Origin of the sequence: Sulfitobacter sp. UBA1132 (assembly GCF_002311545.1) — a bacterium.
Classification (GTDB): domain Bacteria; phylum Pseudomonadota; class Alphaproteobacteria; order Rhodobacterales; family Rhodobacteraceae; genus Sulfitobacter; species Sulfitobacter pontiacus.
Genome location: NZ_DCAN01000006.1, coordinates 60829 through 116767, shown reverse-complemented (window position 1 = coordinate 116767; position 55939 = coordinate 60829). Strand labels below are relative to the sequence as shown.

General features: G+C 61.1%; 58 protein-coding genes (2 of these 58 running past the window's edge). 21 read left to right on the top strand and 37 right to left on the bottom strand.

Annotated elements, in window-relative coordinates:
* Positions 1–271 carry the beginning of an XdhC family protein gene (locus B4F27_RS04390; protein ID WP_286758966.1) on the bottom strand. The gene continues 698 nt to the left of window position 1, outside the view, so the window shows 271 of its 969 coding nt (coding positions 1–271); it begins with the start codon at positions 269–271; the stop codon falls past the left edge of the window.
* Positions 272–425: 154 nt separating this feature from the next.
* Between B4F27_RS04390 and B4F27_RS04385 the strand changes: the two genes are divergently transcribed.
* Genes B4F27_RS04385 through grxD form a run of 3 tightly spaced genes read left to right on the top strand, consistent with a single transcriptional unit; the run spans position 426 to position 1271 of the window.
* Positions 426–662 carry a BolA/IbaG family iron-sulfur metabolism protein gene (locus B4F27_RS04385; protein ID WP_005853000.1) on the top strand — a complete coding sequence of 79 codons (237 nt, stop codon included), beginning with the start codon at positions 426–428 and terminating at the stop codon, positions 660–662.
* A gap of 4 nt (positions 663–666) precedes the next feature.
* Positions 667–912 carry a hypothetical protein gene (locus B4F27_RS04380; protein WP_009826787.1) on the top strand — a complete coding sequence of 82 codons (246 nt, stop codon included), beginning with the start codon at positions 667–669 and terminating at the stop codon, positions 910–912.
* Positions 909–1271: a Grx4 family monothiol glutaredoxin gene (grxD, locus tag B4F27_RS04375; protein ID WP_009826786.1), complete on the top strand. Its 363-nt coding sequence runs from the start codon at positions 909–911 to the stop codon at positions 1269–1271. Before B4F27_RS04380 ends, grxD begins: the two co-directional genes overlap by 4 nt.
* Positions 1272–1361: 90 nt before the next feature.
* Here the strand turns inward: grxD and B4F27_RS04370 are convergent, their stop codons facing one another.
* The 3 genes from B4F27_RS04370 to B4F27_RS04360 are packed head-to-tail and all read right to left on the bottom strand — an operon-like array spanning position 1362 to position 2616.
* On the bottom strand, positions 1362–1718 hold the full coding sequence (locus B4F27_RS04370) for an MliC family protein (protein ID WP_286758965.1): 357 nt from the start codon (positions 1716–1718) through the stop codon (positions 1362–1364).
* Positions 1715–2116 carry a cell division protein ZapA gene (locus B4F27_RS04365; RefSeq protein ID WP_286758964.1) on the bottom strand — a complete coding sequence of 134 codons (402 nt, stop codon included), beginning with the start codon at positions 2114–2116 and terminating at the stop codon, positions 1715–1717. Before B4F27_RS04365 ends, B4F27_RS04370 begins: the two co-directional genes overlap by 4 nt.
* The gene (locus tag B4F27_RS04360; protein ID WP_286758963.1) at positions 2116–2616 is read right to left on the bottom strand and encodes a hypothetical protein; all 501 of its coding nucleotides are present in this window, start codon (positions 2614–2616) and stop codon (positions 2116–2118) included. Before B4F27_RS04360 ends, B4F27_RS04365 begins: the two co-directional genes overlap by 1 nt.
* A 248-nt stretch (positions 2617–2864) precedes the next feature.
* On the opposite strand from B4F27_RS04360, the gene tkt reads away from it, so the two are divergent.
* On the top strand, positions 2865–4880 hold the full coding sequence (gene tkt / locus B4F27_RS04355; RefSeq protein ID WP_286758962.1) for a transketolase: 2016 nt from the start codon (positions 2865–2867) through the stop codon (positions 4878–4880).
* Between the two features lie 145 nt (positions 4881–5025).
* On the opposite strand, the gene B4F27_RS04350 is transcribed toward tkt, so the two are convergent.
* Both B4F27_RS04350 and B4F27_RS04345 read right to left on the bottom strand, forming a co-directional pair.
* Positions 5026–6072, bottom strand: a complete 1047-nt coding sequence (locus tag B4F27_RS04350; protein WP_286758961.1) for a transketolase — start codon at positions 6070–6072, stop codon at positions 5026–5028.
* 290 nt (positions 6073–6362) lie between these two features.
* Positions 6363–7358 carry a DUF808 domain-containing protein gene (locus B4F27_RS04345; RefSeq protein WP_260002037.1) on the bottom strand — a complete coding sequence of 332 codons (996 nt, stop codon included), beginning with the start codon at positions 7356–7358 and terminating at the stop codon, positions 6363–6365.
* Positions 7359–7550: 192 nt separating this feature from the next.
* On the opposite strand from B4F27_RS04345, the gene gap (B4F27_RS04340) reads away from it, so the two are divergent.
* From gap (B4F27_RS04340) to gap (B4F27_RS04330), 3 genes are all read left to right on the top strand, one after another.
* Positions 7551–8552: a type I glyceraldehyde-3-phosphate dehydrogenase gene (gene gap / locus B4F27_RS04340; RefSeq protein ID WP_009826779.1), complete on the top strand. Its 1002-nt coding sequence runs from the start codon at positions 7551–7553 to the stop codon at positions 8550–8552.
* A 64-nt stretch (positions 8553–8616) separates the two neighbouring features.
* On the top strand, positions 8617–8760 hold the full coding sequence (locus tag B4F27_RS04335) for a hypothetical protein (protein WP_005852981.1): 144 nt from the start codon (positions 8617–8619) through the stop codon (positions 8758–8760).
* 113 nt (positions 8761–8873) lie between these two features.
* Positions 8874–9875: a type I glyceraldehyde-3-phosphate dehydrogenase gene (gene gap, locus B4F27_RS04330; RefSeq protein WP_074635074.1), complete on the top strand. Its 1002-nt coding sequence runs from the start codon at positions 8874–8876 to the stop codon at positions 9873–9875.
* A gap of 3 nt (positions 9876–9878) precedes the next feature.
* Here gap (B4F27_RS04330) and coaD read toward each other — a convergent pair whose 3' ends face one another.
* The 3 genes from coaD to B4F27_RS04315 form a co-directional block, all read right to left on the bottom strand.
* On the bottom strand, positions 9879–10373 hold the full coding sequence (coaD, locus tag B4F27_RS04325; protein WP_005852979.1) for a pantetheine-phosphate adenylyltransferase: 495 nt from the start codon (positions 10371–10373) through the stop codon (positions 9879–9881).
* Positions 10374–10456: 83 nt separating this feature from the next.
* Positions 10457–10891: a CBS domain-containing protein gene (locus B4F27_RS04320; RefSeq protein ID WP_005852978.1), complete on the bottom strand. Its 435-nt coding sequence runs from the start codon at positions 10889–10891 to the stop codon at positions 10457–10459.
* Positions 10892–10951: 60 nt separating this feature from the next.
* On the bottom strand, positions 10952–11848 hold the full coding sequence (locus tag B4F27_RS04315; protein ID WP_286758960.1) for a LysR family transcriptional regulator: 897 nt from the start codon (positions 11846–11848) through the stop codon (positions 10952–10954).
* A 212-nt stretch (positions 11849–12060) separates the two neighbouring features.
* Here B4F27_RS04315 and B4F27_RS04310 point away from each other — a divergent pair, with 212 nt between their 5' ends.
* The 5 genes from B4F27_RS04310 (at position 12061) to B4F27_RS04290 (ending at position 17276) form a co-directional block, all read left to right on the top strand.
* Positions 12061–13560 carry a CoA-acylating methylmalonate-semialdehyde dehydrogenase gene (locus tag B4F27_RS04310; RefSeq protein ID WP_286758959.1) on the top strand — a complete coding sequence of 500 codons (1500 nt, stop codon included), beginning with the start codon at positions 12061–12063 and terminating at the stop codon, positions 13558–13560.
* 117 nt (positions 13561–13677) lie between these two features.
* Positions 13678–14820, top strand: coding sequence for an acyl-CoA dehydrogenase family protein (locus B4F27_RS04305; protein WP_009826773.1), 1143 nt, complete (start codon positions 13678–13680; stop codon positions 14818–14820).
* Entirely contained in the window at positions 14817–15860 is a 1044-nt protein-coding gene (locus B4F27_RS04300) for an enoyl-CoA hydratase/isomerase family protein (protein ID WP_286758958.1), read from the top strand. Before B4F27_RS04305 ends, B4F27_RS04300 begins: the two co-directional genes overlap by 4 nt.
* Before the next feature lie 2 nt (positions 15861–15862).
* Positions 15863–16738, top strand: coding sequence for a 3-hydroxyisobutyrate dehydrogenase (mmsB, locus tag B4F27_RS04295; RefSeq protein ID WP_286759140.1), 876 nt, complete (start codon positions 15863–15865; stop codon positions 16736–16738).
* Between the two features lie 97 nt (positions 16739–16835).
* A complete protein-coding gene (locus B4F27_RS04290) occupies positions 16836–17276 on the top strand; it encodes a hypothetical protein (protein ID WP_286758957.1) in 441 nt (146 codons plus the stop codon).
* An 88-nt stretch (positions 17277–17364) separates the two neighbouring features.
* On the opposite strand, the gene uvrA is transcribed toward B4F27_RS04290, so the two are convergent.
* The 6 genes from uvrA to B4F27_RS04260 all read right to left on the bottom strand — a co-directional run bounded on the left by uvrA (position 17365) and on the right by B4F27_RS04260 (position 28342).
* Positions 17365–20247 (bottom strand): excinuclease ABC subunit UvrA, encoded by a 2883-nt coding sequence (gene uvrA, locus B4F27_RS04285; RefSeq protein ID WP_037944026.1) that lies wholly within the window; start codon positions 20245–20247, stop codon positions 17365–17367.
* Positions 20248–20436: 189 nt separating this feature from the next.
* Positions 20437–21831 carry a dihydrolipoyl dehydrogenase gene (lpdA, locus tag B4F27_RS04280; RefSeq protein ID WP_009826768.1) on the bottom strand — a complete coding sequence of 465 codons (1395 nt, stop codon included), beginning with the start codon at positions 21829–21831 and terminating at the stop codon, positions 20437–20439.
* A gap of 107 nt (positions 21832–21938) precedes the next feature.
* Positions 21939–22505, bottom strand: a complete 567-nt coding sequence (locus B4F27_RS04275) for a DUF924 family protein (RefSeq protein WP_286758956.1) — start codon at positions 22503–22505, stop codon at positions 21939–21941.
* Positions 22506–22586: 81 nt separating this feature from the next.
* Entirely contained in the window at positions 22587–23849 is a 1263-nt protein-coding gene (locus tag B4F27_RS04270; RefSeq protein ID WP_286758955.1) for an MFS transporter, read from the bottom strand.
* 74 nt (positions 23850–23923) lie between these two features.
* Positions 23924–24988, bottom strand: coding sequence for a tRNA preQ1(34) S-adenosylmethionine ribosyltransferase-isomerase QueA (gene queA, locus B4F27_RS04265; RefSeq protein WP_286758954.1), 1065 nt, complete (start codon positions 24986–24988; stop codon positions 23924–23926).
* 9 nt (positions 24989–24997) lie between these two features.
* On the bottom strand, positions 24998–28342 hold the full coding sequence (locus B4F27_RS04260) for a DUF3971 domain-containing protein (protein ID WP_286758953.1): 3345 nt from the start codon (positions 28340–28342) through the stop codon (positions 24998–25000).
* Positions 28343–28441: 99 nt separating this feature from the next.
* Here B4F27_RS04260 and B4F27_RS04255 point away from each other — a divergent pair, with 99 nt between their 5' ends.
* The 4 genes from B4F27_RS04255 to B4F27_RS04240 all read left to right on the top strand — a co-directional run bounded on the left by B4F27_RS04255 (position 28442) and on the right by B4F27_RS04240 (position 31717).
* Complete coding sequence (locus B4F27_RS04255; RefSeq protein ID WP_286758952.1) at positions 28442–28903, top strand: peroxiredoxin; 462 nt, start codon at positions 28442–28444, stop codon at positions 28901–28903.
* On the top strand, positions 28900–29709 hold the full coding sequence (locus B4F27_RS04250; RefSeq protein ID WP_286758951.1) for a ferritin-like domain-containing protein: 810 nt from the start codon (positions 28900–28902) through the stop codon (positions 29707–29709). Before B4F27_RS04255 ends, B4F27_RS04250 begins: the two co-directional genes overlap by 4 nt.
* Before the next feature lie 189 nt (positions 29710–29898).
* On the top strand, positions 29899–31227 hold the full coding sequence (locus tag B4F27_RS04245) for a M23 family metallopeptidase (RefSeq protein WP_074635085.1): 1329 nt from the start codon (positions 29899–29901) through the stop codon (positions 31225–31227).
* Positions 31217–31717, top strand: a complete 501-nt coding sequence (locus B4F27_RS04240) for a bactofilin family protein (protein WP_005852949.1) — start codon at positions 31217–31219, stop codon at positions 31715–31717. Before B4F27_RS04245 ends, B4F27_RS04240 begins: the two co-directional genes overlap by 11 nt.
* Positions 31718–31856: 139 nt before the next feature.
* Here B4F27_RS04240 and B4F27_RS04235 read toward each other — a convergent pair whose 3' ends face one another.
* Both B4F27_RS04235 and B4F27_RS04230 read right to left on the bottom strand, forming a co-directional pair.
* Entirely contained in the window at positions 31857–32411 is a 555-nt protein-coding gene (locus B4F27_RS04235) for a peptidylprolyl isomerase (RefSeq protein ID WP_064216830.1), read from the bottom strand.
* Entirely contained in the window at positions 32404–32910 is a 507-nt protein-coding gene (locus B4F27_RS04230; protein ID WP_009826761.1) for a peptidylprolyl isomerase, read from the bottom strand. Before B4F27_RS04230 ends, B4F27_RS04235 begins: the two co-directional genes overlap by 8 nt.
* 131 nt (positions 32911–33041) lie before the next feature.
* Between B4F27_RS04230 and B4F27_RS04225 the strand changes: the two genes are divergently transcribed.
* The 5 genes from B4F27_RS04225 (at position 33042) to B4F27_RS04205 (ending at position 38660) form a co-directional block, all read left to right on the top strand.
* A complete protein-coding gene (locus tag B4F27_RS04225) occupies positions 33042–34235 on the top strand; it encodes a phosphoglycerate kinase (RefSeq protein WP_286758950.1) in 1194 nt (397 codons plus the stop codon).
* Between the two features lie 180 nt (positions 34236–34415).
* Entirely contained in the window at positions 34416–34715 is a 300-nt protein-coding gene (locus tag B4F27_RS04220) for an FtsB family cell division protein (protein WP_005852941.1), read from the top strand.
* A 177-nt stretch (positions 34716–34892) separates the two neighbouring features.
* The gene (gene pdhA, locus B4F27_RS04215) at positions 34893–35903 is read left to right on the top strand and encodes a pyruvate dehydrogenase (acetyl-transferring) E1 component subunit alpha (RefSeq protein WP_005852939.1); all 1011 of its coding nucleotides are present in this window, start codon (positions 34893–34895) and stop codon (positions 35901–35903) included.
* A 3-nt stretch (positions 35904–35906) separates the two neighbouring features.
* Positions 35907–37304: a pyruvate dehydrogenase complex E1 component subunit beta gene (locus B4F27_RS04210; protein WP_286758949.1), complete on the top strand. Its 1398-nt coding sequence runs from the start codon at positions 35907–35909 to the stop codon at positions 37302–37304.
* Positions 37305–37316: 12 nt separating this feature from the next.
* Positions 37317–38660, top strand: a complete 1344-nt coding sequence (locus tag B4F27_RS04205; RefSeq protein ID WP_286758948.1) for a pyruvate dehydrogenase complex dihydrolipoamide acetyltransferase — start codon at positions 37317–37319, stop codon at positions 38658–38660.
* 137 nt (positions 38661–38797) lie between these two features.
* Here the strand turns inward: B4F27_RS04205 and cysE are convergent, their stop codons facing one another.
* From cysE to fabF, 20 genes are all read right to left on the bottom strand, one after another.
* The gene (cysE, locus tag B4F27_RS04200) at positions 38798–39619 is read right to left on the bottom strand and encodes a serine O-acetyltransferase (RefSeq protein WP_074635090.1); all 822 of its coding nucleotides are present in this window, start codon (positions 39617–39619) and stop codon (positions 38798–38800) included.
* Between the two features lie 84 nt (positions 39620–39703).
* A complete protein-coding gene (locus B4F27_RS04195) occupies positions 39704–43636 on the bottom strand; it encodes a baseplate multidomain protein megatron (protein WP_286758947.1) in 3933 nt (1310 codons plus the stop codon).
* Positions 43636–44082: a peptidase gene (locus B4F27_RS04190; RefSeq protein ID WP_286758946.1), complete on the bottom strand. Its 447-nt coding sequence runs from the start codon at positions 44080–44082 to the stop codon at positions 43636–43638. Before B4F27_RS04190 ends, B4F27_RS04195 begins: the two co-directional genes overlap by 1 nt.
* Positions 44079–44969: a DUF2163 domain-containing protein gene (locus tag B4F27_RS04185; RefSeq protein ID WP_286758945.1), complete on the bottom strand. Its 891-nt coding sequence runs from the start codon at positions 44967–44969 to the stop codon at positions 44079–44081. Before B4F27_RS04185 ends, B4F27_RS04190 begins: the two co-directional genes overlap by 4 nt.
* Positions 44966–45598 carry a DUF2460 domain-containing protein gene (locus B4F27_RS04180; protein ID WP_286758944.1) on the bottom strand — a complete coding sequence of 211 codons (633 nt, stop codon included), beginning with the start codon at positions 45596–45598 and terminating at the stop codon, positions 44966–44968. The genes B4F27_RS04185 and B4F27_RS04180 overlap by 4 nt, the downstream gene beginning before the upstream one ends.
* Before the next feature lie 12 nt (positions 45599–45610).
* Positions 45611–46270: a phage tail tape measure protein gene (locus B4F27_RS04175; RefSeq protein WP_286758943.1), complete on the bottom strand. Its 660-nt coding sequence runs from the start codon at positions 46268–46270 to the stop codon at positions 45611–45613.
* Entirely contained in the window at positions 46270–46503 is a 234-nt protein-coding gene (locus B4F27_RS04170) for a rcc01693 family protein (RefSeq protein ID WP_180827551.1), read from the bottom strand. The genes B4F27_RS04175 and B4F27_RS04170 overlap by 1 nt, the downstream gene beginning before the upstream one ends.
* Positions 46500–46814 (bottom strand): GTA-gp10 family protein, encoded by a 315-nt coding sequence (locus B4F27_RS04165; RefSeq protein WP_074635097.1) that lies wholly within the window; start codon positions 46812–46814, stop codon positions 46500–46502. The genes B4F27_RS04170 and B4F27_RS04165 overlap by 4 nt, the downstream gene beginning before the upstream one ends.
* A 2-nt stretch (positions 46815–46816) precedes the next feature.
* Positions 46817–47257 carry a phage major tail protein, TP901-1 family gene (locus B4F27_RS04160; RefSeq protein WP_286758942.1) on the bottom strand — a complete coding sequence of 147 codons (441 nt, stop codon included), beginning with the start codon at positions 47255–47257 and terminating at the stop codon, positions 46817–46819.
* Between the two features lie 34 nt (positions 47258–47291).
* The gene (locus B4F27_RS04155) at positions 47292–47702 is read right to left on the bottom strand and encodes a DUF3168 domain-containing protein (protein WP_286758941.1); all 411 of its coding nucleotides are present in this window, start codon (positions 47700–47702) and stop codon (positions 47292–47294) included.
* Positions 47699–48037 carry a head-tail adaptor protein gene (locus B4F27_RS04150; protein WP_286758940.1) on the bottom strand — a complete coding sequence of 113 codons (339 nt, stop codon included), beginning with the start codon at positions 48035–48037 and terminating at the stop codon, positions 47699–47701. Before B4F27_RS04150 ends, B4F27_RS04155 begins: the two co-directional genes overlap by 4 nt.
* Positions 48034–48630 (bottom strand): head-tail connector protein, encoded by a 597-nt coding sequence (locus B4F27_RS04145; RefSeq protein WP_286758939.1) that lies wholly within the window; start codon positions 48628–48630, stop codon positions 48034–48036. Before B4F27_RS04145 ends, B4F27_RS04150 begins: the two co-directional genes overlap by 4 nt.
* Positions 48631–48787: 157 nt before the next feature.
* Positions 48788–49963 carry a phage major capsid protein gene (locus B4F27_RS04140; RefSeq protein ID WP_074635101.1) on the bottom strand — a complete coding sequence of 392 codons (1176 nt, stop codon included), beginning with the start codon at positions 49961–49963 and terminating at the stop codon, positions 48788–48790.
* Positions 49964–49967: 4 nt separating this feature from the next.
* Entirely contained in the window at positions 49968–50582 is a 615-nt protein-coding gene (locus tag B4F27_RS04135) for an HK97 family phage prohead protease (RefSeq protein WP_286758938.1), read from the bottom strand.
* Between the two features lie 25 nt (positions 50583–50607).
* Positions 50608–50832, bottom strand: a complete 225-nt coding sequence (locus B4F27_RS04130) for a GTA head formation protein, RCAP_rcc01685 family (protein ID WP_005852894.1) — start codon at positions 50830–50832, stop codon at positions 50608–50610.
* Entirely contained in the window at positions 50825–52000 is a 1176-nt protein-coding gene (locus tag B4F27_RS04125; RefSeq protein WP_074635102.1) for a phage portal protein, read from the bottom strand. Before B4F27_RS04125 ends, B4F27_RS04130 begins: the two co-directional genes overlap by 8 nt.
* Positions 52001–52148: 148 nt before the next feature.
* Positions 52149–53375, bottom strand: coding sequence for a DNA-packaging protein (locus B4F27_RS04120; RefSeq protein ID WP_286759139.1), 1227 nt, complete (start codon positions 53373–53375; stop codon positions 52149–52151).
* A 52-nt stretch (positions 53376–53427) separates the two neighbouring features.
* A complete protein-coding gene (locus tag B4F27_RS04115) occupies positions 53428–53772 on the bottom strand; it encodes a hypothetical protein (RefSeq protein ID WP_286758937.1) in 345 nt (114 codons plus the stop codon).
* 221 nt (positions 53773–53993) lie between these two features.
* Complete coding sequence (gene mltG, locus B4F27_RS04110) at positions 53994–55178, bottom strand: endolytic transglycosylase MltG (RefSeq protein WP_037944000.1); 1185 nt, start codon at positions 55176–55178, stop codon at positions 53994–53996.
* Positions 55178–55939, bottom strand: partial view of a beta-ketoacyl-ACP synthase II gene (gene fabF, locus B4F27_RS04105; RefSeq protein ID WP_074635104.1) — the 3' portion only. The gene runs 498 nt beyond the window's last position; the window shows 762 of its 1260 coding nt (coding positions 499–1260); the start codon falls outside the window, past its right edge; it ends in the stop codon at positions 55178–55180. Before fabF ends, mltG begins: the two co-directional genes overlap by 1 nt.

Genomic DNA, 55939 nt, shown 5'->3' with positions numbered 1-55939 from the left:
CCACTGCAAAGGCGTCGCCATCGCTGACGCCATATTCCAGCAACCGCGGCGTGCCGTCCTCGATCGCCTCGAGCGCTTCAACCACCACGGCCCCCTCGACACAACCGCCCGAGACAGAGCCCTGCATCTCGCCATCTGCGGCGATTGCCAGCTGCGCGCCAACCCGTCGCGGAGCAGAGCCCCATGTCTCTACCACCGTGGCCAGCGCGGCCCCGCGGCCCGCTTGCGCCCATGCATAGGCGCGTTCCGGTGCGTTCTCGAAAATCTCCATGGCGGGTGGTCTCCTTACCTTGTCGCGGCGGCGACTGTTCTTATGTAGGGCGTCCCATGCCCCCGCTCAATGAGATAACGGGGAGATAACTTGCACGCCGCCCTGCACACTACTACATCTTGGGCAATGACATGCCAGACGGAGCGCCCCACACATGCCCATGCAAGCCCGCGAAATCGAAGACCTGCTGCGCGAGACCTTTCCAAACGCCAAGATCACCGTCGAAGGCAATGACGGCGTGCATATGGCCGCGATGATCATTGACGAAAGTTTCCGTGGCCAGAACCGCGTGCAACAGCAACGTGCCGTCTATGCCGCGCTCAAGGGCCGGATGGATGGTTCGAACGGCGATTTGCACGCGCTGGCGCTGACAACCAAAGCGCCGGATTGATCCGGTGGACCCGATCCTGGTCCTGATCCTCAGCGTCTTGGTGCTGATCGTGGCGGTTCTGCGCGGCCTGCAGGCGCTGAAACACACACGCGATACCGAACGCGGATCAAAGCCGGGCAAGGGCTATCACGAAATTGACGCGACCTATCATTCGGGTGGCGGCGGCGGCGGACATCAGACCAACTACCGCATCCCCCGCGACCCTCAAGAATACGCGAAACGCTTTATACCAAAGGACAAATCGAAATGACCGACGCAAAAACGCAAATTCAGGAAACCATCACCGCCAACCATGTTGTGCTGTTCATGAAAGGCAACAAAACAATGCCGCAGTGCGGGTTCTCGTCCCGTGTGGCTGGCGTGTTGAACTATATGAATGTCGACTACACCGACGTGAACGTATTGGCCGACGAAGAGCTGCGTCAGGGGATCAAGGATTTCTCTGACTGGCCCACCATCCCGCAGCTTTACGTCAAAGGCGAATTCGTTGGCGGCTGTGACATCATCACCGAAATGATGCTGTCGGGCGAGCTGGACACGCTGCTGGAAGACAACGGCGTCGCCTTTGACAAAGAAGCCGCAGACAAGATCCGCGAAGCCAACGGCTAAGCGGTCGGCTGATAAGAAACGGGTGCGCCTTGGATCAAGGGGCACCCGAACCGCGCCACGCATGTCGGCGCGCGCCCTGCATAGAACGCGTCACCGCGCCTGACACGCCGCGTAGAGCGTGACATCTTCATCCGCCGCCGCATCATGCCAGAATAGCGTCGCGGCGTCCCCCTTGGTCCACCAGACATAGCCGGAACCGTCCGAGGGCCATGCATAGCGCGCCCCTGATGCCGCGCGGGTCCGGACCAGCGTAACCATGCGGTTTTCCACATAAAGCACAGCCGTCGCCTCCCCCTGTTCGGGAGTGGTATAGGAAACCGGCACCTCGACCCCGCGCTCGCAGATATAGGTGGCGGTGACCGGCATGGCCTGCGCCAAAGCGCTGCCCCCTACCCCGAGCCACCACGCCGCCGCGGCCCCGAATGCGATGGCGCGCGGCTGGGTCACTGGGCCCCGTCTTTAGCCTTGTCTTCGATCTCGCTCGCCAAGGCTTCGGCGCGGGCGGCCATTTCGGCAAGGCTGTCGGTGACGCTTTGCGGGATGACAGGCACCTCGATCCGCTCGGGCTCCACCACGACATTGCGCAGGCTTGCAAGCTCTGCGTCACGCTCTGCCAGTTCGGCGCGGGCTTCCTTGATCTTATCCTCGACGCTGGCGGTTTTATCGGCAAGCAGCAGGCCCGCCATCAACAACATCCGCGCTTCGGGCATCCGGCCTACCTGATCCGACAACACCTGCGCTTCGTCGTCGAGCATCTTGGCTGCGGCGTGCAGGTAGTCTTCCTCGCCCTCTTGGCAGGAGACTTCGAATTGGCGACCGCCGATAGAGATGGAAACTTCGGGCATCAGGCAGACTCCTCGGCAGTGGGAACAAGCGGGGTAAGAACAGAGAGGATCGCGTCCGCCTCTGCCACATCGGCGCGACGGGCGGCATGCAGCGCGTCAAGCTCTGCCTGCAAGGCGGCATTGATCAGATCGGCGTCCCCCACCCCTTCGGCATTGGCTTCGCGCAGCGCAGCGCAGGCGTCGGCCAGCTGCGCATTGGCGCGGCGCACCCGCTGGATTTCCAGATCAAGCTTTTCGGTCTGGGCCTGTGCCGCGGCCGCACTGTTGTTGCGCGCCTGTGCTGTGGCCAGTTCAGCCCGCAGATGGGCGGTTTCATCGTCCAGCCGCTTTTTCAGGGCAGTGACCTGTTCAGAAAGCTCTGCGTTGACAGCGCGTTCCTGCGCAAGTTCTTCCGAAAGATCGGGGACCTCCGCCTTGGCGACGGCCAGTTTGTCAGCTCCGCGCGATGCCCTTTCAAGCGCCGCCAGAATACGGCCTTGCAAGTGTTCTATGTCGCTCATCGCAGGGTTCCTCGTAAAACGTCGTATGTCAGTCGTAAAATGCAGTTTGCCAACCATCGAATCGCTGGTCAACGTGGTTTCCGCTGATCCTACCGAAACCAAAGGCGGAATACTGCCCCTTTAAGAACAATGCCTTGGCCCGGCGGAAAAGCTCTGCTGCGGGCGATGCCCTCTGGGCCTTGATCTTTGCGGGGTGGCTGGTATTGATCCGCGCAATCCCTTTTCCCCCTTATAAGGAAGCTTGCACCGTGGATCTGAACGCCCTCGCCAAAGCCCATCCCGCCCATTGGTCCAAAGCGACCGCCATTCGCGCCCTGACGCTGGACGCTGTCGCCGCCGCCAATTCCGGCCACTCGGGCATGCCAATGGGCATGGCGGATGTCGCCACTGTTCTGTTCGAAAAGCACCTGAAGTTCGACGCGTCCAACCCGCTGTGGCCTGACCGCGACCGTTTCATCCTGTCGGCCGGCCACGGGTCCATGCTAGTCTATTCGCTGCTGCACCTGACCGGCTACGAACAATTCCCGCTCGAAGAGATCAAGAACTTCCGCCAGATGGGTGCACGCACCGCGGGCCACCCTGAAAACTTCCTTGCTGATGCGATTGAAACCACCACCGGCCCGCTGGGTCAGGGGATCGCGAACTCTGTCGGGTTTGCCATGGCCGAGGAAATCCTGCGCGCGCAATACGGCAAGAAAATCGTCGACCACTTCACCTATGTGATCGCGGGTGACGGCTGCCTGATGGAAGGCATCAGCCACGAGGCGATTGCCCTTGCGGGCCGCCACAAGCTGAGCAAGCTGATCGTGATGTGGGACAACAACGACATCACCATCGACGGGCCGGTATCGCTGTCCGACAAAGTGGATCAGGTCGCACGGTTCAAGGCGGCTGACTGGCACGTTATCGAAATCGACGGCCACAACCCCGACGAGATCGACGCCGCCCTGACCGAGGCGCGCAAATCCGATCTGCCCACGATGATCGCCTGCAAGACGCATATCGCGCTTGGTCACGCCGCGCAGGATACCTCGAAAGGTCACGGCGCGCTGACCGACGCGGACCAGATGGCCGCTGCCAAAGCCGCCTATGGCTGGACAACCGGCCCGTTCGAAGTCCCCGCCGACGTGAAATCCGCCTGGGAAGAGATCGGCAAACGCGGCGCAGACGACCGCCGCGCCTGGGAAGAGCGTTTCGACGCCATGTCGCGCACAAAGCGTGAAGAATTCAACCGCGCGCTGGCCGGTGACGCCCCCAAGAAGCTGAGCGCGACGATCAAGGCGTTCAAAAAGCAGACGTCGGAAAACGCGCCGAAACTGGCCACCCGCGCCAGCAGCGAAAAGACGCTGGAGGTGTTGAACCCGCTCTATACTGAAACCGTGGGCGGCTCCGCTGACCTCACCGGTTCTAACAACACCAAGACCGCTGATCTGGGCGTGTTTGACGTGGATAACCGTGGTGGGCGCTACGTCTACTGGGGGATCCGCGAACACGGCATGGCCGCCGCGATGAACGGCATGGCGCTGCACGGCGGTATCCGCCCCTACGGCGGCACCTTCATGTGTTTCACCGACTACGCCCGCCCCGCCATGCGCCTCGCCGCGCTGATGCAGGTGCCAAGCGTGTTTGTCATGACCCACGACAGCATCGGTCTGGGCGAAGACGGCCCGACGCACCAACCGGTCGAGCATCTGGCCATCAGCCGCGCGACACCCAACACCTATGTGTTCCGCCCCGCCGACACGGTTGAAACCGCAGAGGCCTGGGAAATCGCGCTGAGCAGCAAAAAGACACCGTCCGTGCTGTCGCTGACCCGTCAGGGCCTGCCCACCGTGCGGCTTGAGCACAAGAACAAGAACCTCACCGAACAGGGGGCCTATGTTCTGGCAGACGCCGAAGGCAAACGTCAGGTCATCCTGATCGCCACCGGCTCTGAAGTCGAGATCGCGCTGAAAGCCCGTGACCTGCTGCAAGCCGAAGGCATCGGCACCCGCGTCGTATCCATGCCCTGCATGGAACTGTTCGCCGCCCAAGACGAAGCCTACCGCCGCCGCGTCCTCCCCGCCGGCCCCGTCCGCGTCGGCGTCGAAGCCGCCGTACGCCAAGGCTGGGACCGCTGGCTGACTGGCGAGCGTGGCAAGTGGAACAAGGCCGATTTCGTCGGCATGGACCGCTTCGGCGCCTCCGCCCCCGCAGAAGAGCTGTTCGAAAAGTTCGACATCACCCCGCAGAATGTCGCCGACAAGGCCAAGGCGCTGCTGTGATCTGAACGGATACAGTCACAACGAAAAAGGGGGAGCATTTTGCTCCCCCTTTCTATTTTTGTACCACAATGTTGCGGGCCGTCTGACGCTGGCAAAAGCTGCGAGAGGCGTGGCGCATGCCCCTCGGTCTAACTTCAGCGTGGCCTCAAAAAATGGCGCGCGCGATCCGGATAAGTTGCAATGTTTCGAATGCGCTGTCCTGCAACGTCACCAGTTCACCATTCACAACAGCATAGTTATTGCCGGTCTCAAGCTGTGGCAATTTGTAGGTTTGGCGCAATTCGTTCTGCGTCAACGCCGCTGTAGGTGCTATGCGCACGCCGTCTGGTAGGTTTTCAACCCGCGCCAATTCATTGATCCGCAGTAGCGATGTGTAATCTTCTTGGGTGAGCAACACAGGCTGGCCATCGATCAACGCGTAGCGCTTGCCTGCCGGTGCGGGGCGAAGATCGTAAAGCGATGCAATCTGTTCCGAGCTGAGCAACAGAGTATCGTCGTCAAGGATGACGTCACGATTTGCATCTTCTTCGACAACCCCGTCCCGATCCGGCACCCTTTCGTCACCAATGACAATGTCCCGATCCAAGAATTCCGTACGCTGATCAAGGTAGATGGCGTCAAGCTGCTTATCGTCGTATGCCACCCATTCCTCATAGGTCACGCCTTTTTTGGCAAGTCCAGGGGGTACGCAAGGTGGGTCCATTTTTGCAAGGCCCGGTGGGCAGTTGCGATAGGTCAGCAGTTTTTCTTCGGGAACATCAGCAAAGGCGATTTGAGAGCCCAAGAGCGCGAGTGGCACGGCACCAAGTAGCACGCTCATGTCACGACCTTCAGGTGCGCGCACTTCGAGAACCTCGTTTGAAATACGCGAACGATCCTCCTTCGACCGTTTGACTTTCACTTTTACCTTTTCGTGCTTTTCAAGCTTCTTCTCTAGCTTCTTGGCCTGTTTCTCGTGTTTCTTCTTGTGTTTCTTCTCTTTCTTCCCGTGCTTGTCCTTCTTATGCTTTTCCTTCTTCGCCTTCTTGGGGCCCTTTTCCTTGTCGTTTTTGATCTTCACGATCTGGGAGTCCTGCCCCATAGGCACGGTCAGGGAAGACATTGTCGCACTGGGCAACGCGACCCCTGCGTTTAGAACGGGCGCTACGGCGCAAGCCAGAATGGTCGCACATGCGAGGGGGGTGAATTTCACGAAAAGACCTCCATATCAGAGTGGCGGATCAAGCATCCAGCACCGAGTTTCAAAAATGGACATGTCGGGGTGAACGTTTTGGCGTCCCATGCCTTACCGCTCAACCGACAAGGCGCGGCAAATGTTCCACCGCATGACAGCCTCAAGGGCTTTTCCTTCCGCAGCCCGCATTCGAATCTAGGGATTGTCTTCATAGGCAGGGTTCATAGGTGCGCCAACGATTAACCCCGACCAGCCATAAAAAAAGGGGCGCAAGCTGCGCCCCCTTCCGTTCCTCATATCCGCCCCGTTTACGCGTGTGCGCCGGCATCCTTGCGGTTGAAGACCGCGCGCCACAGCGGGGTGATGATCTTTTCGCCGACGGGGATCAGCACCAGCCCAAGGGCCAGACCAAAGACACCGTCCATCGCGGCTTTGGCGATCCATTCGGCGGCACCTTCATACGCGACCGGAACCATATGGCCGAAAGCGACGGCGTAGTCGTGGATCAGGTGGCCGAGGCCAGCAAAACCAAGTTCCTCCATACCGTGCACGATGATCGATCCGCCGACCCAGAGCATGGCCGCCGTCCCGATAATGGTCAGCGCCTTGAGGAACCACGGCATGCCGCGAACGATCCCGCGACCCAGACCACGGGTCAGGCCGAGATTGCCGTTCTTGGCCATATAAAGCCCCACATCATCCATCTTTACGATCAGCGCGACGGAGCCATAGACCGCGACCGTGATGATCACGGCGGCGGCGGCCAGCGCCCCGGCTTCCATCCAGAAATTTGACACCTCGAGGTTTGACAGCACGATGGTCATGATCTCGGCCGAGAGGATAAAGTCGGTCTTGATCGCACCTTTGGCCTTTTGCTCTTCCAGCTTGGCAGGGTCCTTGATCACCTTTTCATCGGCACCGGGGGGATGATCCTCGTGTCCTTTGCCCCCTACCCCAAGCGCATGGGCGATCTTTTCAGCGCCTTCAAAACATAAGTAGGCCCCACCCAACATCAACAAGGGCGCGATCAACCATGGCGCGAAATTCGACAGCAGCAAACCGGCGGGCAACAAGAAGACCAGCTTGTTCTTCAGCGATCCCTTGGTGATGCGCCAGATGATCGGCAGTTCGCGGTTGGCCTCGAAGCCGCTGACGTATTTCGGGGTCACGGCCGCGTCGTCGATGACAGCGCCCGCGGCCTTGGCGCTGGCCTTGGCAGCCTGGCCGAACACATCATCCACGCTGGCCGCGGCCACTTTTGCAATCGCTGCTACATCATCCAACAGGGCTAATAGGCCGCTCATTCAGTCTCTCCATATTTGTTGGCGTAAGGGTAGCGCAGCGCAGGCAGAAGGCAAAGCCGATCTGAGGGTTATCGCTAACACGAATATTTATCGCTAACATACGGAAATTAGGGGGATTTAGCCCTTTCCCCTGTTCACGACCACCAGATATAGAACCGGCAAAGTTACAGATCTTTGCCAAAGGACGCCCCCATGACCATCAAAGTCGGTATCAACGGATTTGGCCGCATCGGCCGCTGCACCCTGTCTCATATCGCGGCATCGGGCCGGGACGACATCGAGGTGGTGCGCATCAACGCGACCGGCCCGCTGGAGACTGCGGCACATCTGATCAAATACGATTCCGTCCACGGGCGTTTTCCCAATGAAGTCAAAGTCGGCAACGGCACGCTGGATCTGGGGCGCGGAGAGATGGAGGTCATGTCGACCTACCAGATGAACGAGCTGAACTGGGAAGGGTGCGACGTCGTGCTGGAATGCACCGGCAAGTTCAACGACGGGCTGCTGGCAAAGGTGCATCTGGATCAGGGCGCGAAACGCGTGTTGCTGTCGGCACCGGGCAAGAACGTCGACCGTACTGTGGTCTATGGTGTGAACGACGGCGAATTGCAGGCCTCGGACACGATGGTATCGAACGGGTCGTGCACCACCAACTGTCTGGCCCCGATGGCCAAGGCGCTGCATGATGCGTTCGGCATCGAAAGCGGCATCATGACCACCGTGCACAGCTATACCGGCGACCAGCCGACGCTGGACCGCCGCCACGAAGACCTGTACCGCGCGCGTGCCGCTGCGATGGCGATCATCCCGACCTCTACCGGTGCGGCGAAAGCCTTGGGCGAAGTGCTGCCCGCGCTCAAAGGCAAGCTGGATGGCACCGCCATGCGCGTTCCGACGCCAAACGTCAGCGCGGTTGACCTGACCTTTATGGCAGGCCGTGATGTCACGGTTGAAGAGGTCAACGAGGCCATGCGCGCCGCTGCAAACGGCCCGATGTCGCGGGTCTTTGCCTATGATGCGGAACAGAAAGTGTCGGTTGATTTCAACCACACCGAACATTCGTCGATCTTCGCGCCCGACCAGACCAAGGTCGTTGGCAACCGTCTGGTGCGTGTCCTGGCGTGGTATGACAACGAATGGGCCTTCTCTGTCCGTATGGCCGATGTTGCCGTTGCCATGGGCAAACTGGGCTAAGACTTGCGACGCGCGGGTTGCCCTGTCATATCTGGGCCACCCGCAGGCAAGGACCACCGCCCCCATGGACACCCCCATCGCTGTCTCTCTCGCTGCTGTACTGCTGACCGCACTAGGGATTGATGCGCTGATCTATGGCAGCGAACATCTGATTTTCCTGACCAAGAAATTTGTCGACCTGATCGAGTGGGTGGCGTTCTGGCGCTGATCCGACAGTCGGCCCCTTCCCTCCAATCGCTTCCGGCGCAATATTGCCCTGCACAGGTTGACTCTTTGTCATAAATGTCGATGTTAGCGCTATCACATTCAGGAGGACGCCCCATGGCTACCAAATTGGCAATCAATGGCTTTGGCCGTATCGGTCGTAATGTTTTGCGCGCGCTGATGGAGCGTGGCGACGATGATTTGCAGGTGGTGGCGATCAACGATCTCGCCCCGCTGGAAACCAACGCACATCTGTTCGAATTCGACTCGGTCCACGGGCGCTTTGGCCGTCCGGTCACCCTGGGCGACAACACGATGGATGTGGGCCAAGGCCCGATCCGCGTGACCGCAGAACGCGACCCCGCTGCCCTGCCGTGGGGCGATGTGGACATCGTGCTGGAATGCACCGGCATCTTCACCACGCGCGAGGCGGCGGCCAAACATCTGGCGAATGGATCGAAACGGGTCGTCATCTCTGCCCCCGGTAAAGACGCCATGAAAACAATCGTCTACGGTGTGAACCACGATCTGATCACCGCCGAAGACACGGTGCTGAGCAACGCCTCCTGCACCACCAACTGCATGGCACCGCTGGCCAAGACCCTGCATGACGCCTTCGGTATCAAGCACGGCCATATGACCACAATCCACAGCTACACCGGCGACCAGCCGGTGCATGACACGGCGCACAGCGACCTGTACCGTGCCCGCGCCGCGGCGCTGTCGATGATCCCCACCACCACCGGTGCGGCCAAGACACTGGGTAAAGTGCTGCCCGAGCTTGACGGGCTGATCGGCGGCACCGCGATCCGCGTGCCCACACCGAATGTATCCTGTGTCGATCTGGTGGTCGAACTGTCGAAAGAAGCCACGGTGGAGGAGGTCAACGCCACCCTGCGCACCGCCGCCGAAGGCCCGCTGAAAGGCATCCTTGGTCTGGTTGAACGTCCTCTGGTGTCGATCGACCTGAACCACGATTCACATTCCTGTGTCGTGGCCCTTGATCAGACCTCTGTCCAAAGCGGGACACAGCTGCGGGTTCTGGGCTGGTATGACAACGAATGGGGGTTCTCGAACCGTATGCTCGACACCTCGCGCGAGGTTGCGAAAACCCTCTGATCGTTATTGCGAGAAACGCTTTAACAGCTCGGCATTGACGGCGGGCGTCACAAATTTGCTGACGTCCCCGCCAAGCCGGGCGATTTCCTTGACCAAACGGCTGGCAATCGCCTGATGCTCGGCCTCTGCCATCAAGAAGACCGTCTCGACGCTGTCATCCAGCTTACGGTTCATCCCCACCATCTGATACTCGTACTCGAAATCCGCCACGGCCCGCAGCCCGCGGATGATCATCTGTGCCCCCACATCATGGGCGCAATCGATCAGCAGGTTCTCGAAGGGATGCACCACGATCTCTGTCCCGGTCTCCTGGTTCAGCTTGCGGCATTCCTCTTCGATCTGGGCGACACGCTCTTCCAGCTCGAACAATGGCCCCTTATCGCGGTTGATCGCGACCCCGATCACCAGTTTATCAACAAGCGTCGCCGCCCGCCGGATGATGTCGATGTGACCCAAAGTAATAGGGTCGAAGGTGCCGGGGTAAAGGCCTACGCGCATGGGAGAGTCCAGTCATTTCAAGTCGTTATTCGAAGTGCAAGCAAGCATTTACACCGCGAAGATGCAACGCCAATTTCGGTGGGCTAGTGGCCCCTGATCATCCCCTCCAGGGCGTCTTTCTCCATCGAAAGCTCCATCAGGCGGGCCTTGACCACATCCCCCAAAGAGATCAGGCCGATCAGAACCCCATCCTCCAAAACAGGCATGTGGCGAAAGCGGCCTTGCGTCATCTTGGCAAGGATATCATCCGCGGTTTCATCCTTGGCGCAGGTGATCAAATCGCGCGTCATCAGCGCCTCTACGGTGTCGTCCAGACAACCGCCGCCCTCGCGGCCAAGGGTGCGCACGATGTCACGCTCCGACAGGATACCATCGGGCGTTTTGCCGTCCGCTGACACGACCAAGGTCCCGATCCGCTTTTCCGACAACATCGCCGCCGCCTGCGAGATACGCGTGCCCGGTTTTACCGTCGTAACACTGTCATCCGCTTTGGTTTTCAGGATTTGGGAAACTAGCATGGTCGGCCCCTTCGCAAGAATATTACCTATAGGTCAGGTTCCCTTTAATACTGTTGCGTGTCAAGCAATTGCCTCCAGTTTCGCCACTTCGGCGCGGACGCCCTGCGCCAGAGCTTCCGCAACGCGGCTCAGACGCAGATTGCGGCGGTCGTCTTCGTGGCGAATCAAATAAAAGGCGCGGCTCAGATGCACGTCACCGGTCAGGATGCGCGTCACCCCCGGCGTCGCAGGGAGCGAGAAATCATGCACAATCCCGACGCCGCCCCCTTGCCGGATCATATTCACCTGAACGGACACGGAATTAGAGGCCAGAGGCACCCGCGTCATGCCAAGCTCCGCCAGATAATCAAGCTCGCGATCAAAGATCATGTCGGGAATATACCCCACCAACCGGTGCCCCTGCAGGTCTGCAACGGTCCGGATCGCGGGGCGCGCGGCAAGATAGCTGTCGGCGGCGGCAAGATGCAGCTGGTAGTCGGCGATTTTCTGCACAACCAGCCGCCCCGCCGTGGGCGCGCTGACCCCGATCGCCATATCCGCCTCGCGCCGCGACAGGTTGAACACCCGCGGCAGGGCGACAATCTGGATATCAAGCCCCGGATTATCCGCCACCAAACGGGCGCAGACCTGTGGGAGTAGATAGTTGGCGCAGCCGTCCGGTGCCCCGATCCTGATCTGCCCTGCCAATTGATCCGACGGCACGACCACATCCGCCGTGGCCTGCCGCATCGCCTGCTCTGCGGCTTCGGCGCGCGACAGCAACTGCACGCCCGCCTCGGTCAGCGCGTAGCCCGAGGGCGATTTCACGAATAATACCGCCTGCATGGTCTTTTCCAGCCGCGCCATGCGTCGCCCCAAGGTCGCGGGGTCCAACCGCAACAGCTTCCCCGCGCCCGATAGGCTCTGCTCGCGCGCGACGGCCAGAAACAGCCGCAGGTCGTCCCAGTTCCCCATCATCGGCCACGGCTCCTTTCACGCTTCGTTTTCTGCACAGACTTCATTTTGCCCGTAAACTCCGGGGGCGTCCGAAGGACGGGGGCAGCGCCCCACCCTACCCTTTCAGCCCGCGCAAGGCTTTGCAATAATGCAAAACGATTTTGACGCCATGCCTCTTTTGCTTTGTTTTTTGCAAGGCTAACCTGCCGCCAAACGCACAGAAGGAGCATTCCATGCAAGAGTTGACCCATTACCTGAACGGTGCCCACGTCAAAGGCACGTCAGGCCGCTTTGCCGACGTGTACAACCCCGCAACCGGCGAAGTGCAGGCGAAAGTCCCGCTGGCTGGCGAGGCAGAGCTGGATCAGGCCGTAAAATACGCCATGGCCGCGCAACCCGCATGGGCCGCGGTGAACCCCCAGCGTCGGGCGCGGGTCATGATGAAGTTCGTGGACCTGCTGAACCGCGATATGGACAAGCTCGCCGAAGCGCTGAGCCGCGAACACGGCAAGACCCTGCCCGATGCCGCCGGTGACGTGCAGCGCGGTCTGGAAGTGGTGGAATACTGCATCGGCGCACCCGAGTTGCTGAAAGGCGAATTCACCGACAGCGCGGGCCCCGGCATCGACATGTATTCCATGCGCCAGCCCCTTGGCGTCTCCGCAGGCATCACGCCGTTCAACTTCCCCGCCATGATCCCGATGTGGATGTTCGCCCCCGCCATCGTCTGCGGCAACGCCTTCATCCTCAAACCGTCCGAGCGTGATCCATCCGTGCCCCTGATGCTAGCCGAACTGCTGGAAGAAGCGGGCCTGCCCAAAGGTATCATTCAGGTCGTCAATGGCGACAAGGAAGCGGTTGACGCGATCCTGCATCACCCTGTCATTCAATCGGTGGGCTTTGTCGGCTCAACCCCCATCGCCGAATATATCTACGGCACGGGCTGCGCGAATGGCAAACGCGTCCAATGCTTTGGCGGTGCCAAGAACCACATGATCATCATGCCGGACGCCGATCTGGACCAGGCCGCGGACGCGCTGATCGGCGCGGGCTATGGCGCGGCGGGCGAACGCTGCATGGCGATCTCGGTCGCTGTGCCTGTGGGCGAGGAAACCGCCGACCGTCTGATCGAAAAGCTGGTGCCGCGCATCGAGAAGCTGAAAGTCGGGCCGTATACCTCGGGCAATGACGTCGATTACGGCCCCGTGGTCACCGCAGCCGCGAAGGCAAACATCGAACGGCTGGTACAAACTGGCGTCGATCAGGGGGCCACGCTGGTTGTCGACGGGCGCGACTTTAAGCTGCAAGGCTACGAGGAAGGCTTCTTTGTCGGCCCGCACCTCTTTGACAACGTCACCCCCGATATGGACATCTACAAGCACGAGATCTTCGGGCCGGTTCTGTCCACCGTCCGCGCCAAAACCTATGAAGAGGCGCTTGGTCTTGCGATGGATCACGAAATGGGCAACGGCACCGCGATCTTTACCCGTGACGGCGACGCGGCGCGTGACTTTGCGGCGCGCGTCAACGTCGGCATGATCGGGATCAACGTGCCGATTCCCGTGCCGCTCGCCTATCACACCTTTGGCGGCTGGAAGAAATCGGTCTTTGGCGACCTGAACCAGCACGGGCCGGATGCGTTCAAATTCTACACACGCACCAAAACCGTGACCTCGCGCTGGCCCTCGGGCATCAAAGAAGGTGGCGAGTTCAACTTCAAGCCGATGGAATAAGCCCCATCCTCACCCTTCGGCGGCTTCCCCGCCGGAGGGTGCTTGCGCGACGCCCACGTGCATGCTTACAATTAAACACACGTTCAATTCGACCGGTCTTGGGAGGGATCACCGTTTATGGATTTCGCACTTTCAGAAGAGCAAACCGCGATTTTCGACATGGCCTATGGCTTTGGCCAGGAACATATCGCCCCTTTCGCCCAGAAGTGGGAGAAAGACGAAACAATCCCCAAAGACCTTTGGCCCAAGATTGCAGAGCTGGGCTTTGGCGGGCTTTACGTGTCCGAGGATGCGGGCGGATCCGGCCTGACGCGGCTTGATGCGACGCTGGTGTTCGAAGCGCTCAGCATGGCTTGCCCGTCGGTCGCGGCCTTTCTGTCGATCCATAACATGTGCGCCAAGATGCTGGACAGCTTTGCCAGTGACGACCTCAAGTCGCGGATCATGCCCGACATCCTGAGCATGAACACCGTGCTCAGCTATTGTCTGACGGAACCCGGATCGGGCTCTGACGCGGCGGCGCTCAAGACGAAATGTACCCGCACGAACGAAGGCTACACCCTGAACGGCACCAAAGCGTTCATCTCGGGCGGCGGCTATTCCGACGCCTATGTCGCGATGGTGCGCACCTCGGATGATGGGGCCGCGGGCGTGTCCACCGTCTATGTCGAAGACGGGACCGCAGGGCTGTCCTTTGGCGGACTAGAGGATAAAATGGGCTGGCGCAGCCAACCCACGTCCCAAGTGCAGTTTGACGATTGCAACATTCCTGCCGGAAATCTCGTGGGTGAAGAGGGAAAGGGTTTCAAATATGCGATGATGGGGCTGGATGGCGGCCGTTTAAACATCGCCGCCTGTTCCTTGGGTGCCGCACAGACCGCGCTGAACGCCACGCTCACCTATATGGGCGAGCGTAAAGCATTCGGCAAACCCATCGACCAGTTTCAGGGTCTGCAATTCCGCCTTGCCGAGATGGAGATCGAACTGCAAGCCGCCCGTGTCTTCCTGCGCCAGGCCGCGTGGAAGCTGGACACGGGCGCCCCGGATGCCACCAAGTTCTGCGCCATGGCCAAGAAGTTCGTGACAGAGGCAGGCAGCAAGGTCGTCGATCAATGTCTGCAACTCCACGGCGGCTATGGCTATCTGGCGGATTACGGCATCGAAAAGCTGGTGCGTGACCTGCGCGTCCACCAGATCCTTGAAGGCACCAACGAAATCATGCGCGTCATCGTGGCGCGGGATATGCTGAAGAACCGATGACCGATATCTCCATCCGTATTTCAGGGCGCGCGGGTCGGATCACCCTCACCCGCCCCCAAGCGCTGAACGCCATGACCTACGACATGTGTCTGGCCATCGAAGACGCCTTTGACGCATGGCAGCATGACCCGAACGTCGATCTGATCATCCTTGACGCCGAAGGGGATCGCGCCTTTTGCTCGGGCGGAGACATCGCCGAACTTTACGCCACGGGCACCAAGGGAAACTATGCCTACGGGCGCAAATTCTGGGCGGATGAATACCGGCTGAACGCCAAGATCTTCGCCTATACCAAGCCCGTCGTCTCCTTCTTGCAGGGGTTCACCATGGGCGGCGGCGTGGGCATCGGCTGTCACGGCTCGCACCGCGTGGTGGGTGAAAGCAGCCAGATCGCGATGCCGGAATGTGGCATTGGTCTGGTGCCCGATGTCGGCGGCAGCCTGATGCTGGCGCTGGCCCCCGGACGGGTGGGCGAATATCTGGGCACAACCGCGTCACGCATGAAGGGTGAAGATGCAATTTACGTAGGTTTTGCAGATACCTACATCGAAGAGTTAAACTGGCCCGACGTGATCGCCGCGCTTGAGAATTCAGGCGATGTGGCCATTCTGGAAACCGCAAGCACCACGCCGCCTGCCTCTGCACTAGAGGCGCAGGCGGCCGAGATTGACAGCTTCTTTGGCGGCGAAACGCTGGCGGATATCCTCAACGCCCTGCGCGCATCCGACAGCGAATTTGCCGCAGACACGCTCAAGAAAATGCAGCGCAGCAGCCCGTTGGCGATGGCCTGCACGGTCGAGATCATCCACCGTCTGCGCGGCCCCTCGCTGAGCATCGAGAAGACGTTGGATATGGAATACCGATTTACCTTCCGCGCGATGGAGCATGGCGACTTCCTTGAAGGGATCCGCGCGGCGATCATCGACAAGGACCGCAGCCCCAACTGGCAATATGCCGATATGAACGTCCCCCTTGCCGCGACAGCCAAGATGCTGCGCCCGCTGGCCGAGGACGCCCTGACACTGGAGAGAACCACATGAGCATGAAGATCGGATTTATCGGACTGGGCAACATGGGCGCGCCTATGGCGACCAACCTCGCCAAAGCGGGCCACGACGTGGCGGGCTTTGACGTGGCGGGCACCACGGCAGAGGGCGTGCGCCTTGCAGACAGCCTTGAAGCCGCCGTGGCGGGCATGGACGCGGTGATCACAATGCTGCCCAACGGGTCGATCCTGCGGCAAGTGGCGGCGCAGGCGATCCCCCATATGGCGCAGGGCACGCTGTTCATCGACTGTTCCACCGTGGATGTGGAAAGCGCGAAGAACACCGCGCAAGCTGCTGAAGAGGCAGGTATAATGTCCGTTGACGCCCCCGTGTCTGGCGGTATCGGCGGGGCATCTGGCGGCACGCTGACCTTTATGGCCGGCGGGTCGACGCAGGCCTTTGCCAAGGCCAAGCCCCTGTTCGACATCATGGGGCAAAAGGCGGTGCATTGCGGCGATGCCGGTGCGGGGCAAGCGGCGAAGATTTGCAACAACATGATCCTCGGCGTCACCATGATCGCCACCTGCGAGGCCTTTGCACTGGCCGACAAACTGGGGTTGGACCGGCAGAAGATGTTCGACGTCGTCAGCACCTCGTCGGGCTACAGCTGGTCGATGAACGCCTATTGCCCTGCCCCCGGTGTTGGCCCCACCTCGCCCGCAGACAATGGCTACACACCGGGCTTCGCGGCGGAGCTGATGCTCAAGGATCTTGGGCTGTCGCAGCAGGCAGCAGAGATGGCAGATGCAGACACCCCGATGGGAGAGCTCGCCCGCGCGCTCTATGCCCAATTCGTCGAGAACGAAGACGGAAACGGCAAGGATTTCTCTGCCATGCTGCCCCGTTTCGAAACCCGCGGCCGCAACGGCTGACGGGAAAAGAAAGCGGGTTCCCGCCGTCTCGTCCCAGCGACGGAAACCCGCGCGCCGTTCGTTTGTTACTGTATCGACACTGTAACGGAGAACGAGCATGAAAACCCTTACCCTCGCCGCAAGCGCCTTCGCCGTGCTGGCCTTCAGCCCGGCCGTACAGGCGGCCTCTGCCTCCTATGGCGCGTCGGGGCATTACGATGTCGCGGCACCACAGGTGATCTTGGCCAAGCATGATAAGCACGATGACAAAAAGCATCAAAAGCAGCACAAGAAAGCTGTTAAAGAATACAAAAAGGCGATCAAGAAACACGAGAAGCAGCACAGCGACAACGGGCGTCATCTTGCCAAAGGGCATGACAAGCATCAACACGCCAAGGGCGACAAGCTGACGCGCTACGTCGTGATCGAACAGCCCCACCGGCATGGGCTGACCCGCTACAACCGCTACGTTCAGGACGACGGCTATGTCTATGCCGTGGACCCGCAAACCAACGACGTACTGGCGCTGATCGGTCTGGCATCGCGCCTTCTAAACTAAACTGCGCCGCGAAATCCTAAGATTTCATGAAAAATGCCCCGCCTGAGTAGGACGGGGCATTTTTATGTCTACCGCATTGTTGGCAATGCTATTCGGCAGCAACCTTACGCGGGGCGAGCATCGGTTTGAGGTAGTGGCCGGTATAGCTCCCCTCGACCTCGGCAACCTGTTCAGGCGTGCCGGTCGCGACCACCTGCCCGCCGCCATCACCGCCTTCTGGACCAATGTCGATGATATGGTCCGCGGTCTTGATGACATCGAGGTTGTGTTCAATGACGACCACAGTATTGCCCTGATCCACCAGCTCGTGCAGCACCTCTAACAGTTTGCGCACGTCTTCAAAGTGCAAACCCGTGGTCGGTTCATCCAGGATATACAGCGTCCGGCCCGTAGAGCGTTTGCTGAGTTCTTTCGACAGTTTGACGCGCTGCGCCTCCCCGCCCGACAGCGTCGTCGCCTGCTGACCCACCTTGATGTAGCCCAGGCCCACACGCATCAGCGCATCCATTTTTTCGCGGATGCTGGGGACCGCCTGGAAGAAGCTCTGCGCGTCCTCGACAGTCATATCCAGCACGTCAGCGATGGATTTGCCCTTGAACTTCACCTCAAGCGTTTCGCGGTTATAGCGCTGGCCTTTGCAGGTTTCACATTCGACATAGACATCCGGCAGGAAGTGCATCTCGATCTTGATGACACCGTCGCCCTGACAGGCCTCGCAGCGTCCGCCCTTGACGTTAAAGCTGAAACGCCCGGGCTTGTACCCGCGCGCCTTGGCTTCGGGCAGACCGGCGAACCAGTCGCGGATCGGGGTGAAGGCACCGGTATAGGTCGCCGGGTTCGACCGCGGCGTGCGCCCGATGGCGCGCTGGTCAATGTCGATCACCTTGTCCAGATGCTCCAATCCCTTGATGGTCTCGCACGGCGCGGGCGTCTGGCGCGCCCCGTTCAGGTTCATCGACGCGGTCTTGAACAAGGTCTCGATCGTCAGGGTAGACTTCCCGCCGCCTGACACACCCGTCACGCAGACGAATTTGCCCAATGGATAGTCGACCGTGACATTCTGAAGGTTGTTCCCCGTCGCCTTGACCACGCGGATTTTCTTTTTGTTGCCCTTGCGCCGTTTGGCGGGCACCGCGATCTCGCGTTTGCCGGTAAGGTATTGGCCTGTCAGCGAATTCGGATCATTGGCGACCTCTTGCGATGTCCCGTGGCTGACCACCTGCCCGCCGTGCACACCGGCCCCCGGCCCGATATCAAACACATAATCCGCCTCGCGGATCGCCTCTTCGTCGTGTTCAACGACGATGACCGTATTGCCCTGATCCCGCAGGTTTTTCAGGGTCTGGAGCAAGCGGTCATTATCGCGCTGGTGCAACCCGATCGAGGGTTCGTCAAGCACGTAAAGCACCCCTGTCAGCCCCGACCCGATCTGCGAGGCAAGCCGAATACGTTGGCTTTCCCCCCCGCTGAGCGTCCCGCTAGAGCGTGCCAGCGTCAGATACTCCAACCCGACATTGTTCAGGAATCCCAGACGTTCGCGGATTTCCTTGAGGATCGCACGCGCGATCTCGTTCTTCTGAACGGTCAGGTAATCGGGCACTTTGGTGCACCAGTCAAAAGCTTCGCGGATCGACATTTCAACGACTTGTCCGGCATGCAGCAGCGTATCGCTATCGCCATCCGACGGGCCGATCTTGACAGCAAGTGCTTCTGGTCGCAGGCGGTAGCCGTTGCAGGTGCCACAGGGGCGGTTGTTCTGGTAGCGTTCGAATTCTTCGCGGATCCAGTTGCTATCCGTCTCGCGGTAGCGGCGCTCCATATTGGGGATCACCCCTTCGAACACGCGGCTGACCTCGTACACACGACCGCCTTCGTCATAGCGGAACTTGATCTCTTCCTTGCCGGAGCCATGCAGGAACACCTGCTGCACCTTCTCGGGCAGATCTTTCCATCGCGTATTTTCACTAAATTGATAGTGTTTTGCGATGGCTTCAATCGTTTGCTTGAAATACGGGGACTTACCCTTGCGCCACGGGGCCAGCGCACCGTCATAGACCTTGAGGTTCTGGTCGGGCACCACAAGGCGTTCATCAAAAAACAACTCCTTGCCCAGACCATCACAGGACGGACAGGCACCGAAAGGAGCGTTGAATGAAAACAGACGCGGCTCGATTTCGGGGATCGTGAAGCCGCTGACAGGACAGGCGAATTTTTCGCTGAAGGTATGACGCTCGGGCTCGCCCTCGGTCGGGGCGGTTTCCAGCACGGCGATCCCATCGGCCAGATCAAGCGCTGTGCGCAGGGAATCCGCCAAGCGCGTCTCTAGCCCCTCGCGGACCACGATACGGTCGACAACCACGTCGATGTCATGGCGGAACTTCTTGTCCAGCGTGGGCGGCTCGTCCAGTTCGTAGAAGTCGCCGTTCACTTTTACTCGCTGAAAGCCCTGCTTGCGCAGCTCAAGGAACTCTTTGCGGTACTCGCCCTTCCGGTCACGAATGATCGGGGCCAGCAGATAGGCGCGCGTGCCTTCGGGCATGGTCATCACGCGGTCGACCATATCCTGCACCTGCTGCGCCTCGATCGGCTTGCCGGTCGCGGGGGAATAGGGCGTGCCGACGCGCGCAAAAAGCAGGCGCATATAGTCATAAATTTCGGTGACCGTCCCCACGGTAGAGCGGGGGTTTTTCGACGTGGTCTTCTGTTCAATCGAAATCGCTGGCGACAGGCCGCTGATGTGATCCACATCGGGTTTCTGCATCATATCAAGGAATTGCCGCGCATAGGCGCTGAGCGATTCCACATAGCGTCGCTGCCCTTCGGCATAGATCGTGTCGAACGCGAGGCTCGATTTACCCGACCCGGAAAGCCCGGTAATCACAACCAGCTTATCGCGCGGAATGTCCACGTCGATGTTCTTTAGATTGTGTTCGCGCGCGCCGCGCACTTCGATGTTCTTTAGCTCAGCCATATCGGACCCCCGTTAACGCTTAGTACATAGGTGCGTGCTACGGATTCTCCAACGAAAAAATAAGAACACAAGGGGAACGACATTATCGCGGCGCATTTTGGGCTGCCATTACGACGGCAAACGCCCGGCAACATTGAATATGTCACCGGGCGTTGCAAAGATCAGGACCCCGCTATGCGCGGGCAAAGGCTACATATGGATAACGCGTCCGTAAGCATCCAGCACGGATTCATGCATCATTTCTGACAAGGTCGGGTGCGGGAAGACGGTGTTCATCAGGTCTTCTTCGGTGGTCTCAAGTTGACGCCCCACGACATAGCCCTGGATCAGCTCGGTCACCTCGGCACCCACCATATGCGCGCCAAGCAATTCGCCTGTTTTTGCGTCAAAGACGGTTTTGATCATCCCCTCGGGCTCGCCAAGGGCAATCGCCTTGCCATTCCCGATGAAGGGGAAGCGACCCACCTTAACGTCAAAGCCAAGCTCTTTCGCCTTGGCTTCCGTATACCCGACGGACGCGACCTGCGGGTGACAATAGGTGCAGCCGGCGATGGACTCCGGTTTGACCGGGTGCGCGTGCTGACCCGCGATCAATTCGGCGACCATCACCCCCTCGTGCGAGGCTTTATGCGCCAACCAAGGGGCACCGGCGATGTCACCGATGGCATACAGCCCCTCGACGCCGGTCCGGCAATACTCATCGGTCACGACATGGGTCCGATCAATTTTCACGCCCAGATCTTCCAGCCCAAGATCCTCGACATTGCCCACGATACCCACGGCGGAGATCACCGTGTCAAACTCATGCTTGGTCACCTTGCCGCCCGTTTCGATATGGGCAGTCACCTTGTCATCAGCGCGGTCCAGTTGTTTGACAACGGCCTTCTGCATGATCTTCATGCCCTGTTTTTCGAACTGCTTTTTCGCGAATTTGCTGATCTCTTCATCCTCGACAGGAAGGATACGATCCATCACCTCGACAACAGTCGTGTCTGCGCCCAAGGTATTGTAAAAGCTTGCGAATTCGATACCGATCGCGCCAGATCCGATCACCAGCAGCTTTTTCGGCATATGGGGCGGCTGCAAGGCATCCTTGTACATCCACACGCGTTTTCCGTCTGCTTCCAGCCCAGGCAGGTTGCGGGCCCGCGCACCGGTCGCCAGTACGATATTCTTGGCGGTCAGCGTCTCTTCCCCGTCTTTCGACTTAACCGACACTTTACCTTTGCCCGCTAACGTTGCCGCGCCCATGAAGACCGAGACTTTGTTCTTTTTCATCAAATGCCCGATACCGCCGGACAACTGCCCCGCAACTTTGCGCGACCGTTTGACAACTGCCTCCAGATCATAGCCGATATTGTCTGCCTTCAGGCCAAACTCGCTTGCCCGCTGCATCAGGTGGAATACTTCCGACGACCGCAAAAGCGCTTTGGTCGGGATACAGCCCCAGTTAAGACAAATGCCGCCTAGATGCTCACGCTCTACAATGGCGACCGAAAGCCCCAATTGCGCCCCCCGGATGGCCGCAACATAGCCCCCCGGCCCCGCACCAATCACGATCAGATCAAAGGATTTCGCAGCCATTATGCAACCTCGCAGCACGTATTGAAATTTAGTTTAGTGGTAAACTATCTCGCGAGCGTCAGCAACTCGGAGAATTCCGACCCAGGATCAAACTGCCTGACCCGCACTTACGTGAGTGTCCGCAGCGTATAGGCATACCCCCCGTCGTCAAGATATGCGGTTTCAGCGGCGGTGCTTCGCCGACCCAAGGCGTTGTTGCGATACGGAAATCTGCCAAATTGCCGGATCACCTTTCGATGCGCGCGCGCATGCCGAAGCGTCTCCTCGGCCTCGGGCATACGGTCACAGACCAGCCGCACGCAGTGATCCTGATCGGTCAGACTTTCTGAATGCATGAGCGGAAGGTAAAAAAATTGCCGTTCAGGCGGCGCAATGAGCCTATCCCATTCGTTGCGCACGGCGGTTTGAGCCGCCCGCAAGGCCCGCAGATCAGTCGAAAACGCCTTCCCCTGCCCGCGAAACATATTGCGCGGAAACTGATCCGCTAGAATGAGATAGGCCAAAGTGCCTTTCGCATCGGTCAGCCAATGGTCCAACCGATGGGTCCCGATGAGCGACCAGGTGTCCAAAAACTGTGACCGGATCGCGGCATCAAGGTCATCATCCACCGCATACCATCCCGCGGGCCCAGTTTCCTCCAGCCAGAACCGACGTACGTCCTCAGGCGTTTTCATAGCCTTGCCTCCTTTGACCACAGAAAAGATCAAACTTTTCTAATTTCATTAGACACAAGATGTAACGAATTAGCAAAACGTCTAGGTCGGCTCCGCTTCCGCGGTTTGTTCGCTCTCGATCGCATATTCCTGCGCCAATTCGACCGCAACGGTCGTCGCAGCGGGGTAAATCGGGATGTAGTTACCCGTTTCATCCGCAGGAATGGCCGGACGTACCGTCGCGCGGTAGGACGCGTAGACCGCCAAAGCAAAGAACAGAACAGCCGTGAACAGATAGAACCCGCCCGGCCCAAGCGCGGTGCCCATCATCCAGCCGGTGATCACCGGACCCAGAATAGCTCCCAACCCGTTAATAAAGATCATCCCGCCAGAGGCCGCGGCCATATCCTCGGGTTCAAGGAAGTCGTTCGTGTGCGCAATAAGAAGAGAATACAATGGGTTAGACATGCCGCCCACGACAAAAGCGGTCAGCAGCAACACGCTAAAGCTATGCCCCAGCAGCATGCCGATGACAGACCCGATCCCCCCGATGATGGAGGTGATAACGATCAAAAGACGGCGGTCCATCCGGTCCGAAACCCAGCCGATCGGGTATTGCAGAACCACCGAGCCTACGAAAAACGTCGCAACGAAGATCGAAATTTGCGCCACGGTCAGCCCGGCTTCGGCACCGTAAACCGAGGCCATCCCGAACTGCGCCGAAAAGACCCCGCCCAACAGGAACATGCCGACACACCCCAAGGGCGAGAAGCCGGCCAATTCGCGCAAGCTCATCGGTTTGGTGGTGTCAAACGCGGGCGTCGGGCTGATCGACAGCAAAATTGGCGTCACCGCCACGCTGACCAAAACCGACGGAATAACGAACAGGACAAAGCCTGAAGGGTCCGCGGTGAGCAAAAGCGCTTGCGCAATAACGATGCCAAAGGTTTGCACGATCATATACAATGACAGCGCCTGCCCCCGGTTTTCGTTAGTAGCGGCGTTGTTGAGCCAGCTTTCTGCTGTCACGTAAACCGCAGAAAAACAAAAGCCGATCAACACGCGGCCCACCGACCAGACAGCGACGTTCGGGAAGGTCGGATACAGGATCATGACAGCCGAGATCATCGACGCCAGCGCCGCGAAGACCCGCACGTGACCGACGCGCCGGATCATACCCGGTGCCATACGCGAGCCGCCCAAAAAGCCCACGAAATATGCCGACATCACGATCGACATTTCGAAGGTCGAAAATGCCTCGATCCCGCCGCGAATCCCCAAGAGCGTACCTTGCATGCCGTTGCCCACCATCAGCAAACACATGCCCAACAAAAGCGCCCATGCGCTGCTCAGTACCTGAAACATCTTACGAATCCTTTAACGCGATCAGCCCCCTCCCTGACGGCGATCCCAAGAGGTGTCACCCCCCCGAACGACATTCAGGCGTTTATTTGCGTCTTTGGAAAGAGCAGCGACGCATCGCCATAGGAGAAAAACCGATAATTCGATTCAATCGCGTGATTGTAAATCTTTTGTATAGTTTTCTGCCCCATCAATGCCGAAACGAGCATCATGAGGGTCGACTTCGGAAGATGGAAATTCGTCATCAACGCGTCTGCGACATTGAATTCAAAACCGGGGGTAATGAAAATATCGGTATCCCCTTCCCAGGGTTGGATATTCCCGGACCGCGCAGCGGTCTCGACCAGCCGCAAGGCAGTGGTCCCAACGGGTATGACCCGCCCGCCAGCAGCTTTGGTGGCGGAGATTTCGGCAGCTGCCTGCGCGCTCACCTGCCCCCACTCGCTGTGCATTTTGTGGTCAGCAATGTCATCGACCTTCACGGGCAGAAACGTCCCCGCGCCCACATGCAAGGTGACGTGGCTAAAGCGCACCCCCATCTCGGCGAGCTGATCCAGCAGCAACTGATCAAAGTGGAGCGACGCCGTAGGCGCGGCCACTGCCCCCGCATTCTTCGCAAAAACGGTTTGATAATCCGTCATGTCCTGCGCGTCTGCCGGACGCTTGCCAGCAATATAGGGCGGCAATGGCATCGCACCGGCATCATTCAGCGCGGCGTCAAAATCGTCGCCGCTGCAGTTGAAGCGCAGTTGACCCTGCCCATCCTCGACGCTAACCAAACGGGCAGAAAGATCGGCGCTGAAGACGACAGTCTCGTCAATCTTGAGCTTTTTCAACGGCTTGATCAGCGCAGCCCAATCCGCATCGCCCCGTGGCTCCAGCAAGGTTACTTCGATACGCGCCTGTACCGGCCCCTGTGCGCTGTCCCGGTGGCGAAGCCCCGACAACCGCGCCGGAATAACCCTTGTGTCATTCAGCACCAGCCGATCCCCGGGACGCAACCAATCGCTCATATTGGCGACGGTCGTGTCAGTCATATGATCCCCCTGCGCAACGAGCATCTTGGCCGACGTACGGGGGACCGCAGGGCGCGTCGCGATCAAACGCTCGGGCAGTTCAAAATCAAAGTCACTGAGTTTCATACGCGCCCGTTAGCGCCCCTCAAAGCGTTGAGCAACAGGTTTTTGCGGCGCGGGGGTGGCAGCCCCCCCGTCCTGAGCGGGCGTCGTGCGTGGGGTGCTGCGAAAAATATCCCGCATCGCACCGGGCACAAACCCCGACAGCGGGTTCACCGAGACAGACGGGTTCTGCACCGTCCCGCCGATAGAGTAGTTGAATCCCAAAAGCCCCTCGCCCTTACGGGTCAGAAAACTGGCTATTCCGTTCAACATATATACAGGAGAGATCACACCCTGCAGCGCCATCTGGCCGGAGTCAGTGGCAAAAACCCCATCCATAGAAATCCCAAGCGACGCCCCCGTCGCGCTGGCTTGGGTCAGGTTGACGCGATTGGAAGACAGGCGAAAATCAGCTTCGACCGTGTCAAAATATATCCCGTCCCCGTTCAACTCGTTGATCAGCCCGACCACGGACACTGCGTTCACCAGCGCTGCAATCGTCGGGGCGTCCTTGATACGAACGTCTTTAATCTCTGCGTGACCGTCGAAAGCCCCGCCCGATCCGGCGGGTACCAGGGTCAACGAAAGCGCGCCGCCGTGGACTTGTTGTGCAATGTTGGCAGACCTCAAAACGCCACCAGCATCGGTTGCCGTCAATTGCACCGCGCTACGGCCATCCTTGGGTACGACGCGACCAGAAACCGGCGCGCCCCCGTTCAAGGCCGCCGTGAACCGTCCATCAAGGCCACGCGCGACGTTAAATTCGCCCTGCATTCCTGTCAGGGCAATTTTATCCGTGACTTGCAATCGATCCAGCGACAACAACATCGGCGGGCTCGCGACCCCGCTAGGCTTGCTTTTTCCGAGCTCCGCCCTGCGCAAATCAAGACGGCCGCCTTTCACCACCACCTGCACCGGGCGGCCTGCCCCCTGCCCGATCAGATCCACAGGCACATCCAGCCAGTTCCCGACCTGCAATCGGTGAAATTGCAATCTGTCCAACGCACCACTTGGGTGCAATGTGACATTTCCCTGCGCCGACAGTCCCGCGGCGCTGATCTTCAAGGTATCGACGTCTGGAACCGGCCCAAGCCGCCCCGATATCTCCAACGTGCCCGTCTGGGATCGGGCTTTGGTCCAACCGATCTGTGGAACGGTGATGCGCAGACCCCGCAGATCCGAAGTGACAGAAAAATCAGGGGGTTCGCCTTTAACCAGATCCATCGCGAACCACGCCCGCCCTTCACCTGCTATCGTATCAGGGGGCAGCGCGATCTTGAAAGTCTCGAGCGTTTTGGCGTTCAGCGCAATATCTGCCCTGACACTGCTCGCAGCGCCCGGCTTCCCGAAGGGTTGGGACCATTCGCCGTCAAAGGGAACGCCGTCCAGCTCGCCCTCGCCCTTGATCGTCAGGCCGCTGTTGGACGCGTTCAATGTCAGCTGGTCGGCACGCAGCGCGCGATCTTTGACCAGACGGTCGCTTTGGAATTCCGCCAGCGTTCCGTTTATGTCGAAGATCGTCAGCTTCGGGTCAGAGCCTTTTTTCATCGGAAAGGACAAAGTGCCCGCCAACTGGGCCCGTGCATCGACAACGTCAACCGGCAGATTGGCCTTATCCATCGCCTGCAACGGGGGCCGGTTCAACAGCGCCAGGACCGATGTGATGTCCGCATCGGCGCGCAACCGAACGATGCCGGGCGGGCCGTCCTTGACCGTGACATCCGGCATGATGAACGAAGACCCGTTCACCGACACCGGCGTCTCGTCGGGCGGTGTGATCACCCCGGTATCCACGCTGACAACAAAGCGGTTGCGCGAAAGGCTCGCATGACCGCTGCCGTCGGTGATATTCGGCATGGTGCGCAAAAATCGAACCTCGGCACCCTGAAAATCAAAGTCGAGGTAAGTTTGCGGTGTCTCGCCAGGCTTCAAGCGAAAGGCAAGGTCAACGTCGCTCAACGCGCCGGCGTAGATATTTTCGTCCACCCACTTGCGGGTCTTTGGCTTGACGTTTTCTGGCCAAAGCTCAAGGAGGCGCGCTGGTTTCAACGCGTTCAACCCCGCATCCAGCGCAACTTGCCACCCCTGCGTCCCCGCCCGCAAATCCCCCGACAGGTTCAACGTCGTCCCCCCGTCAACGATATCCATACGGCCGACCGACATGTGAAACGGGTTGAAGGTGATTTTGGCATCCAGGTCGGCACCCTCAATCGACACAGGGGCGTCATAAATATCGGCAGGGTCAGCCACCAGATCGCGCAGACGAACCTGTGCGACCAGCTCGCCCAGTTTACCGCTGTCATCGATACCCAGACTTGCGGCCCCCTCGATCCGGCCCGACACCCATTTGCTTTCGACCGAAAGCTCGTCAAAACGCAGCAGACGCTGATCTGGGTCATAGCTGAAATAGCTGCGGGCCCCGTCAAAGGGGATCGGCGTAGCACGTTCGTTAGGTTGAACCACCCCGGCCCCGATCTGCAGCGTCGCGTTCAGCGGCTCGAAGGTGCCGTCCTCGTCAAGGCTGCTGCGCACCGAACCGGAGATAGACGCGCGCAGCACTTTCAACCAAGCAAAGGCGGGGTTCTGCACCGCGATGTCGCCCGCGCTCACGCCATCGAAATTCACGCCGAACTGCGACGCGGTATCGCCAATTTTGCTACTGTAGTTGGCAGAAAGAGTGGCCACATCCGCCCCCCCGCCCAAAACGGCGAGCTCGGCCGTCATCCGCAGGTTATCGCCTTCGCGGTCCAGCAACAACCGACCGCCATCCACAGTCCACATCCTGTCGGACTGAAGATCGGTGTAGCGCAAAGTCAGGGCGCGCAGCTCTATCGACCGCAGCCGCGACAGCGCCTTCGTCTCGAACACCGTATCAAGCTGGCCGATCAACTGCGGCATCGTGGCCGCCCGCCTCTCTGCCGGGGCGGTCCCGCTTGCTGCGCTCAGCGCGACGCGGCCATCCTTATCGCGCCGCAGATTGGCCACAACCCCGGACATCGCAATATCGCGCGGCTGCACATCGCCTGCCAGCAGGCCCTGAATGGAAAAACTGGCCCGCACTTCACGGAAGGCGGCAAAGCTAACCCCTTGGGGGTTGGTGATATTAACGTCCCGCAGCCGAACGCGCGGCCGCCACCCTTCGTCCACGATCAACACCATCTCTCCAAAGCCGATCCGCGCAAGCGGCATATCTTTGGCAAACCGCTCTTCGATCCGCGCCTCGAGCCATTCCGGCACGACAATGGGGCTGCGGATCATATAGATGGCAGCCCCCGCGATGGTGGCAACAATCAGCGAAATAACCAGCAGCGACCATTTGGTGGCTTGCCAAAGTCGTCTCCGCTTGGGGCTGCGGGGGGCTGCGCTGGTGTTGGGCATGGGCGTCCGGTTTTTAGGGCGGCTTGGGGTTTAAGTTTCGCCAAGCCCGACTAGTATGACAGTGCAGACAACGGCTTCCAATACATAAGAAAGTGACCCATGCCAGAGATTTCCCAACCCGCACCAGACTTTAAGCTTCCTGTGACGGGGGGTGGCGAAATTTCGCTCTCCGATCTGCGGGGCAAGGCTGTGGTTTTGTATTTCTACCCCCGTGACGACACGCCGGGCTGCACCAAGGAGGCCGTGGGGTTTTCCGAACATCTTGAAGCTTTTGCCGACGACGGTGCCGTGGTTTTTGGCGTGTCCCGTGACACGATGGCAAAACACGACCGTTTTGCGGCCAAACATGCCCTGACGGTTCCGCTGCTGGCCGATATCGATGGGGCCGTGACCGAAGCCTATGCCGTCTGGGTCGAAAAGAATATGTACGGCAAAAAGTCCATGGGGATCGAACGCGCCACCTATCTGATTGATGCGAGCGGCAATATCGCCCGCATCTGGCGCAAGGTGAAAGTCGCCGGTCACGTGGAAGAGGTACTGGACGCGGTGCGCGCCCTATGATCGTGCTGGCCCAAATGGCGGAAAACGTGCTGCGCACTGCGGATGGCCGTGAAAAAACTGCGCTTTCCCATAAATACGCAGCCGAGTGGCGGGCTGCCCGCGCCGCAGGCGAGGCACCGGAAATCGGCACGTCCAACCCGCCGTTGCGCCCGGCCCGCCCCGACAAGCCAGAACTCTTGTCGCCCCGCGATGTGCCCCACCGCAAGCCCGGATCGCCCGAAGGGCGCATCGCCTTGCTGCACGCCGTGGCCCATATCGAATTGAACGCGGTTGATCTGCACTGGGACATTATTGCGCGCTTTACCGATGTCAAAATGCCCATGGGATTTTACGATGATTGGGTCAGCGCCGCCGACGATGAATCCAAACATTTCAATCTGATGTGCGATTGTCTTGAAGCTTTGGGCAGCCACTACGGGGCCTTGCCCGCCCATGCCGGTATGTGGCGCGCTGCCGAGGATACGGTGGATGATTTCATGGGGCGTCTCGCCGTTGTGCCTATGGTGCTTGAGGCGCGCGGGCTCGATGTGACGCCCAATATGATTCAGGTGTTCAAAAGCGCCAAGGCCACGCAGGCCGTCGACGCGCTTGAGGTGATTTACGCCGAAGAGGTCGCGCATGTGGCCTATGGGTCAAAGTGGTTCCACTTCCTGTGCGGGCGCCACGAGCTTGACCCGAAAGAGGCGTTCCACGATCTGGTGCGCACCTATTTCCACGGTGTTCTCAAGCCCCCGTTCAACGAAGAGAAGCGAGCAGAGGCCGGGATTCCACCGGATTTTTACTGGCCGTTGACCGAGAGTGTTTAAAATATTCGCCCTCCAAACCGTTGAATCGGCAATTTATTGCCAAATTTGTCGTTAAACTTTCATTAACCGCCGGTGGGAAAGTCTGAAGGGTTGCCCGACGGCCCCCCACTGGCTAAGCACGGCGGGTGACAATCAGCGCGCGGTGGGGGCCTTGCGTGCTGTGACAGGGACGGAACAAGGATACCACGCGTGCGGACAAGGTTTGCGATCAAAATTCATTCGGCGCTTGAACGGTTTTTTCCCGAACGCCGCGTTTTTCTGAAATCCGATACCGACACACGCTTTATCCGCCTGCGCCCCGTTACCCAGCTTTTCGTCTTCACCGGGGCGTCTTTGTTTGTGGCCTGGTCGATCGTCGCCACCGCCGTGATCCTGATGGACAGCATCGGGTCGGGCAATTTTCGCGAACAAGCCAAACGCGACCAACGCACCTATCAGGCCCGGTTGAGCGATCTTTCAGCGCAGCGCAATGGGCGCGCGGAAGAGGCCGTTGCCGCGCAGGAACGGTTTAACGCCGCGCTGAAGCAGATTTCGGTCATGCAGTCCGAGCTGCTGCAATCCGAGACGCGCCGCCGCGAGCTTGAGACCGGCATCGAAGTTATTCAAAGCACCCTGCGCGACACGATGAAAGACCGCGAAGCTGCGCGCACCCAGGTCGCGGAACTGGAAGGGGCCGCGGAAGGCGACGGCAAGTCCAAGACAGCCGCCAATGGATCCTCCGCCCCGATTTCCCTGCTGGCAGAGGCGCTTGAGCGTACCGCCGCCGAACGCGATCAGGTGGTGATTGATGCCCAAGACGCGCTGATCCAGGCGGATGAACTGAACCAGAAGCTGGCCTTGATGCGCGAACAGAACGACGCGATTTTCCGCCAGCTTGAAGAGGCTATGACCGTCTCTGTTGCGCCGCTTGATAAGATGTTCCGCAGCGCGGGCATGCCGACCGACCGGATGCTGGCGACGGTGCGGCGCGGTTATTCCGGTCAAGGCGGCCCGCTCATGCCTCTCAGCTTCTCTACACGGGGGGAGGTTCCTTCTCCGGATACGCTGCGTGCCAACCGGCTGCTAAGCCAGATGGACAAGCTGAATATGTACCGCATTGCCGCGCAAAAAGCGCCCTTTGCGAGCCCGCTCAAGTCGTCTTTCCGGTTCAGCAGCCCGTATGGCTACCGCCGGGATCCAAAGACGGGCGGGCGCAGAATGCATAGCGGAACCGACTTTGCTGCGGGTATGGGCACGCCCATTTACGCGACAGCCGAGGGCGTCGTCACCCACGCCGGCTGGAGCTCGGGATATGGGCGGTTGGTAAAAATTCAACATGAATTCGGGGTCGAGACACGTTACGCGCACCAATCCAAATTGCGCGTAAAAGTCGGCCAAAGGGTATCGCGCGGACAGCGGATAGGTGATATGGGAACATCAGGACGGTCTACTGGTGTCCACCTGCATTACGAAGTCCGTGTCGGTGGCAAGGCTGTAAATCCAATGATCTTTATCAAGGCTGCAAACGATGTTTTCTAAAAGCAAAATCAATGATCCCGCTCCTAAGTCCGACGCAGACACGTCCAGCACCGCTGCACCGTCATCCTCTGCACCGGCTGCGCCCAAGCAAAGCGAATTCAAGGCCAGCGCGCCCAAGGCAAAACCACCTGCCTCCGTGCTGTCCTCCGATCTGCACATCACCGGCAACCTGAAAACAACCGGCGACATCCAGGTTGAAGGCACCGTGGAAGGCGACATTCGCGCCCACCTGCTGACCATCGGCGAAACCGCGACCATCAAAGGCGAAGTGATCGCCGATGACGTTGTGATCAACGGCCGTATCGTGGGCCGCGTGCGCGGTCTGAAAGTCCGCCTGACATCGACCGCCCGCGTCGAAGGCGACATCATCCACAAAACCATCGCCATCGAATCCGGTGCGCATTTCGAAGGCTCCGTTCAGCGTCAGGACGACCCGCTGAACCCCGGCGCGAAATCCGCCCCTGCACAAAAGCCGAACCCGGCGTCCTGATCGGACAAGGGTGATGAATGTAAAAGGGCGTCGCACTGCTGCGACGCCCTTTTACGTTGTGATATCAAAATCTTCGACTGCGAAGTGCTGCGCGACCAAAGCGGGGCAAAGGAGCAAGCGCCCCTGCCCTACGCGATGATTATTCGGTCACCTTGACCTCGACCATACGGTCGGGTGTGCCGGTGACAGCGCCGTTGCCGCCGGTCCCACGCTTGATCGCGTCCAGCACGTCCAGCCCTTCGGTCACTTTGCCCACAACGGTATATTGCCCGTTCAGGAAGTGCCCCTGGTCAAACATGATAAAGAACTGCGAGTTCGCGGAATCCGGGCTCTGGCTGCGAGCCATGCCGACGACACCGCGGTCAAAGGGGATGTCCGAGAATTCGGCAGGCAGATCGGGCAGGTCGGAACCTCCCATGCCCGCGCGGCCTGTGTCCCCACCAGCCTTGCCAAATTCGACGTCACCGGTCTGCGCCATGAAACCGTCGATCACGCGGTGAAACACCACGCCATCGTATGCCCCTGCTTCGGCCAGCTCTTTCAGCCGTGCCACATGCGCGGGGGCCACATCTTCGGCCAGATCGATCTTGATGGTGCCTTGCGCTTCGCCATCCACGGTGATCGCCAGACCATCCGCAAAAGCCGCCCCTGCCATCACGGCAGAAGCAACGCCTGCTGCAATCAGATTACGCATCAGCGGCAACCTTGACGCTGATCATGCGATCAGGGTTCGCTGGAGGCTCGCCACGGGTGATCGCGTCGACATGCTCCATCCCCGAGATGACCTGACCGTAAACAGTGTACTGACCGTTCAAGAAGTCGTTGTCTTTGAAGTTGATGAAGAACTGGCTGTTCGCGCTATCGGGGTTGGCGGAACGCGCCGCACCGATGCTGCCACGGGCATGTGGCACTTTGGAGAATTCGGCTGGCAGGTTCGGCATGTCCGACCCACCGGTCCCCGCGGCGCGCAGGTTGAAATTGTCTTCCATGTTGCCGTTGGCCACGTCGCCCGTCTGCGCCATGAACCCTTCGATCACGCGGTGAAAGGCCACGTTGTCGTATTTACCGGCGCGGGCCAGTTCCTTCATACGCTCTACGTGTTTGGGGGCCACATCTGGCAACAGCTGGATGGTGACAGTGCCGCCCTTCAGTTCCATCAGGATCGTGTTTTCGGGGTCTTTGATCTCGGCCATGCCGGTCTCCTTTAAGAATTTCGTTGGCAATTACCTAGGACGTGCAAGCGCAATTGCCAAGCGGGTCCATTGACCCTGACGGCAATAACGGCAAAACACGACGGGAATTGTGGTTTTACACGAGGGACAAGATGGGCTGGAAAGCATTGGATGACATGGACCTGCGCGGCAAGCGGGTTCTGGTGCGCGTGGATATCAACGTGCCGGTTGAAAACGGCAAGGTGACGGACGACACCCGCATCCAGCGGATCATCCCCACCCTGCGCGACATTCTGGAACAAGGTGGCACCCCTGTGTTGCTGGCGCATTTTGGCCGCCCCAAGGGCAAACGCGTGCAGGATCTGAGCCTGCGTGTCGTCCTCCCCGCGCTCGAGGCTGCCTTGGGCCGCAAAGTCGTGCTGGCCGAAACGCTCGAGGCTGCCGAGACGGGCACCGAAGAGATCAACGCCGCCGATGTATTGCTGCTCGAAAACATCCGTTTCTATCCGGGCGAGACCGAGAACGACCCCGATTTTGCCAAACGTCTGGCCGGTTTGGGCGATATCTATTGCAACGATGCCTTCTCTGCCGCGCACCGTGCCCATGCGTCGACCGAAGGGGTCGCGCGGCTCTTGCCCTCTTGTGCGGGCCGTTTGATGCAGGCCGAGCTTTCGGCGCTTGAGGCCGCGCTGGCCACTCCGAAACGCCCCGTGGGCGCGGTGGTGGGCGGTGCCAAAGTATCGACCAAGATCGAGCTGTTGGAAAACCTCGTGAACCGGCTGGATCTGTTGGTGATCGGGGGCGGCATGGCCAATACGTTTCTGGGCGCGCAGGGCGCTGATCTGGGCAAGTCCCTGTCTGAACCCGATTTTTACGACACCGCCAAGGATATTCTGGCACAGGCCGAAAAGGCCGGCTGCCGCGTCCTGCTGCCCGTAGATGGGCTTGTCGCGCGTGAGTTCGCCGCCCATGCCGCGCATGAGGTCGCAGCCCTTGGGGCCGATACCGTACTGGCAGCGGACCAGATGGTACTGGACGCAGGCCCAAAGACAGTTGAACTGGTCAAAGACGCGTTTGACGGCCTGAAAACCCTGATCTGGAATGGCCCCATGGGCGCGTTCGAGATCGCCCCCTTCGACACCGCAACCGTCGCCGCGGCCAAGGCAGCGGCTGAGCTGACACTCGACGGCGCGCTGATCTCTGTGGCGGGCGGTGGCGACACCGTGGCCGCATTGAACCAGGCAGGTGCGGCGGATGATTTCACCTATATCTCCACCGCGGGCGGTGCCTTTCTCGAATGGATGGAAGGCAAGACCCTCCCCGGCGTCGCCGCCCTAGACGCCTGACCTTATCCCCGCCAGTCGTGGCACAGCCATACGACTGGCGGGAAAGATATGCGACATCCTTGCCCAACCCCCTAAAAAGATGAACATTTTCTTGCCAATCGCAAGACAAGGGATTCCCTTCGCGAATCACCTGTGTCATACTGGGGGAACGTCCACTAAGAGACGATTAAAGGCAGATACATGAACCGCAGCAGCAAACCCGCTTTTGGCACTCTCTTGTTTTTCGCGATCGCCTTCGCGCTGAGCCTCTATTTCGCCTTCGCAGCGATTCAGGGGAACTACGGCCTGTTCCGCCGCGCCGAGATCGTGGCCGAAGCTCAGGATCTGCGGGTACAGCTTGCACAGGTGCAGATCGATGTGGCGCGGATGGAGAACCTGACCCATCGTCTGTCTGACGAATATCTTGATCTCGACCTGCTGGACGAGCAGACCCGCAAGGTGCTGGGGATGATCCGCGCCGACGAAATCGTGATCCGCTGATACCCGCGCATCATCCGGCATAATCCCCCGCAGCGTCATAAAAAATTCATGTCCCGCCAGCAGGGTATTGCGTGACCTGTAAATGCCTCTCGCCATCATTGCTCGAATCCGATAAGAGATAGTTTAACGCTAAACTATTTTGCGCGTGCGCGGGACAAACTACGGAGGAATTGCCCCATGGCTGCCCAGAAACCGACGAAAAAGACAAACGCCAGCGCCGAAGAGCTCAAGGCCTATTACCGCGATATGCTGCTGATCCGGCGGTTCGAGGAAAAAGCGGGCCAGCTTTACGGCATGGGGCTGATCGGTGGTTTTTGCCACCTGTATATCGGACAAGAAGCGGTGGTTGTCGGGCTTGAAGCCACGGCCAAGGACGGCGACAGCCGCATCACCACCTACCGCGACCACGGGCATATGCTGGCCTGCGGCATGAACCCCGACGGGGTGATGGCCGAACTCACCGGCCGCGAAGGCGGCTATTCCCGCGGTAAGGGCGGGTCTATGCATATGTTCTCTAAGGAAAAGAAATTCTACGGCGGCCACGGCATCGTGGGCGCGAACGTGCCCCTTGGCGCGGGCATCGCCTTTGCGGACAAGTATAAGGGCAACGACAACGTTACCTTTACCTATTTCGGGGATGGTGCCGCGAACCAGGGTCAGGTCTACGAGACGTTCAACATGGCCGCCCTGTGGAAACTGCCGGTGATTTTCATCATCGAAAACAACCAATATGCCATGGGCACCTCGCAGCAGCGCTCTACCTCCAGCGCTGAAATCTGGGAACGCGGCAAGGCTTTCGGCATCCCCGGCGAAGCGGTGGATGGCATGGATGTGCTGGCGGTCAAGGACGCGGGCGAACGCGCGGTGAAACACTGCCGCTCGGGCGACGGCCCCTATATTCTGGAAATCAAGACATACCGCTACCGCGGGCATTCGATGTCGGACCCGGCCAAATACCGGACCCGCGAAGAAGTGCAGAAAATGCGCGACGAACGCGACCCCATCGAACAGGTGCGCAACATCCTGCTGGAACATAAACACGCCAGCGAGGACGATCTGAAAGCGATCGACAAAGAGATCAAGGAAATCGTTAACGCAAGCGCGGAGTTTGCCAAAGAAAGCCCCGAACCCGCGGCGGAAGAGCTTTGGACAGATATCTACGCAACCGAAGTCCCACAGGAGGCTTGAACCATGGCAATCGAAATTCTCATGCCCGCACTGAGCCCCACAATGGAAGAAGGCACGCTTGCCAAATGGCTGGTCAAAGAGGGCGACACCGTGTCCTCGGGTGACATCATGGCCGAGATCGAAACCGACAAGGCCACGATGGAATTCGAAGCCGTCGACGAAGGCACCATCGGCAAGATCTTGATCGACGCCGGCACCGAAGGCGTCAAGGTCAACACCCCCATTGCCGTGCTGCTGGAAGAAGGCGAAGACGCCTCTGACATCGACAGCGCGTCCAGCGCCGCACCGGCGGAACAGACCAAAGCCGACGACAGCGACGACGCCAAAGCCGACAAAGCGCCCGCCGCCGCCAAGCCCGACGCCGAGGCCCCGAAGGCACCGGAAACCGACACCACCCCCGACTGGCCCGAAGGCACCAAGCTGAAACAGCAGACGGTGCGCGAGGCCCTGCGCGATGCCATGGCCGAAGAAATGCGCCGTGACGAAGATGTGTTCCTGATGGGCGAGGAAGTCGCCGAATACGAAGGTGCCTATAAAATCTCCCAGGGTTTGCTGGATGAATTCGGGGCCAAGCGGATCATCGACACGCCGATCACCGAACACGGGTTTGCCGGTATCGGTGTGGGTGCTGCCTTTGGCGGGCTGCGCCCCATCGTCGAATTCATGACCTGGAACTTTGCCATGCAGGCGATCGACCACATCCTGAACTCCGCCGCGAAAACGCTGTATATGTCCGGCGGTCAGATGGGCGCACCAATGGTCTTCCGCGGGCCAAACGGTGCCGCTGCCCGCGTCGGCGCGCAGCACAGCCAGGATTACGCCGCGTGGTACATGCAGATCCCCGGCCTTAAGGTGGCGATGCCCTACTCTGCCTCCGATGCCAAAGGCTTGATGAAAACCGCGATCCGCGACCCCAACCCCGTCGTTTTCCTTGAAAATGAAATCATGTACGGCAAATCCTTCGATGTGCCCGATGTCGAGGATTATACCGTCCCCTTCGGCAAGGCCCGCATCTGGCGCGAGGGCACGGATGTCACGATCGTCAGCTTTGGCATCGGCATGACCTATGCGCTGGAAGCCGCTGAAAAGCTGGCCGAAGAAGGCATCGACGCCGAAGTCATCGACCTGCGCACCCTGCGCCCGATGGACACCGCCAGCATCATCAAGTCGGTGATGAAGACCAACCGCCTTGTCACCGTCGAAGAGGGCTGGCCACAAGGCTCCGTTGGGAACTACATCTCCAGCGTGATCATGCAGGAAGCCTTTGACTATCTGGACGCACCGGTGATCAACTGCACCGGCAAAGATGTGCCCATGCCCTATGCCGCAAACCTCGAAAAACTGGCGCTTGTCACCACGGACGAGGTCATCGCGGCGGTCAAAAAAGTCACCTACAAGTAAGGAGCGGTCCACATGCCCATAGAAATCCTCATGCCCGCCCTCAGCCCCACGATGGAAGAAGGCACGCTGGCGAAATGGCTTGTCGCCGAAGGGGATAGCGTCTCCTCCGGTGATATCCTGTGCGAGATTGAAACCGACAAGGCGACGATGGAATTCGAAGCCGTCGACGAAGGCACCATCGGGAAGATCCTGATCGGTGACGGCAGCGAAGGCGTCAAGGTGAACACCCCCATCGCCGTGCTGCTGGAAGAGGGCGAAGAAGCGTCAGACATTGACAGCGCCCCTGCCCCGGCTGCCAAGGACAGCGCCAAGGAAGATGCCCCCGACCAGGACGCGGCCCCTGAAAAAGGCTACGGCCGCGGCGAAAGCGACGCCAACGACACAGGCAAATCCGCCCCCGCCGCGCCCAAGGGCAGTGACGGCAAACGGCTATTTGTGACACCGCTGGCCCGTCGCATCGCGGCAGACAAAGGCGTGGACCTGACCGAACTCTCCGGCTCTGGCCCGCATGGTCGCATTATCAAAGCAGATGTGGAGGCAGCCTCCGCCGGTAGCACCAAAGCCAAACCGGCCGAAAGCACGCAAACCGCCAGCGCACCGGCAGCCACAGCGGCCCCTGCTGCGGGCCCTTCCGCCGACGCTGTGATGAAAATCTACGAAGGCCGCGCGTTCGAGGAAATCTCCCTCAACGGCATGCGCAAGACCATCGCCGCGCGCCTGACCGAAGCCAAACAGTCGATCCCGCATTTCTACCTGCGCCGCGATATCGAACTCGACGCGCTGCTGAAGTTCCGCGGTGAGCTGAACAAACAACTCGAAGCCCGCGACGTGAAGCTGTCGGTCAATGACTTCATCATCAAGGCCTGTGCGCTGGCGCTGCAAACCGTATCTGACGCCAATGCCGTCTGGGCCGGTGATCGCATCCTCAAGCTCAAGCCCTCGGATGTGGCCGTCGCCGTGGCCATCGAAGGCGGCCTGTTCACGCCTGTGCTGAAAGACGCCGAGATGAAATCGCTCTCGACCCTCTCGGCAGAGATGAAAGACCTCGCCACCCGTGCACGCGACCGCAAGCTTGCGCCGCATGAATATCAGGGCGGCAGCTTCGCCATCTCGAACCTCGGCATGTTCGGGATCGACAACTTCGACGCGGTCATCAACCCACCCCATGGCGCGATTTTGGCCGTCGGCGCGGGCGTCAAGAAACCCATCGTCGGCAAAGATGGGGAGCTCGCCGTCGCCACGGTCATGTCCGTCACCCTCTCTGTCGATCACCGCGTCATCGACGGTGCCTTGGGCGCGCAGCTGCTCAGCGCCATCAAGGACAATCTCGAAAACCCCATGATGATGCTGGCGTAACCCCTCTTCCAAATGGATCCAAATCCTCGGGGGTCCGGGGGCAGACAGCCCCCGGCCTCACAAAAAAAAGGCCGGCCCCAATGACGGGTCCGGCCTTTTTGCCTCGCGACTAAGGCGCCCGGCCCCAAGCCCCAAAATTACATATTAATTTCGCCCTGCGGCCCCAGCATGTGGTCCATCAAGACCGACGGCTGATCGCAGCCCGCTTCACCGACAACGCGCGCAGGGATGCCCGCGACGGTCTTGCAGGGCGGCACCGATTCCAGCACGACAGACCCCGCCGCAATGCGCGAGCAATGCCCGATAGAAATATTGCCCAACACCTTCGCCCCCGCGCCGATCAATACGCCGTTGCCAATCTTCGGGTGACGATCCTGCTCCTCCTTGCCCGTCCCGCCCAAAGTGACCGAGTGCAGCATCGACACATTGTCACCCACGACCGCGGTTTCGCCAATCACGACGGAATGGGCGTGGTCGATCATGATTCCCTTACCGATCGTCGCGGCGGGGTGGATATCGACGCCAAAAATCTCGCTCACGCGCATCTGCACGAAATAGGCCAGATCCCGTTTACCTTGTTTCCACAGGTGATGGCCCACACGGTAGGCCTGCACGGCCTGATAGCCTTTGAAATACAGGATCGGTTGCAACAGCCGGTGGCAGGCGGGATCACGCTCGTAAATCGCCACCAGATCGGCCCGTGCCGCCTTGATCAGGTCAGGATCACTGGCAAAGGCCTCCTCCACCATCTCATGGACCACCATCATCGACATTTCATTCGAGGCCAGCTTCGCCGCGATACGGTAGGATAGCGCTTTCTCGATGGATTTATGGTGCAGAATCGTGGCGTGGACAAAACCGCCAATCAGCGGCTCATCGCGGACAGCATTCTGTGCTTCCGTCTGGATCTGATCCCAAACCGGATCCACCGTGGCGATATTCGTGCGTGCATTTGCCATAAGACCATCCTTCTTTGTCCCCACGATATAGCAGGTTCCGCCCAAGTGCCAAACGCAAAGCCAAGGGTTTACACGCGCAGTTTATCACAAATTGATCTCGCCAAACAGCGCGGTCCCCGCCCCGTATAGCGCAGAAACCTGCGCAACACTGATCAACGCAGGCCCCGCCGCCCCGTCAGCTGCGCGCATTTGGGCGGTATAGGTCCAGCTTGCGCGGTCCACGAGCTCTTCGCGCAGGACAACACCGTTTTGCAGGATACGCAGCTGATATTGCTCGCTTTCCTCGGCCAGTGGCACATCGAACTCCGTCCACCCGTCGCCATTGATCCGCGTCCGGCGTATCCAGCCAAACCGCAACGCCCCCGCCTCTTCTGTTATTCGCAGGTGGCAGGGCCGATAGGGGCGCAGCCCGGTGCCGTCAAAGCTCTCGGTTTTTTGAACGTAGCTTGGGTCGTTCAGCGGACGGCCCGCAGGCCCGATGCGATAGGTCTGCGCGATCCGCAACAGGTTCGGGCTCAGCTCGATCTGGCGAGGGACAGTGTTGAGCAGCACAAACTGCGATCCCGCTGGCCAGACATCCGGCATCACCCCATCCGACCCCGCTTGCCCGCGCAGCCGGTCGCGCAGAAGATAGGTTTGCGGGGCGATCAGCTCGGCCTGCGCGAACTGGAACACCTCCCACCGGTCGGCAGAGCCGTCGCCGATAGCCGCCAGATTGGCCCCGCCCAGCAGATCGGCCTCATCAACACTTTCTAACACGCCGCTGGTCAGCGTGACCTGCAGCGCCTGCCCGCGATCCACCACACCGGGGCGCGCATGGGCCATGTCGTTTTGCGTGACCCCCATTGTCGCGCGCAAGGGCATCAGGGTGTTCAACCTGAAATTCGTTTCCCCGCCAGAGGCATAGACCGCGACATTGCCCGGCCATTGCCGTGCGCTGGCCGCAATATGCGGCGCATGGGGCACCTCGTCACCGCGCAGCAGCGGCAGGTCCAGAAACAGCGCGTTCACCGGTACGGGCGCGACAAAGGGTTTCAACGCGACCAATTCGTCATCGAAGGGCGCGGGGTCATAGACCTCGGGCTCGATCCGCACGGCCTCGATCAAAGACATCTCCCCCATCTCGACCCGATCCACACGGTACAGCGCCTCCCCCTCGCCATCGTCTGGCGGCAAGGCAATCACATCGCCCGCGCCCACATCCATCATCGACGGCGGCAACGCCAGACGCACCCCTTCGCGTGCCACACGCGCCTCTATCAGCCAGCGTTCAGCTGTCTGGTGCCCCTCCGCCCGGGTGAGCGCCATATTGAACTCTGACATCGCCACCGCATGGGTCGCGTCGTCAGGCAAGATCGCCTCTTCCGCGATCACCTCGTAATCGCCATCCGCCTGCACAAACCGCAAGCGCAGACGCCCCGAAAGTTCCGCCTCTGCCTCACGGGACTGTTCCACCGGTGCCTCCAGATCACCCGAAACAGCCAACGTTTCTCTGTTCAGCGGCACGGCATCCAATCCGTCCCGCATGATGAAACGCAACACCCCGTCGCGTTCCACCGCATCAAAGCCATAGCGCAGCATCAACGGCTGCAACGCCGCGCGCGCATCAGCCACCTCGTCCACCACATAGCCGCGGACATAGCCATACAGCCCAGAGGTATCGAAATCGTTAACACCAGCACGACGGCAGATCGCCGCCACGAGCTCGGACAAGGGCAGCGCCGCACTGCGGCCGTTCAGCCAATGCCCACGGGCGTAATTGCGACCATCGCTCCACAGTGCGCGATTATTGGGAAAGAAAGGATAGGGCCGCGTGTCCCAGGCCCAAACAAAGGCGCGGGTCATATCCACCATCGGCCCGCCATAGGCCGCCGAGATCGGATTATGCGCCGGATCCCGCCAATGATCCCCCACGGCACGCAGATATTGCATCTGCATCAACTCATCCCGCGCGCCCGACGAATAGCGCGGCAAACTGCTTTCAGAGCTTTTGAGGTCAAGAAACTTATTCGGCTGGTTGGTCCCCTTGTCCACCGCCGCGCAGCCGTATTCCGTAAACCAGATGGGCTTGGACCTTGGCAGCCAGCCCGTCGGCTCTGCTGCGCGCGCACCGCCGATACGATTGTGGTGCAGGTTCTCCCACCAGCCGCGCAGATCCTTGTAACGGTAAACCCAAGGCTCCCCATGGGTGCCATCGGTGATCGGCGTACGGCGTTGCGCCGCGCGCGCCTCGGGCGAATGGTAATACCAGTCAAACCCTTCGCCCCCCGCAACATTACCCGCCAGATAGTCGAGAGCATAAATGCTGTCGCTTTGCTGCGCGTCCAGATGATCTGTACCGTCGCGCCAATCGGACAGCGGCATATAATTGTCGATACCGATGAAATCGATAGTGTCGTCGGCCCACAGCGGATCAAGGTGAAAGAACACATCGCCGCTGCCATCCTGCGGGTGATAGCCGAAATATTCGGACCAATCCGCGGCATAGCTGATCTTGGTGCCCGCGCCCAAAAGCAGCCGCGCCTCTGCGGCCAGCGCGCGAAACGCCTGCACCGCGACAAAGCTGTTCCCCGCCCCGCGGATCTGCGTCAGCCCGCGCATCTCGGTGCCGATGCAGAAGGCCTCTACCCCGCCTGCGGCTTTGCACAGGGCGGCATAATGCAGGATGAACCGCGACATCGACCATTCCTGCGGTCCGGAATAGATGACCTGCCCGCCCGCAACGGTAAAATCCGCCGCCGTGACTGTGCCAAAGAACGCCGCCACCTCGTTATGCGCGCTCAGCGTCCCGTCAGAGCTGCCCGCCTGACCCGGCGCTTTCGCCAGTGTGATCCGCCCCCGCCAAGGCAGCTTGGGCTGGGTACCCGCATCGCTATAGGGATCGGGCAAAGCATTCCCTTCTAGCTGGTCCATCAGGATGAACGGGTAGAACATCACCGCCTTGCCCGCCGCCTGAATGGCATGGATCGCCTCGATCACCGCGGCATCTGTGGGGGTGCCGCCATAGACCGGTCGGTCGTCCTCGCGGGCGATCACGCCGGCGGTGCCTCGGGTCAGACCTGCCACCTGCCACGGCATGTTTTCGCCCTCGTCCTCGGCGCTTTCCACCTTGGGGCGCAGGCGGCATTCTCCGCACCGCAGATCATCGCCGAACCACGAGACGACCAGCGACGCGGCAGCCAGCTGCGGCAGGTCCTGCGTGGCATCCTCAAGCGCGGCGGCGAAATCACTGCGCCCGTCGGGGGTAGAGACATTGGCGCTCCACCGGCCACCCTGCCCGTCGGTATAATGCACCGGAGTCGTCGCTAACGCGTATTCCCCTGTGCCGGGAATCAGCGCGACACCTTGAACCCCATGGGTGACGCTGATGTCGGCGGCAGGCGCATCCGGTTCCTCTGCACGCAGCACCTCGAAGGAAAACTGCGGCACGCGGTTGCCGAATTGCCCCAGCCCGAGGTTCTCCATCACCACATAGGCCGTGCCACGATAGGCCGGCACCGCGTCCGCCCCCTCGATCGCGGCAATCGTCGGGTCGGGCAGTTGATCGCGCGTCCCGCGATAAACCGCCATATTCAGCGCTTGGGCCGAGATTTCCTCCCCATCCGCCCAGATCCGGCCAATGCTGGTGATCTCCCCTTCGCACAGGGCGATGGCGAGGCTGACGCTATAGCTGTATTCCGTCGTCTGCGGGGTCGAGGGCGCGCCCTTGCCACCGCCGCCGCCCGTCACTGTCGTCGTCTCGGCGAAATCCGAGGCCCAGATCACCTGTCCCCCGACACGCATCCGGCCATAGACCTGCGCAATCGCCGCGCCCTCGCCCGCCTGGGTCAAACGAAAGCGGTCAACCTTGCCGGTCTCGACCGCCTGTGCCCCTTGCCCCAGCAGCCGCTGGTCGATCACACGGCCAAGGGTCGCCCCCACGGCACGCCCAATGGCGACCGAAGACAAGCCCGCCAATGTGCCCCCGACAGAGCCGCCAATCGCCGCACCTGCGGTTGAAAGAAGTATCGTCGCCATCAGATCGCCTCCGCCGGGAATTCAAAACGCGCCACAATGCGCCTGCGCCACGGCAGGCTCAGCGGGCTTTCCGTCACCCCATGCCCGCTGTAGCCGTGGATAAAGCTCGCCTGCGCGCCGACCTCTGCCGCCACGCCCAGATGTTTCGCCACCGCCCCGCTGCGCATCCGGAACAGCAGCACGTCACCGGGGGCCTCATCGATCAGGACTTTGGGCGAGAGGTGACGTAGCGCAGCGCGCCAAAGCCGCTCGTCCCCCTGTGGTTCTGACCAGTCCATTGAATAGGAAGGGATCGCCTCGGGCTCCTCCCCCATCACCTCGCGCCAGATACCGCGCAACAGGCCAAGGCAGTCACAGCCCGCCCCCTTGCGCGCCGCCTGATGCACGTAGGGCGTACCGATCCATACCCGCGCCGCAGACACTACGGCGGTCCCGCGCGCGCTCATCTTAACGATCCGCCGGTATTGCTACCCGAGGATTTCGGCACCGCCATCATCCAATCCGCGCTCGGCACATCAGGGAAGCCCTGAAAGTTCAGCAGGTTGTTGAACTTCAGACGACAGGTGGTGTGGCGTTTGTCGCAGCCTGCCACCAGTCTCAGCCGTTGCCCGGCGGTGATTGCACCGCGGATCGGCTCCCACAGCTCGACCTCGCGCCGACCCTCCAGCACCCGGTCGTGTTTGATCATACCCCAAAGCCCCGCCGCAGGGCCGTCCAGCACCTCAAGCCGGCCCCGCGCGAACCATGCGTCATCAAACCCGTTGATCCCCTCCCAACGGAACACCCGCCCGTCCTCGTGCTCCTGCGTCGCGAGTGTCACGGCATAGCCCGCCGTCGCCAGATCAAACCCGCAGGCCGCATCCCCCAGCACCGCGGTGCAGGGCTTCTGAAACACCCGCCCCAAGGGCCGGTTCAACGCCTCGGTCAACCCGCGCAGTTCTGCGCGAAAGGCACCGCCCGCGCGCTGCATCTCGGCAATCGTGCCGCGAAAGATCATGCAGCGGGCGGTCACATCGGCCCAGTTCACCCGCCAGCAGCACACTTCCGCCCCGTCAAAGCGCCCCTGCTCGATCTCGTCCTCGCGGATCGCGTCATCGCTCAGCGCGCCCAGCGCCTCTGTGTTATCCACCGACAGCCCCGTGCTCTGCGCCAAGGCCCGCGCACTCAGCCCGCTATCCGCACGAAACGCCAATCCATCAAAGTCGAGCGGCTGATCATGGTCGGTAAACGCGAGCGTCACCCCGTCCCGCCGCCGGATTGCCCAGGCCGTGCACAGCGTCGTCAGACCCGTGCGCGCATGCGCCAACACCGCGTCCTTGCCCGCCCCGCTCATACCCGCACCTCGATCACAGGCACATCCGGCACCTGCCCCGCCTGAAAGCTGGCAACGCTGACCAGAATGCGATCCGTGTCAAAGCGGACAGGCACGTCGAATTCAAACCCCGCCGACACCTGCATCTCGGGGTCCGGCGCATGGGCGAAACGGATGATGCCCGTGCTCAGATCAACCTCATAGTCGCTCCCCTCTTGCAGGGCGTCCTGCTCTATCCCCACACGCACGGTTCCGGCAACCGGCTTGGTAATAGGCCTGACATAGCTATGCCCGCCCGAGCTATAGGTCTTGACCAGTTGATAGTCCGTCCGAACACCATCCCCGAAGCCAAGGCTCTGATCCTCGAACGTGACCCCGACCGAAGAGGCACAGGATTTGAAATCCGCCCAATCCTTCCAGCGAAACCCGTACATCTGCCCCATACGCGCCTCGAAGAACCCCGTGAGCGCTTGGATATCGTCGATAGAGCGCATCCCCAGCCCCGCATCATACACACGGCGTGAATGGGCCCAGGGGGTGTTGCGCTCCTCATACCCGTTGGCGAGCGTCACCACATCGGTACGGCGTTGCGGCCCTCCGAGGGATCCAAAGCTCAGGCTGGGTGGAAATCTGACATCGTGAAAATTCATCGGCTTGCTCCCCTAGCGGTTACGGTTGCCAGCGTTCAGCGCGCGGCTCAGCTGAGCGGCGATCTGGCTTTGACTGCGTTGGAATCCCTGCACATCAGGGGTGGTGATATTCATGACCACGGTCGTCCCGCCGCTCGCGCCCCCTTTGACACCCAGCTTACCGTCCGGCCCCCGCGCCAAGGGCATGATCGCCTCCGGTCCGGCCTCGCCCATCAGCCCCATCCCCCCGCGCATGCCAAAGCCTGTCGCGGTGCTGACAATCCCCCCTTGGGCAAAAGGCATCACACGTCCTTGGGAAAACGGTGCCCCGTCGGCAAAGGGAAGTATTCCCTGCACCAGTGATCCCACACCTTGACTGATCAGCCCGCCGACGTGATCGGACACCGGCTTCATCGCCGCGTTATACGTCGTGTTCACCATCGACCGCGCCACGGTGGACAGGGCATCCGACAGTTTCATCCCGTCAAACGCGACACCATCAAAGGCCTTGCGCAATCCACGGCTCAGCCCCTTCTCTAACGTCGCGACATCCTTGCCTGTCGCGGCCAATGCGCTGCGCATGCGGCGCAGTTCGGCATCGAAGCCAGCCACCAGCGTGGCCGTCGCGCCAAGCGTCTCATTCAACCGCTCTGCGCCATCCTCTAGCCCCTCGAATGTATCATCCTGTGCCATCAGTCCTCCTCTCTCTGCCTATCGGGATAAGCCGCCATCAAGGCTGCCAATCCATCCCCCAACAGCGGAGCCCGCCCCGCCTCGCTCCCCAGCATCAGTTGCAGCTCTGCCGGCGTGAGCGCCCAGAATGCGTCGGGCGTCAGCGTCAACCCCCTCAGCCCCGCCCGCAGTAGCGCGGCCCAGTCCATCCCCGGCGCGGTCTCTGTCGTGGTCCTCTTGGGCGGCACGCTCATACCGGCACAACAAAGGCACGCGCCAAAAGCTCTGCGGCGGCCTGAGAGGCGGCAACCGGCCCGCCCTCGATCTCGGCTTGCGCAAGCGTCTCGGCACTTACCTCAGTCCCCCCTGCACGCAGGCCCGCGGCCAACAGCAACAGCACATCCCGACTGCTGAACCGATGCCCCTCGAACCGCTCGACCAAAGCCACCAGAGACGGCTCCTCCAGCGTCTCCTCCAGCTCGGCCAAGGCCCCCAGGGTCAGCCGTGCCACGCGTCGCTGACCATTCACCACCAGCGCCACATCCCCTCGCCACCGGTTCACCATGATCAGACCCCGCTCTCGGGCGCGTCTGCCGTATCCGCGGTAAAGCTCAGCTGCCCCGCGGATTGCAAGCTCAGCTCATAGGTCGCCTCCCCATTCAGCGACCCGCCATACTCAATGGCCGCCACCTGGAACGGCCCCTCGATAATGCCGAAGCTGGGGATCACGATCTGAAAATCCGGCGTCAGCCCGTCAAAGAACAACTGCCGCGCGCGTTCATCCGTGCCCGCATCGCGAAACACACCCGACCCGCTGATTGCGGCAGATCGGACGCCCGCGCCCGCCAGCAGCTCCCGCCAGCCCCCCTCACTGTCAAGCGAGGTCACCTCAACCGGCTCCGCGTTAAAGCTCACCCGCGTGGCCCGCAGCCCCGCGATCGTTTCGAACTGACCATCGCTCGTCATGTCCACCTTGACCAAAAGGTCTTTGCCCGCTTGAACAGCCATATCCACTCTCCTGTTAATTTCCTGAAACCTCGGCTCAGCTGTCCTGAACCCGCGCCCTGAACCGCATCTCTATCTGGCGGCGCGCATCCGCCCCGACCTGTCGTGCGACGGCCCGCTCGAACCGCAAGCTCACCAGCCGCCCGCGGCTCAGGCCAAACTGCCCACCGACCAACGCATCACTCACCGCAGCGGCCACCTGTTTCGCAGGGGCGAACCCCGCATGATGCGTGACGACAAGAACCGTGAACCGATGCTCCGCCCCGCCGCCCGTCCCGTCAGAGGCATCGCGCACCGCTTCGGACCCCAGCTGCACATACAGCGCCGGCACCTCTCCGGCAGGAGCCGCATCAAAAACCGCATCCCCCACCAGCGCCGTGATCTCCTGATCCGTGCTCAACACGCCAAAGACCGCCTGTTGCAGGGCAAACCCCATGCCATAGCTCATACCGCCACCTCCTCATGGGTCAGGCAGGCCAGATACCGCCCCTGTGCGTCCTGCTCGGCCACCGACTGGATCTGATAGACCCGTGTGCCCTCCCGAAAGCGCTGCAGCGGCAAGGGGCGCGCGGGATCGCCCACTGGCGCACCGCGTACCGTCACCACATAGACCCCGCGGCTCACCGCAATACCGCCACGCCCCAAACGCCGGCCCTGCCGCGCCGTAACATCCGCCCAGAGTTCCCCCACACGCACCCAGCTCCGGCTCTCTCCGCCCGCGCCATCAGGCTGAGGCACCTGCGCCTCCAACACCAAGCGGCGGCTCAACGACAGCCGGCTCATGCGCGTGCCCCCAAACCGATCCGCAGCGGGCGGTAGCGCTCGATCAGGCTGCTCACCCCAAAGGGCATGCAGCCGTCCCCAAGGCGGGTCTCGTGGCGGTATTCATAGTAATGCGCCGCCAGCATCAGCACCGCCTGCTGCAAATCCGCGGGCACAGCGCCCCAGCTTTCCCCAAGCCCCGCCTCGAACAAGACCTCCACCGACCCTTGCGGCGGAATGAACGGCAACATCGCCCCTGATGGTTTCAACAACGGAGCCTGCATATCGCGCACCAGCCAATAGCGCTGCGGCTCGATTACCGTCTCCATCGCATCCCGCGACACCAAGGTGACGCTCACGATCTGCCGGACCGGCCCCACGGGCAAAGCCTGCGCCTGCGGGTCCGCCCACTCTTGCACGGTCATGGTAAACAACCGCGAGATCAGCGCCTTGGACGTGCGCGTCTCAATCGCGGCAATGGCGGCACGCAGAAAGCTCGCCAATACGGGCTCTTGTACCGTCTCGGTGCCAAAACCGCTACCCATCCGCAAATGCGCCTTGAACGGCTCCAGCGGCAGATCGGCCTCCGCCACCCCTGTCTCTTCGATCAACATCTCATCGCTCCAAATCTAGCCCGCCAAAGCCCCCCGAACGCGCACCCCGACTGCATCGCTCGGTCGGAGGCAGCAGCTAGGCAATGCACCCGGCGCATTACGGCGCGTCCGGGGGGATGGGGCCAGCCACCGCCAGCCCCCTATTCGACCCCGCGCCTTAGGCGGTGCCGAATTTCAGCAGCTTGATCGCGGCAAAGTCGCTCACGTCGCCGCCCACCCGTTTGGTGGCATAGAACAGCACATGCGGCTTGGCGCTGAAGGGATCGCGCAGGATCCGCAGGTCGGGCCGTTCCGCCACGGTGTAACCGGCGGCAAAATCCCCGAAGGCGACCGAGAATGAATCCGCCGCCACATCGGGCATGTCCTCGGCCACCAGCACCGGATAGCCCATCAGCCGCGCGGGCTGGCCCTGCGTCATCCCGTCAGACCACAGGAACCGCCCGTCCAGATCCTTGAGCTTGCGCACAATGCCCGCGGTCTTCGAGCTCATAACAAAACTCGCCTGCGCGCGGTACTGCGCCCCAAGCGCATAGACCAGATCAACCACGGCATCCGCCGTGATCTCGCCTGCGACACCGGTGGGCACATAGCCCAGATTGCCCCACTCCCAGATCACATTGTCAACCGTGGCATGGGCCAGAAACCCCTTGGGCTTGTCGATCCCGTCCCCGTGGATAAAGGCCGCGGCCTCTGCCCGCGAGAATTTATCGGCGATCCGCCCGGCCAACCAGGCTTCGATGTCAAAGGCACTGTCATCCAGCAACCGCTGCGAAGCTTTGGGCAGCGCGCTCAACTCGTGCAGCGGGATGGTAATCCGGTCGATCTGCGGCGTATCGGTCTCGGACACGGCCCCCGTTTCTGTCGCCCAACCGGCACCCACATCCGCATGATCCACCAGCACGTCGTAAGAGGTCGCCTCGACCTGCACCACCGACGCAATCGCCCGGATAGAGGCCGTGGCATTCAACACCGATTTCACCCGATCCGAGGTCTGCGGGTCCACCAGATAGCCACCATCCGAATTCACCGCCGCCGACAGCGCCTTGCTCTCCAGCTCAAGCCCGCGCAACCCGTCGTCGTCGCCGTTGCGGATATAGGCATGCAGCGCCTTCTGATGCGGCGCGCCCGTCTCTACAGCCCCCGCCAATGGTGTGCGCGCCGGCAAAGTCATCTTTCGATCCAACATAGTCATTCGCTCTTCTGTTTGTTGCAACTTGGTCGTCATCTCGTCCTGAAACCCTTTGAAATTCTGCACAAATCCACCCACAGCGCGGCGCATCTCCTCGACCGCGCCTCGGGGCTCGGTGCCCATGTCATCCTCGTGTCGTTCCATCCGCTTACCCTCCGTTCCGTTTCAAATTCCGCCGCGCCTCGTCAAAGACACCGGCCATGCCGCGCAAGACGTCTCCGATGGCGATAAAATCCCCTTTGGCCGCGATCCGCGCCGTGGGGAGCATGGGAAAGGTCACCAGCGACACCTCCCACAGGTCCAGGGTCTGCAGCACCCGCTGGCCCGCGTCATTCTTGGCCGCCCGCTGCGTGCGATAGCCGATGCTCAGGCCATCAATCGCCCCTGCCTCGATCAAGGCCGCCGCCTCGCGGCCCCGCGCCACACTGTCCAGCAGCCGCCCCTTGACCCAAAGCCCCCGCGCATCCTCGCGCAGCTCGTCCCACACACCGATGGGCTGTGCCGGATCATGCTGCCATAGCATCTTGATCCGGCGCCCCGCGGCCTCCGCCGCCGCCAGCGAGGCGCCATAAGCCCCCCGTGCCACCAGATCACCACCCTGATCGACCCGCCCGAACAGGCTGGCATAGCCGCTGATCTCGGTGCCGCCCTCCACCACAAGCCCCTCGTCGAAACGCGCGAACTTATGCTCCAACCCAGCGCCCATATTGGGCAAACCTCTCCCGTTCTTCGACCCGAGGCCGAAGCGCATGCCATCTTCCATGACACCCTCCCTTGCGTTCAAATTGCTACGGCGCGACCACCAGAAACGACTGTACCGCCTGCGCCAAAATCACCGCGACCACACCATAGACGGTCAACCACAACCGCCGCTCCAGCCGCTCCATCATCTCTTCCAAGCGGTCGAGTCGCTGCAAAAGATTCTCGTGGTGGATCGCGCTCACCCTCTCATGCGCCTGCAACCGCAACCCCGGCGCACATTCAAACCGGTCATATCCCATCTCCTCAACCATCCGCCGCCACCGCTGGCAGCCCCAACAAGGACCGCTTTTCCGCCTGCGACAGGAAATCCGCCCCCGCCACCCGCGCCCATTGCGCGTCACGCTCCTGCGCCAGGGCGGGCACCTGATCTAGATCGGGCTTCAACGTCACTGCCTCATGCGTGAACCCCGCCAGCCACGCACCAAGCGCCGCGGCAACCCGCGTGGCCAAAGGCAGGACCGTCAGCCGGTAGAACGCCCGATGCGCCTCCTGATAATTGGCATAGGTCGCATCCCCCGCGATCCCCAGCAGCATCGGCGGCACTCCAAAAGCCAGCGCCACTTCCCGGGCCGCCGCCTCCTTGGTGCGGTGAAACTCCATGTCCGAGGGCGAAAATCCCATCGGCTTCCAATCCAACCCACCTTCCAGCAGCATCGGCCGCCCCGCATTGCGCGCGCCTTGATGGTGGCTCTCCATCTCGCTGACCAGACGGTCGTACTGATCATCGCTCAGCTTGCCCTGCCCCTCGGCCCCGCGATACACAATCGCCCCCGATGGCCGCGCCGCATTATCCAGCAACGCCTTGCTCCAGCGCGAAGCCGCGCCGTGCACATCCAAGGCCATCGCCGCCGCCTGCAACGGGCTGAACCCATAATGGTCATCCTGCGGGTGGAAATTCTTGATGTGACAGATCGCGGCCGTATCCCCGGCCACGTCAAACCGATGCTTGCGCCCGCCGACGGCATATTCATAGGCCACCGGCCAGCCATCCGCCCCCGGCACCACCGACATGCGATCCGACCGCAAAACATGCAGCTCCACCGGCACCGGCCCCGCGCCAACCGCCTCGATGTAGCCGTTGCCTGTCAACAATAGCTGCGCATAAAGCGCCTCCAGCAGCTCCGCACGCCCCTGCGCCCCATTGGGCCGTGCCACCAGATCCAGCAGCGGATGCGCCTCGAACCGTTGCGCGGCATCCTGCAACACCAGCGGCAGGGCCGCCGCGGCCTCCGCAATCAGCTTCACCGACCGAAACCCCACAGGGTTGCCGCAAAACCCGCTGCGCGTCAGGCTGACCACATCGCGCGGGCTCCAGGCCACGCGCCCGCTGGTCTGAACCGCAACGACAGGCCCCGTGGCAGAGGCTTTCTTCTCCGCAACCACCTCAACCGCCCCCCGTTTGAGAAAATCAAAAACCATGCCGCTGCTCTCCCTGCTCATTGACCGCCCCATGAAGATCTCACCAATCCCTTAACGCCGCCCGACCAGAGCGAACGCCCCGCCCGCAACAGCGCTTCATTTTGCCCGTTAAACTCTCCCCGAAGGGCCGCTCTCCTCCGCAACGCGCTCACAATCCACGCACCCCGGGCATCCGCCACTGCGCCGCAGGCTCGATCATCAGCTCATGCAGCGCCCAGACCAGCGCATCGACGCGGTCCGGCGATCCGCCGCCCTCAAAGCCCCGCGCTGTCATCCGGCACATCTGGTCCTCCAGCGCGTCCAACCCCGCCACATGCCCCACGCGCCCCTGCTCATAAAGCGCCGCCACAGGCTCCGCCCGCGCCACCTTGCCACGGCTGGCATGAACCGATTTGACCGGCACCAATGGGTCGACCTGACGCAAGACCTCCGCCACCATCTGCCCGCCCTGATTGACCTCGGCGACAAGGCGATCTGCGCCGTACTGCTCCATCGCGCTGATCGCCGCGCGCGCCCAGCCCGACGGGGTCGCCCCCTGCACCGTGCAATCGGCCAGCACCACGGCCCGCCAATCCTGCGGCGGGCCTTGGGTTTGCGCGCCCACCACCACGATCCCGCATTCATCCGACCCCGCGCCGGCGCTGGTGGCAGGGTCCAACCCCACGACGATCCGGTCCAGCAGCGGCACATCCCGCACCCGCCCGGCCTCGATCCGCTCGGAGGTCCACAGCGCCCCTTCCGCATCAGCCAGCAGCACACCGTCCAGCTCTTGCCGCCCCAACCGCGTCCCGCGATAGCGCGCCCGCACCTCCTCCAGGAAAGAGCCCGCAAGGTTCGCGGCATTCGCCTCTGTCGGGGCATGGGTGGTCACGGTCGACGGCGACGCCAGCAGGTTTTTCAATACGCCGACATTGCGCGGAGTCGTGGTCACACAGACCCGCGGATCCTCCCCCAACCGCAAGGCGAACTGCAATTGGTCCCACGTCTCTTCCGCCTTCTTCCACTTGGCCAACTCATCCACCCAGGCCGCATCGAACTGCGGCCCGCGCAGCCCCTCTGGATCATGCGCCGTATGCACCGTTGCCACGGCTCCATTGGGCCAGACCAACCGCTTGCGCGTCGCCTCCCAATCCGGTCGCCGATCCGCGGGCGAGCACGCCAATATCCCGCTATCGCCAAAGATCATCACCTCGCGCACCTGCTCGATGGTCTCTCCCACCAGCGCCACGCGGCGACAGCGCCCCGCATCCAAGGGCCGCGACCCTTCGACCTGCGCACGCACCCATTCCGCCCCCGCACGCGTCTTGCCCGCACCGCGCCCGCCCATGATCACCCAGGACCGCCAGTCGCCGTCGGGGGGCAGCTGATGCGGCATGGCCCAGAACTCGAACAAAAAAGGGAGAGCCAAAAGCTCTCCCTCATCCAGATCATTCAAGAACCGGTCTTGCACCGCAACATCGGCGGAGCCGATCCAGCTTGCACCCGATGTCAGCCCGCGCCCTTTCCATGTCCAGCGCGTATCCGCCTCGGGCAATGCCCGCTTGTCTGTTTCTGCACTCATTCAGATAGGTCTCCACCTTGACGCAGGTCGCCACCATGCCACTGGCCTTACCCAATGCCTTCGACGCTGCTGTTTCGTTTACTTCCTCCCCGGATCGGGCCTGTTCTCGCAGGCTCTCTATCTCGCGGCGCAAATCGCGGATCGCGACCTGCAACGCCTGAAGCTGCTCTTCGCTGGCAGCAATTTCCTGTTCCGGGGTATTCATCGTCATCTTGCTCTTACCTCTCGTTTTGGACCTCCAACCCGAGCAGACACGAAAAAACGGCCACCGGAACTTAATCCGGGGCCGTTTGCCCATGTCTTCTAGCATGGACGTATTTCTATGTCAGAGCGGACGCAAAGTCAAGGAAAACAAGGTTACCAAAACCTTCCAAGCCCTTACGATGGTTAATAAATTCCTAATTTAACCCAAATCCGCGCCCGCTCTGACGCTTAGTTTCCGCCCGTCGACGCATTGCCCGCCGCTTCCGCGCCACGCTCCGCCTCGATCTGGCGCCAGCGCGCGACATTGGCGTTATGCTCTTCCAATGTCTCGGCAAAAGCGTGACCGCCGGTGCCATCGGCAACAAAGAAAACATAGTCCTCGCTGGCCGGTTGTGCCGCAGCCATCAGGCTCGCACGTCCGGGGTTCGCAATCGGCGTCGGTGGCAGCGCGTCGATGACGTAGGTGTTGAACGGGGTCTCCTTGCGCAGCTCACTGCGGCGCAGACCACGCCCCAAGACGCCCTGCCCGTTGGTGATCCCGTAGATCACGGTCGGGTCCGTCTGCAGACGCATGCCCTGATTCAAACGGTTGACGAAAACGCTCGCCACCTGTTCGCGCTCTTCCGGTACGCCGGTTTCCTTCTCGACGATAGAGGCAAGGATCAACAGTTCCTCAGGCGTCTCGACAGGCAGCCCCGGATCGCGAGCCTCCCAGGCTTCGGCCAAACGCTGTTCTTGTGCCGCGGCCATACGCGTCAGGATTTCGGCGCGGTCGTCCCCTTCCGAGACCTCATAGCTGTCGGGGGCCAAAGATCCCTCCGCAGGCACCGCCGCGATCTCGCCTGACAGCAGGTCGATGGCTTTCAACGCCTCGGCCACCTGCCAGCTTGTCACGCCCTCTGCCATCGCGATGCGGAACCGCGTGTCGGCCTTCGCCTTGGTCTGGGTATAGACCTCTGGCACCTCATCCTCACCGGGGGTGAATTCGGCACGCTCGACGAAACGGCTTGTTACGGGGTCCAGCTCGCGCACCTGCGTGCTGATGCGGTTCACACCGATGCGGTAGACAACTTCGGTACCGCAGGTGCTTGCCCCGCCGCGTGTCACGGTGTCTACGATCTCTTTCATCGAGGCTTCGGGCTGGATCAGAAAGCTCCCCGCCTTCAGGTCGCGGGTCTTTTCCTCATACTCTGCCCCAAGACGGAAGATCGCAGCCGAGCTTACGGCCTCTTGCGTAGCAAGATCATCGCCCACGGCACGCATGTTCGACCCGCGCTCCACCTGCAGGCAGATCGCCTGCGACAGCGGACCGGGGGCATCATACTGCCCCCGCCCCCACAGGATAATCCCGCCTAACAAAAACAAGCCTAAAATCAGAAACGTAACAGCGTTAGACGCGATATGACGCCACATTAGGATGCTTTCCCGAAGATCACGCTCGCGTTGGTGCCACCAAAGCCGAAAGAGTTGCTCAGCGCGACATCAATCTTGCGCTCGACCTTCTTGTTCGGGGCCAGATCGATCTTGGTTTCAACCGCAGGATTGTCGAGGTTGATGGTCGGTGGGGCCACCTGATCGCGGATCGCGAGGATAGAGAAGATCGCCTCGATCGCGCCAGCAGCCCCCAACAGGTGACCGGTCGCGGATTTCGTCGACGACATGGTGACCGTCTCAACCGCATCACCCAGCATCCGCTCGACCGCGCCCAGCTCGATCACATCAGCCATGGTCGATGTGCCATGCGCGTTGATATAGTCGATGTCTTTTGGCTCCAGCCCGGCACCACGCAGGGCGTTGCGCATGGACCGTTCGGCCCCGTCGCCGTCCTCGGCAGGGGCGGTGATGTGATAGGCATCGCCCGACAGACCATAGCCAAGCACTTCGGCATAGATTTTCGCGCCACGTGCCTTGGCGTGTTCGTATTCTTCCAGCACGACAATGCCCGCGCCCTCGCCCATGACGAAGCCGTCACGATCCGCGTCATAGGGGCGGCTTGCCTTGGTGGGGTCGTCGCCCCGCTTGGTGGACAGCGCCTTACAGGCGTTGAACCCGGCCATGCCGATCTCGCAAATCGCGGCCTCGGCCCCGCCGGCAATCATCACATCCGCGTCGCCATGCTGGATCAGACGGCTTGCGTCACCAATCGCATGGGCACCGGTGGAACAGGCGGTCAC

Excerpts from the sequence above, each read along its gene's own strand:
- lpdA (WP_009826768.1), bottom strand. The coding sequence starts at position 21,831 with ATGGCTGCGAAATCCTTTGATCTGATCGTGATTGGTGCGGGGCCGGGG.
- B4F27_RS04160 (WP_286758942.1), bottom strand. The coding sequence starts at position 47,257 with ATGGCTGTTCAAGCGGGCAAAGACCTTTTGGTCAAGGTGGACATGACG.
- B4F27_RS04315 (WP_286758960.1), bottom strand. The coding sequence starts at position 11,848 with ATGATGGGGAACTGGGACGACCTGCGGCTGTTTCTGGCCGTCGCGCGC.
- uvrA (WP_037944026.1), bottom strand. The coding sequence starts at position 20,247 with ATGGCTGAGCTAAAGAACATCGAAGTGCGCGGCGCGCGCGAACACAAT.
- mmsB (WP_286759140.1), top strand. The coding sequence starts at position 15,863 with ATGAAGATCGGATTTATCGGACTGGGCAACATGGGCGCGCCTATGGCG.
- B4F27_RS04175 (WP_286758943.1), bottom strand. The coding sequence starts at position 46,270 with ATGGCACAGGATGATACATTCGAGGGGCTAGAGGATGGCGCAGAGCGG.
- B4F27_RS04120 (WP_286759139.1), bottom strand. The coding sequence starts at position 53,375 with ATGCCGCATCAGCTGCCCCCCGACGGCGACTGGCGGTCCTGGGTGATC.
- cysE (WP_074635090.1), bottom strand. The coding sequence starts at position 39,619 with ATGGCAAATGCACGCACGAATATCGCCACGGTGGATCCGGTTTGGGAT.
- B4F27_RS04210 (WP_286758949.1), top strand. The coding sequence starts at position 35,907 with ATGGCAATCGAAATTCTCATGCCCGCACTGAGCCCCACAATGGAAGAA.
- mltG (WP_037944000.1), bottom strand. The coding sequence starts at position 55,178 with ATGTGGCGTCATATCGCGTCTAACGCTGTTACGTTTCTGATTTTAGGC.
- B4F27_RS04130 (WP_005852894.1), bottom strand. The coding sequence starts at position 50,832 with ATGGTTGAGGAGATGGGATATGACCGGTTTGAATGTGCGCCGGGGTTG.
- gap (WP_074635074.1), top strand. The coding sequence starts at position 8,874 with ATGGCTACCAAATTGGCAATCAATGGCTTTGGCCGTATCGGTCGTAAT.
- B4F27_RS04260 (WP_286758953.1), bottom strand. The coding sequence starts at position 28,342 with ATGCCCAACACCAGCGCAGCCCCCCGCAGCCCCAAGCGGAGACGACTT.
- B4F27_RS04235 (WP_064216830.1), bottom strand. The coding sequence starts at position 32,411 with ATGCGTAATCTGATTGCAGCAGGCGTTGCTTCTGCCGTGATGGCAGGG.
- B4F27_RS04385 (WP_005853000.1), top strand. The coding sequence starts at position 426 with ATGCCCATGCAAGCCCGCGAAATCGAAGACCTGCTGCGCGAGACCTTT.
- B4F27_RS04365 (WP_286758964.1), bottom strand. The coding sequence starts at position 2,116 with ATGCCCGAAGTTTCCATCTCTATCGGCGGTCGCCAATTCGAAGTCTCC.
- B4F27_RS04240 (WP_005852949.1), top strand. The coding sequence starts at position 31,217 with ATGTTTTCTAAAAGCAAAATCAATGATCCCGCTCCTAAGTCCGACGCA.
- B4F27_RS04360 (WP_286758963.1), bottom strand. The coding sequence starts at position 2,616 with ATGAGCGACATAGAACACTTGCAAGGCCGTATTCTGGCGGCGCTTGAA.
- B4F27_RS04320 (WP_005852978.1), bottom strand. The coding sequence starts at position 10,891 with ATGCTAGTTTCCCAAATCCTGAAAACCAAAGCGGATGACAGTGTTACG.
- pdhA (WP_005852939.1), top strand. The coding sequence starts at position 34,893 with ATGGCTGCCCAGAAACCGACGAAAAAGACAAACGCCAGCGCCGAAGAG.
- B4F27_RS04190 (WP_286758946.1), bottom strand. The coding sequence starts at position 44,082 with ATGAGCGCGCGCGGGACCGCCGTAGTGTCTGCGGCGCGGGTATGGATC.
- B4F27_RS04185 (WP_286758945.1), bottom strand. The coding sequence starts at position 44,969 with ATGAGCGGGGCGGGCAAGGACGCGGTGTTGGCGCATGCGCGCACGGGT.
- B4F27_RS04300 (WP_286758958.1), top strand. The coding sequence starts at position 14,817 with ATGACCGATATCTCCATCCGTATTTCAGGGCGCGCGGGTCGGATCACC.
- B4F27_RS04115 (WP_286758937.1), bottom strand. The coding sequence starts at position 53,772 with ATGACGATGAATACCCCGGAACAGGAAATTGCTGCCAGCGAAGAGCAG.
- coaD (WP_005852979.1), bottom strand. The coding sequence starts at position 10,373 with ATGCGCGTAGGCCTTTACCCCGGCACCTTCGACCCTATTACTTTGGGT.
- B4F27_RS04155 (WP_286758941.1), bottom strand. The coding sequence starts at position 47,702 with ATGAGCTATGGCATGGGGTTTGCCCTGCAACAGGCGGTCTTTGGCGTG.
- B4F27_RS04305 (WP_009826773.1), top strand. The coding sequence starts at position 13,678 with ATGGATTTCGCACTTTCAGAAGAGCAAACCGCGATTTTCGACATGGCC.
- B4F27_RS04290 (WP_286758957.1), top strand. The coding sequence starts at position 16,836 with ATGAAAACCCTTACCCTCGCCGCAAGCGCCTTCGCCGTGCTGGCCTTC.
- B4F27_RS04165 (WP_074635097.1), bottom strand. The coding sequence starts at position 46,814 with ATGGTGAACCGGTGGCGAGGGGATGTGGCGCTGGTGGTGAATGGTCAG.
- B4F27_RS04180 (WP_286758944.1), bottom strand. The coding sequence starts at position 45,598 with ATGAATTTTCACGATGTCAGATTTCCACCCAGCCTGAGCTTTGGATCC.
- grxD (WP_009826786.1), top strand. The coding sequence starts at position 909 with ATGACCGACGCAAAAACGCAAATTCAGGAAACCATCACCGCCAACCAT.
- B4F27_RS04345 (WP_260002037.1), bottom strand. The coding sequence starts at position 7,358 with ATGAGCGGCCTATTAGCCCTGTTGGATGATGTAGCAGCGATTGCAAAA.
- B4F27_RS04170 (WP_180827551.1), bottom strand. The coding sequence starts at position 46,503 with ATGAGCGTGCCGCCCAAGAGGACCACGACAGAGACCGCGCCGGGGATG.
- B4F27_RS04310 (WP_286758959.1), top strand. The coding sequence starts at position 12,061 with ATGCAAGAGTTGACCCATTACCTGAACGGTGCCCACGTCAAAGGCACG.
- B4F27_RS04230 (WP_009826761.1), bottom strand. The coding sequence starts at position 32,910 with ATGGCCGAGATCAAAGACCCCGAAAACACGATCCTGATGGAACTGAAG.
- gap (WP_009826779.1), top strand. The coding sequence starts at position 7,551 with ATGACCATCAAAGTCGGTATCAACGGATTTGGCCGCATCGGCCGCTGC.
- B4F27_RS04205 (WP_286758948.1), top strand. The coding sequence starts at position 37,317 with ATGCCCATAGAAATCCTCATGCCCGCCCTCAGCCCCACGATGGAAGAA.
- B4F27_RS04135 (WP_286758938.1), bottom strand. The coding sequence starts at position 50,582 with ATGGAAGATGGCATGCGCTTCGGCCTCGGGTCGAAGAACGGGAGAGGT.
- B4F27_RS04255 (WP_286758952.1), top strand. The coding sequence starts at position 28,442 with ATGCCAGAGATTTCCCAACCCGCACCAGACTTTAAGCTTCCTGTGACG.
- B4F27_RS04250 (WP_286758951.1), top strand. The coding sequence starts at position 28,900 with ATGATCGTGCTGGCCCAAATGGCGGAAAACGTGCTGCGCACTGCGGAT.
- B4F27_RS04220 (WP_005852941.1), top strand. The coding sequence starts at position 34,416 with ATGAACCGCAGCAGCAAACCCGCTTTTGGCACTCTCTTGTTTTTCGCG.
- B4F27_RS04150 (WP_286758940.1), bottom strand. The coding sequence starts at position 48,037 with ATGAGCCGGCTGTCGTTGAGCCGCCGCTTGGTGTTGGAGGCGCAGGTG.
- B4F27_RS04125 (WP_074635102.1), bottom strand. The coding sequence starts at position 52,000 with ATGGTTTTTGATTTTCTCAAACGGGGGGCGGTTGAGGTGGTTGCGGAG.
- B4F27_RS04195 (WP_286758947.1), bottom strand. The coding sequence starts at position 43,636 with ATGGCGACGATACTTCTTTCAACCGCAGGTGCGGCGATTGGCGGCTCT.
- B4F27_RS04335 (WP_005852981.1), top strand. The coding sequence starts at position 8,617 with ATGGACACCCCCATCGCTGTCTCTCTCGCTGCTGTACTGCTGACCGCA.
- B4F27_RS04140 (WP_074635101.1), bottom strand. The coding sequence starts at position 49,963 with ATGGAACGACACGAGGATGACATGGGCACCGAGCCCCGAGGCGCGGTC.
- B4F27_RS04270 (WP_286758955.1), bottom strand. The coding sequence starts at position 23,849 with ATGTTTCAGGTACTGAGCAGCGCATGGGCGCTTTTGTTGGGCATGTGT.
- B4F27_RS04275 (WP_286758956.1), bottom strand. The coding sequence starts at position 22,505 with ATGAAAACGCCTGAGGACGTACGTCGGTTCTGGCTGGAGGAAACTGGG.
- queA (WP_286758954.1), bottom strand. The coding sequence starts at position 24,988 with ATGAAACTCAGTGACTTTGATTTTGAACTGCCCGAGCGTTTGATCGCG.
- B4F27_RS04145 (WP_286758939.1), bottom strand. The coding sequence starts at position 48,630 with ATGTTGATCGAAGAGACAGGGGTGGCGGAGGCCGATCTGCCGCTGGAG.
- B4F27_RS04225 (WP_286758950.1), top strand. The coding sequence starts at position 33,042 with ATGGGCTGGAAAGCATTGGATGACATGGACCTGCGCGGCAAGCGGGTT.